Annotated in this window: 45 protein-coding genes; 15 read left to right on the forward strand and 30 right to left on the reverse strand. The window is 68.7% G+C overall.

The window, feature by feature from the left end; translation table 11 throughout:
• The 25 genes from AB1634_03640 to AB1634_03760 all read right to left on the reverse strand — a co-directional run.
• A partial coding sequence (locus AB1634_03640; protein MEW6218611.1) for a hypothetical protein occupies positions 1–1097 on the reverse strand: 1097 nt, incomplete at its 3' end.
• Entirely contained in the window at positions 1090–3228 is a 2139-nt protein-coding gene (locus AB1634_03645) for an AAA family ATPase (GenBank protein ID MEW6218612.1), read from the reverse strand. The genes AB1634_03640 and AB1634_03645, both read right to left, overlap by 8 nt.
• A 224-nt stretch (positions 3229–3452) precedes the next feature.
• Positions 3453–4691 carry a bifunctional 3,4-dihydroxy-2-butanone-4-phosphate synthase/GTP cyclohydrolase II gene (locus AB1634_03650; protein MEW6218613.1) on the reverse strand — a complete coding sequence of 413 codons (1239 nt, stop codon included), beginning with the start codon at positions 4689–4691 and terminating at the stop codon, positions 3453–3455.
• A 61-nt stretch (positions 4692–4752) separates the two neighbouring features.
• Positions 4753–5406, reverse strand: a complete 654-nt coding sequence (locus tag AB1634_03655; GenBank protein MEW6218614.1) for a riboflavin synthase — start codon at positions 5404–5406, stop codon at positions 4753–4755.
• 158 nt (positions 5407–5564) lie between these two features.
• Positions 5565–6683 (reverse strand): bifunctional diaminohydroxyphosphoribosylaminopyrimidine deaminase/5-amino-6-(5-phosphoribosylamino)uracil reductase RibD, encoded by a 1119-nt coding sequence (gene ribD, locus AB1634_03660; protein ID MEW6218615.1) that lies wholly within the window; start codon positions 6681–6683, stop codon positions 5565–5567.
• On the reverse strand, positions 6670–7152 hold the full coding sequence (gene nrdR, locus AB1634_03665; protein MEW6218616.1) for a transcriptional regulator NrdR: 483 nt from the start codon (positions 7150–7152) through the stop codon (positions 6670–6672). The genes ribD and nrdR overlap by 14 nt, the downstream gene beginning before the upstream one ends.
• Positions 7149–7631: a cytidine/deoxycytidylate deaminase family protein gene (locus AB1634_03670; protein ID MEW6218617.1), complete on the reverse strand. Its 483-nt coding sequence runs from the start codon at positions 7629–7631 to the stop codon at positions 7149–7151. Before AB1634_03670 ends, nrdR begins: the two co-directional genes overlap by 4 nt.
• Positions 7624–8880 carry a serine hydroxymethyltransferase gene (glyA, locus tag AB1634_03675; GenBank protein ID MEW6218618.1) on the reverse strand — a complete coding sequence of 419 codons (1257 nt, stop codon included), beginning with the start codon at positions 8878–8880 and terminating at the stop codon, positions 7624–7626. Before glyA ends, AB1634_03670 begins: the two co-directional genes overlap by 8 nt.
• A gap of 107 nt (positions 8881–8987) precedes the next feature.
• The gene (rpiB, locus tag AB1634_03680; GenBank protein ID MEW6218619.1) at positions 8988–9413 is read right to left on the reverse strand and encodes a ribose 5-phosphate isomerase B; all 426 of its coding nucleotides are present in this window, start codon (positions 9411–9413) and stop codon (positions 8988–8990) included.
• The gene (gene fabF / locus AB1634_03685; GenBank protein MEW6218620.1) at positions 9410–10657 is read right to left on the reverse strand and encodes a beta-ketoacyl-ACP synthase II; all 1248 of its coding nucleotides are present in this window, start codon (positions 10655–10657) and stop codon (positions 9410–9412) included. The genes rpiB and fabF overlap by 4 nt, the downstream gene beginning before the upstream one ends.
• A gap of 102 nt (positions 10658–10759) precedes the next feature.
• Positions 10760–10993, reverse strand: a complete 234-nt coding sequence (gene acpP / locus AB1634_03690) for an acyl carrier protein (GenBank protein ID MEW6218621.1) — start codon at positions 10991–10993, stop codon at positions 10760–10762.
• A gap of 96 nt (positions 10994–11089) precedes the next feature.
• Complete coding sequence (fabG, locus tag AB1634_03695) at positions 11090–11836, reverse strand: 3-oxoacyl-[acyl-carrier-protein] reductase (protein MEW6218622.1); 747 nt, start codon at positions 11834–11836, stop codon at positions 11090–11092.
• Complete coding sequence (locus AB1634_03700) at positions 11833–13029, reverse strand: electron transfer flavoprotein subunit alpha (protein MEW6218623.1); 1197 nt, start codon at positions 13027–13029, stop codon at positions 11833–11835. Before AB1634_03700 ends, fabG begins: the two co-directional genes overlap by 4 nt.
• 47 nt (positions 13030–13076) lie before the next feature.
• Complete coding sequence (locus AB1634_03705; GenBank protein MEW6218624.1) at positions 13077–13856, reverse strand: electron transfer flavoprotein subunit beta/FixA family protein; 780 nt, start codon at positions 13854–13856, stop codon at positions 13077–13079.
• 152 nt (positions 13857–14008) lie between these two features.
• Positions 14009–15160 (reverse strand): acyl-CoA dehydrogenase family protein, encoded by a 1152-nt coding sequence (locus AB1634_03710; protein ID MEW6218625.1) that lies wholly within the window; start codon positions 15158–15160, stop codon positions 14009–14011.
• 70 nt (positions 15161–15230) lie between these two features.
• Positions 15231–16208: a beta-ketoacyl-ACP synthase III gene (locus AB1634_03715; GenBank protein ID MEW6218626.1), complete on the reverse strand. Its 978-nt coding sequence runs from the start codon at positions 16206–16208 to the stop codon at positions 15231–15233.
• Positions 16205–17251: a phosphate acyltransferase PlsX gene (plsX, locus tag AB1634_03720; protein MEW6218627.1), complete on the reverse strand. Its 1047-nt coding sequence runs from the start codon at positions 17249–17251 to the stop codon at positions 16205–16207. The genes AB1634_03715 and plsX overlap by 4 nt, the downstream gene beginning before the upstream one ends.
• A gap of 12 nt (positions 17252–17263) precedes the next feature.
• A complete protein-coding gene (gene rpmF / locus AB1634_03725) occupies positions 17264–17452 on the reverse strand; it encodes a 50S ribosomal protein L32 (protein MEW6218628.1) in 189 nt (62 codons plus the stop codon).
• A gap of 127 nt (positions 17453–17579) precedes the next feature.
• On the reverse strand, positions 17580–18110 hold the full coding sequence (locus tag AB1634_03730) for a DUF177 domain-containing protein (GenBank protein MEW6218629.1): 531 nt from the start codon (positions 18108–18110) through the stop codon (positions 17580–17582).
• Positions 18111–18203: 93 nt separating this feature from the next.
• On the reverse strand, positions 18204–18947 hold the full coding sequence (locus tag AB1634_03735) for a hypothetical protein (GenBank protein ID MEW6218630.1): 744 nt from the start codon (positions 18945–18947) through the stop codon (positions 18204–18206).
• A gap of 46 nt (positions 18948–18993) precedes the next feature.
• On the reverse strand, positions 18994–19467 hold the full coding sequence (locus AB1634_03740; protein MEW6218631.1) for a cyclic nucleotide-binding domain-containing protein: 474 nt from the start codon (positions 19465–19467) through the stop codon (positions 18994–18996).
• A 3-nt stretch (positions 19468–19470) separates the two neighbouring features.
• Positions 19471–20085: an ABC transporter substrate-binding protein gene (locus AB1634_03745; GenBank protein MEW6218632.1), complete on the reverse strand. Its 615-nt coding sequence runs from the start codon at positions 20083–20085 to the stop codon at positions 19471–19473.
• A gap of 30 nt (positions 20086–20115) precedes the next feature.
• Entirely contained in the window at positions 20116–20562 is a 447-nt protein-coding gene (gene mlaD, locus AB1634_03750) for an outer membrane lipid asymmetry maintenance protein MlaD (GenBank protein ID MEW6218633.1), read from the reverse strand.
• Positions 20559–21329 carry an ATP-binding cassette domain-containing protein gene (locus tag AB1634_03755; protein MEW6218634.1) on the reverse strand — a complete coding sequence of 257 codons (771 nt, stop codon included), beginning with the start codon at positions 21327–21329 and terminating at the stop codon, positions 20559–20561. The genes mlaD and AB1634_03755 overlap by 4 nt, the downstream gene beginning before the upstream one ends.
• Complete coding sequence (locus AB1634_03760; protein MEW6218635.1) at positions 21326–22117, reverse strand: ABC transporter permease; 792 nt, start codon at positions 22115–22117, stop codon at positions 21326–21328. The genes AB1634_03755 and AB1634_03760 overlap by 4 nt, the downstream gene beginning before the upstream one ends.
• 217 nt (positions 22118–22334) lie before the next feature.
• Here AB1634_03760 and AB1634_03765 point away from each other — a divergent pair, with 217 nt between their 5' ends.
• Positions 22335–24188 (forward strand): SpoIIE family protein phosphatase, encoded by a 1854-nt coding sequence (locus tag AB1634_03765; protein ID MEW6218636.1) that lies wholly within the window; start codon positions 22335–22337, stop codon positions 24186–24188.
• On the opposite strand, the gene AB1634_03770 is transcribed toward AB1634_03765, so the two are convergent.
• The 4 genes from AB1634_03770 to AB1634_03785 form a co-directional block, all read right to left on the reverse strand.
• Positions 24185–26209, reverse strand: a complete 2025-nt coding sequence (locus AB1634_03770; protein MEW6218637.1) for an HDOD domain-containing protein — start codon at positions 26207–26209, stop codon at positions 24185–24187. The two genes, AB1634_03765 and AB1634_03770, sit on opposite strands and share 4 nt — an antisense overlap.
• Positions 26210–26453: 244 nt before the next feature.
• On the reverse strand, positions 26454–27833 hold the full coding sequence (locus AB1634_03775) for an NAD(P)(+) transhydrogenase (Re/Si-specific) subunit beta (GenBank protein MEW6218638.1): 1380 nt from the start codon (positions 27831–27833) through the stop codon (positions 26454–26456).
• Positions 27830–28117: an NAD(P) transhydrogenase subunit alpha gene (locus AB1634_03780; GenBank protein ID MEW6218639.1), complete on the reverse strand. Its 288-nt coding sequence runs from the start codon at positions 28115–28117 to the stop codon at positions 27830–27832. Before AB1634_03780 ends, AB1634_03775 begins: the two co-directional genes overlap by 4 nt.
• A gap of 9 nt (positions 28118–28126) precedes the next feature.
• Positions 28127–29263, reverse strand: coding sequence for a Re/Si-specific NAD(P)(+) transhydrogenase subunit alpha (locus tag AB1634_03785; GenBank protein MEW6218640.1), 1137 nt, complete (start codon positions 29261–29263; stop codon positions 28127–28129).
• 369 nt (positions 29264–29632) lie between these two features.
• On the opposite strand from AB1634_03785, the gene AB1634_03790 reads away from it, so the two are divergent.
• From AB1634_03790 to AB1634_03855, 14 genes are all read left to right on the forward strand, one after another.
• The gene (locus tag AB1634_03790; GenBank protein MEW6218641.1) at positions 29633–30220 is read left to right on the forward strand and encodes a 4Fe-4S dicluster domain-containing protein; all 588 of its coding nucleotides are present in this window, start codon (positions 29633–29635) and stop codon (positions 30218–30220) included.
• On the forward strand, positions 30217–31089 hold the full coding sequence (locus AB1634_03795; GenBank protein MEW6218642.1) for a CoB--CoM heterodisulfide reductase iron-sulfur subunit B family protein: 873 nt from the start codon (positions 30217–30219) through the stop codon (positions 31087–31089). Before AB1634_03790 ends, AB1634_03795 begins: the two co-directional genes overlap by 4 nt.
• Before the next feature lie 11 nt (positions 31090–31100).
• Positions 31101–33071, forward strand: a complete 1971-nt coding sequence (locus AB1634_03800; GenBank protein ID MEW6218643.1) for a CoB--CoM heterodisulfide reductase iron-sulfur subunit A family protein — start codon at positions 31101–31103, stop codon at positions 33069–33071.
• A 162-nt stretch (positions 33072–33233) separates the two neighbouring features.
• A complete protein-coding gene (locus tag AB1634_03805; protein ID MEW6218644.1) occupies positions 33234–37643 on the forward strand; it encodes an FAD-dependent oxidoreductase in 4410 nt (1469 codons plus the stop codon).
• Positions 37644–37717: 74 nt separating this feature from the next.
• On the forward strand, positions 37718–38176 hold the full coding sequence (locus tag AB1634_03810) for a hydrogenase iron-sulfur subunit (GenBank protein ID MEW6218645.1): 459 nt from the start codon (positions 37718–37720) through the stop codon (positions 38174–38176).
• A complete protein-coding gene (locus AB1634_03815; GenBank protein MEW6218646.1) occupies positions 38173–39279 on the forward strand; it encodes a formate dehydrogenase in 1107 nt (368 codons plus the stop codon). Before AB1634_03810 ends, AB1634_03815 begins: the two co-directional genes overlap by 4 nt.
• Before the next feature lie 3 nt (positions 39280–39282).
• Entirely contained in the window at positions 39283–39771 is a 489-nt protein-coding gene (locus tag AB1634_03820; protein MEW6218647.1) for a 4Fe-4S dicluster domain-containing protein, read from the forward strand.
• Between the two features lie 4 nt (positions 39772–39775).
• Entirely contained in the window at positions 39776–42829 is a 3054-nt protein-coding gene (locus tag AB1634_03825; protein MEW6218648.1) for an FAD-dependent oxidoreductase, read from the forward strand.
• Positions 42826–44157, forward strand: coding sequence for a hydrogenase iron-sulfur subunit (locus AB1634_03830; protein MEW6218649.1), 1332 nt, complete (start codon positions 42826–42828; stop codon positions 44155–44157). Before AB1634_03825 ends, AB1634_03830 begins: the two co-directional genes overlap by 4 nt.
• Positions 44154–45122 (forward strand): 4Fe-4S dicluster domain-containing protein, encoded by a 969-nt coding sequence (locus AB1634_03835; protein ID MEW6218650.1) that lies wholly within the window; start codon positions 44154–44156, stop codon positions 45120–45122. Before AB1634_03830 ends, AB1634_03835 begins: the two co-directional genes overlap by 4 nt.
• An 8-nt stretch (positions 45123–45130) precedes the next feature.
• Positions 45131–45946, forward strand: coding sequence for an FAD/NAD(P)-binding protein (locus tag AB1634_03840; protein MEW6218651.1), 816 nt, complete (start codon positions 45131–45133; stop codon positions 45944–45946).
• Between the two features lie 96 nt (positions 45947–46042).
• On the forward strand, positions 46043–47185 hold the full coding sequence (locus tag AB1634_03845; GenBank protein ID MEW6218652.1) for a glutamate synthase: 1143 nt from the start codon (positions 46043–46045) through the stop codon (positions 47183–47185).
• Positions 47143–48780, forward strand: coding sequence for a glutamate synthase-related protein (locus tag AB1634_03850; GenBank protein ID MEW6218653.1), 1638 nt, complete (start codon positions 47143–47145; stop codon positions 48778–48780). Before AB1634_03845 ends, AB1634_03850 begins: the two co-directional genes overlap by 43 nt.
• 42 nt (positions 48781–48822) lie before the next feature.
• The gene (locus AB1634_03855; GenBank protein ID MEW6218654.1) at positions 48823–51156 is read left to right on the forward strand and encodes an FAD-dependent oxidoreductase; all 2334 of its coding nucleotides are present in this window, start codon (positions 48823–48825) and stop codon (positions 51154–51156) included.
• Between the two features lie 27 nt (positions 51157–51183).
• On the opposite strand, the gene AB1634_03860 is transcribed toward AB1634_03855, so the two are convergent.
• Positions 51184–51498: a BrnA antitoxin family protein gene (locus tag AB1634_03860; protein MEW6218655.1), complete on the reverse strand. Its 315-nt coding sequence runs from the start codon at positions 51496–51498 to the stop codon at positions 51184–51186.

Here is a 51498-nt window from a genome sequence, read left to right on the forward strand (position 1 = left end):
TGCTGGAAGATAGCCGCCACATCGATTTCGGACCGCTGGCTGAAGATGGGCTTGTCCGCGAGTCGGTCGAGGGCCCGAGTCACGCTGTCATCTCCTCGTCCTTCTTCTTGATACTGCCGGCGCACGGCGTCCCGAGCTTCCTTAAGGCTCGGGCCCGCACGGTTCGCCTGACGGGCCATGCGGTATGCCTCGGTCAGGGCCCTGTCCACGATCCCCTGCTGGCACCCACCCATCTGGGGGATAAAGGTGGCGAGGGTGCTCGAGAAGATCTCGGCGGCCAGGTCCGTATTCGCGTCCCGGGGCAGATCGAATGGGTTTATGGGCAGCGGCTGCTCGGGTGGCCGAATGACGCGGAGCCCAGCCACGGAACGGAGAAATGGCTCCCCTGTCTGCCCTTTCGCCAGATCACCCTTGTAGTCGAGGAGGATGAACCCGGTGGCAGGGGCGGCCGAGGCGATGGCGTGCAGAAGCCCCAGCAGCCCCTGGCTTTTGCCCTTGCCTTGTGCGCCCGCGATGCGCAGGCTGGCCGAAGTATCCTGACCCTCTTCACGGTTGACAATCCACTTGACCGGTTCTCCTGTCGTCGCATCACGCCCAAGCTCCACAGAAACCGGACCGGATGGCGGGAGGTCCGTAGCCTGAATGCCCCCTTCCATGGCAGAGACCAGACACGCGCCAAGCTCGCGCACCAGGCGACGGGCGTCTCGGTGCATCCGGTCGTAGAGCGTGCCCAAGTGACGATAGCCCGCGTTGAGCGCCCGGCGCATCCGTGTTTGCGCCTCCTCTCCCGATCCGTCGACGGTGAGGACGGTGCTGAGATAGCGTATGCCCGGGAAATCAATGTGGCTAAGATCATGTTCGCCACCCCGGCTATCGTCGTCCGAGGCCTTTTCATACGACAGATGGAGATCCCAGCTCGCGGCGAGACGGCGAAGGGGGTGGTCGTCGTTGGCCCTGGCACCGCGGTCCGCAGCCAGGCCCAGAGCCAGAGCCAGTCGGTCACATTCATCGGGAGCGATGTCGAGACCAACGGCCAGTTGAGCTCGCAACGTCTGCGCCAGTCGACTGCCACGGATGCGGAACACCGGATCAGGCATGGACAGCCTCCGGACAGTCTATGATGTCCGTCTGCTCGCCACTGCCACCACGAATCATTTTCAGGCGTTGTGCCACCTGGTTGCGGATCGAGTAGCTGGGGTGGGCAGGGATTTCCTCTGGGGTGACGAGCAACACCATCTGGGCGGTGCACTTCGCCAGCATCTCGCGCAGGACGGCTTCTCGGTGCTCGGGATCAAGCACGCGTAACGGCGCCTCGATGACCATCGGCAAGCGTGCGCCCGCGGCCTCTCGGATCGCATGGACGAGGCAAAGGGCCAGAAGGTTGCGCTCGCCAGTGGAGCGACCGGCAGGCGCAGGATTGTCGTTCTTGTCGACCACGGCGTAACGATAGGTGCGCCGATCGACCTTCAGGCGGGCCAGAACATCGTGTTTGTGGGCGGTGCGAATGAGCATTTGCGAAGCCTCGATTTCGAGCCTGCTCACGCGCTCCTTAAGCATGTGATCGGCAATGGCGCCCAGCCCCTGGCCGGCGGCGTCGGCCAACCGGGATCGTTGTTCGATGTTGTCGATCTCATTCACCACGGTCGAGGCTCCCGGCCCTGCCGCTGTCAACGCCTCTCGCACCGACTCGAGCTCCCCGCCCGAGCGCTTGAGCTCTTCCCGCGCTGCTTGGAGCTTCTGCTCCAGGCCATTCTTGCGTTGTGAGGCCTCCGCATACCGTTCGATCCATGGCGTCTCCGCGACCGGGTACGCCAGGTCATCGATTTCCTGTTGGATCTCCCGCACACGCTCTGCCCAGCGGTTTCCACTATCCGCCTGCTGCAGGAGGCTGCGGAGCTTGCGGCCGGCGGCCTCTACCGGCTGTCGTAGGGACGCCAGACGCTCCTCCTGCCGCCGGGCCCGGTTTTGATCCTCGGTTGCGGGAATTCCTACGGTTTCGCGCAACGCTTCGAGGATCTCATCGTATGGCGGAGGCGGCCGGCGTACCCATGGGAAGCCAGCTCCCGAAACAGCCTTCGCGATCGCCGTAATGGTATCGTTTGTTCCTTGGCGCCAATCGGCCGACTTGCTGACTTGCGCGGTCGTGGGCGTAGGCCGAATCGAAAGCCCGATCAGAGCAAGCGGCAGCAACTCGGTCACAATCTCATGGCGCTCCTGCTCGGCCCGTTTTTGCCTTTCTCTTGCACGTTCCAGTTCGCGGAGAAGGTTGTCCCGGCGTCGACGCTGCTCCGGCTGCCCCTTGCCGCTGTAGGTGTCGACCTCCTTCTGCGCCTGGCTCAACTCGCGCTCAATATCAATGATGGATTGCCGTTCGTCCGCTTCCTTGCGGCGCAGACGTTCCGCTGTCTCTTCAAGATCCCGCCGACGCCTCCCTTCCCTCTCCACCTCGTCCCGTCGTTGGCGAGCCTTCTTGCTTGTCTTGCGCGAATAGTCATCGCACCACTTCGCAAGGTCGCGCAACGGCCGAATGGCGAGCGCGGTCTCCACGACGTCCTGGATAGGCGGAAGTTCTGTACCCTTTTGGCCGGACAACTTCTGTACCACGCTGCTCTCCGCATCGAAGACGAAGTAGTCCAAGAGCTGTTTCGGAAACAGGGCCTCGAGCCACTGGGCGGCATCATGGCCATGCATCGGACGATCAGCCACTCGAACGGCGAGGTCATCCGCCCCCGAGCGTGCCCAGCCATTCCCCACCCGGTGATATTTTTGTAATCGGCGGATCTCAATCTGACTATACGCTTGCGAGCGAAATCGAAGGACGACCTTGACTTCGGCCTGGCGGCCAGGCGTGTCGGCATGGACGAAGTAAGGGATGTCCTCGCTCTCCCTTTCCCCTGCAAGCGCGAAGCGAACAGCGCGGACGAGCGCTGACTTGCCGTAGCCGTTGGGCGCCTCAATGAGAATCACTGGCCGAATGCTGTCCGACCGCAGATCGACGACCACCTGCCTGAACTGGAGAAAGTTGGCCAGTTCGATGGCTTCGAGCTGCATTCCAGCTCGGTCTTCCACTGGCGCCGCTTTGGCCGCATCTCCACAGCTGTCCGTGGTGGTGCGCTGGGGCAGTCTTTGGTCCAGTGCCTCTTCAAGCAGGCGGGCGACGTCTGTCGCTGCACGGCGCGGGCTGTGAAGATCCAGTGCCAGCAGGGCATGGAGCAGATTGAGGGGCAAGTCTCTTGCAACCCACTCTTGTTCGGCTCGATCAGCCTCTTCCCTGGTCAGCCCAACGCTCGAACTCAACGAGGTTCACCCTCCCCAAAGAGGTGGCGGACGGCAGGACGATTTCTTGCAAGGGCAAGAGCGGCACAACGGCACGGCTCCTGATGGAGCGTCAGCGGCGAGCCTTGGAGAGCACCCCACGACCGGATTCCACCAGGGATCCATGTGCCTCAGGGTCACGGTCCGCCGTCCGGGTCCTGCATCCGGGTCGGGATGAGGCCCAGCATGTGGCCGAGCTTGTCCTTCTTGCACTGGAGGTAGCGCAGGTTCTCGGGCAGGGGCTCGATCTCGATGGGCAGGCGGTCCACCACCTCCAGGCCGTAGCCCTGCAGCCCGACGATCTTCTTGGGATTGTTGGTGATGAGCCGCATCTTCTTCACCCCCAGGTCCCGGAGGATCTGCGCCCCCACCCCGTAGTCCCGCAGGTCGGGCTTGAAGCCCAGCTGCACGTTGGCCTCCACGGTGTCCAGGCCCTGATCCTGGAGGGCATAGGCCTTGAGCTTGTTGACCAGACCGATCCCCCGGCCCTCCTGGTGCATGTAGAGGATCACCCCGCAGCCCTCGTCGGCCACCATCTCCATGGCGGCGTGCAGCTGGGCGCCACAATCACAGCGCAGGGAGCCGAAGACGTCACCGGTCAGGCACTCGGAGTGTACCCGGACCATGACCTCTGCCTCGGGGGCGATGGTGCCCTTCACCAGGGCCAGGTGCTCCAGGTTGTCCACGTCGTTGGTGTAGACCACGGCCGTGAACTCGCCGCCGTAGCGGCTGGGCAGCCTGGTCTCGGCGGCGCGGTGCACGAAGCTTTCGTTCCGGAGCCGGTAGGCCACCAGATCGGCGATGGTGGCGATCCTGAGGTCATGGGTGGCGGCAAAGGCCTCCAGGTCCGGCATGCGGGCCATGGTGCCGTCCTCCTTCATGATCTCGCAGATCACGCCGGCGGGCCGCAAGCCCGCCAGGCGGGCCAGATCCACCGAGCCTTCCGTCTGGCCGGTGCGCACCAGCACCCCGCCCCGGCGGGCCCGCAGGGGAAAGACATGGCCCGGGCTCACCAGATCGTCAGGCCGCACGTCCTCCCGCACCGCCACCTGGATGGTCCGGGCCCGGTCGGCGGCGGAGATGCCGGTGGTGACCCCGGTGCGGGCCTCGATGCTGACCGTGAACGCGGTGCCGTAAGGCGACTGGTTGTCCCGCACCATCATCGGCAGCCGCAGCCGCTCGATGTGCTCCGGGGTCATGGTCAGGCAGATGAGGCCACGGCCGTACCGGGCCATGAAGTTGATGGCCTCGGGGGTGACCATCTGGGCGGCCATGCACAGGTCGCCTTCGTTCTCCCGGTCCTCATCGTCCACCAGGATGATCATCTTGCCGGACCGGATGTCCTCGATGACATCCTCAATCCTGCTCACCGGCATGGCGGGCTCCTTCGCGAGTTGTCTGGCTTTGGTTGCGGGGGAAAGAACACCAGCGGTCGGCTCAGCGCCAGAAGCCGTGCTCGGCCAGGAAGGCCGGGTCGATGCCGCCCGCCTTCCTGGTCCCGGCCAGCGGTCCCAGGAGCCTTTCCACATACTTGCCGATGATGTCCACCTCGAGGTTGACGGTATCCCCGGGCTGTCTGTCCCCCAGGGTGGTGATCTTCAGGGTGTGGGGAATGATGGAGACGGCAAAGGACCGCTCGTCGCAGGCATTCACGGTGAGGCTGATGCCGTCCACCGCGATGGAGCCCTTTTCGATGACATAGCGGGCCTGGGCCTCCGGCAGACTGAAGGAGAAGAGGACGAAATCGCCCAGGGGCTTTCGCTCCAGAACCTGGGCCACCGCGTCCACGTGGCCGCTCACCAGATGCCCCCCCAGCCGGTCCGCCAGGCGCAGGGCGCGCTCCAGATTGACCGCGGCGCCGGCGGCTACTGCCCCCAGGTTGGTGCGGGAAAGGGTCTCCGGCGAGACATCCACCGCAAAGCGGCGGCCGCGGATATCCCGGGCGGTGAGACAGACGCCGTTCACGGCAATGCTCTCCCCTTCCTGGGGATCCGCCAGATCGAAATCCGCCTCCAGCACAAAGACCATGCCCTGGCCCTGGGGCCGCCGCTCCCGCAGCCGGCCCTGGCCCTGGATGATGCCGGTGAACATCAGCTGCCCCCTGGGGGAGCCAGTCAGCCCCCCTCCCAACCTCCCCCCGCTGGGGGGAGGAGAGTTTTGCCCCTGTGCCGCACGAACTTCGACTCCCTCCCCCAGCGGGGGAGGGCCGGGGTGGGGGCCGGGCGCCACACCCTGCCGCCCCTGGTTTTTCACGGTTGCCTGCTCCTGACCGGTGTTCCGGAGACCAGGAAGTCCGCCCCGCAGTGCCGGATGGTCACATCCCGCAGCGCCAAGCCGTCCTCCACCCGCCGGGCAGCGAAACCCGCCACCACCGGCAGGCCATCGCCGCCCAGCAAGCGGGGGGCCACGAAGAACAGGCAGCGGTCCGCGAGACCCGCCGCCAGAAAGGCGCCGTGCACCCGGCTGCCCCCTTCCACCAGGAGCGAGGTGATGCCGGCCCGGCCCAGCTCCCCGAGCACCGATGCCAGATCCAGCCCGCCGCCGGCGGTCCGGGGCACGGTCACCACCCGGCAGCCGGCCTGCGCCAGGGCGACCCGCCGCTCCTCCGGGGCCTCCGGGCCGCAGAACAGCCAGGTGGCGGCGGCGGATCCCTGGGTGAGCATGCGGCAGGTGGCCGGCAGCCGGGCCTGGCTGTCCAGCACCACCCGTAGCGGATCCCGGCCCCGGGGCAGCCGGCAGGTGAGCTGGGGGTCGTCGGCCAGGGCAGTGCCGATGCCCACCAGCACGGCGTCCAGGCGATCCCGCAGCCGGTGCACCTCGCGCCGGGCGCGCTCGCCGGTAATCCACTGGCTGTGGCCGCAGGCCGTGGCGATGCGGCCGTCCAGGGTCATGCCGGCCTTGAGCACCACCCAGGGCAGGCCGGTTGCCACGTGCTTGGCAAAGGGCGCGATGAGCTCCTGGCAGGGCCCGGCCAGGACCCCGGACACCACCTCGATGCCCTGTTTGGCGAGAAAGGCGGCCCCGCCGCCAATCACCGTGGGGTTGGGATCCTGGGCGCCCACCACCAGCCGCCGGATGCCGGCCGCCAGCACCGCGCCGGTGCAGGGCGGAGTGCGGCCGGTATGGTGGCACGGCTCCAGGGTGACATAAAGGGTCGCGCCCCGGGCCCGTGCACCGGCCGCCGCCAGGGCGTGCACCTCGGCATGGGGGGTGCCGGCCCGCCGGTGGAAGCCCCGGCCCACCACCTGGCCGCCCGCCACCACCACCGCCCCCACCGCCGGGTTGGGGGCGGTGCGACCCAGGCCCTTTCTGGCCTCGGCCAGGGCCAGGCGCATGAAGGCGGCGTCAGCGGCCTCAGGCCTCGCCATGACCCCGCTCGGCCTCCCGGCTGGCCAGAACGTTCTTGAGCTCTTCCATGAACTCGTTGATGTCCTTGAACTGCCGGTAGACGGAGGCAAAGCGCACATAGGCCACGTCGTCCATGCGCCTCAGGCCGTCCACCACCCGCTCGCCGATCCAGCCGGAGGGGATCTCCCGCTCCCCCGAATCCTGCAGCTCCCGCTCCAGATCGTCCGCGAACTCCTCGATGGCGGTGACCGACACCGGCCGCTTCTCGCAGGCCTTCTTCATGCCCTCCACCACCTTGTGGCGGTCATAGGCCTCCCGGCGGCCGTCCTTTTTGACCACCATGGGCAGGAGCATCTCCAGCCGCTCGTAGGTGGTGAAGCGGCGGTTGCAGCCCTCGCAGAGCCGGCGGCGGCGGGTGATGGTGTACTCCTTGTTGAGGCGGGAATCCACCACCCGGTTCTCGAAATGACCGCAGTAGGGACACTTCATATCGCCCCCTTGCCCGGCAGATGCACCAGGGGAATGCCGGCCTCGGCCAGGAGGCTGGAGCCCAGCTCGTCCGGATAGCCATCCCGGTAATAGATGCCGGTCAGGCGGGCATTGATCAGCATCTTGGTGCAGATGGCGCAGGGCAGATTGGTGCAGTAGAGGCTGGCGCCGTCGACCGGCGTGCCGTACAGGGCGGCCTGGATGAGGGCGTTCTGCTCGGCGTGCAGGCCCCGGCACAGCTCGTGGCGCTCGCCGGAGGGCACGCCGCGGTCCGCCCGCAGACAGCCCACGTCCAGGCAGTGGGCGATCCGGGTGGGGGCGCCGTTGTAGCCGGTGGTCAGGATCCGCTTCTCCCGGACCAGCACCGCCCCCACCTGCCGGCGCAGACAGGTGGAGCGCTGGGCCACCAGCTCGGCGATGGCCAGGAAGTATTCGTCCCAGGAGGGGCGTGGGGGCCGGCCCGGAGGAGAATCACTCATCGCTGCGGGAAAGAGACGGATAGATGGGGAAGCGCGCGCACAGCTCCCGGACCGCGAGGCGGATCCGGCCCAAGGCCTCCGGATCGTTGCGGCTGGCCAGGGCCTGGTCGATCCACTCCACGATCCGGCCCATCTCCGGCACACCGAGGCCGCGGCTGGTGACCGCTGCCGTACCGATGCGGATGCCGGAGGTCACCACCGGGCTGCGGGTGTCGAAGGGGATGGCGTTCTTGTTGACGGTAAGGCCGGCCTGCTCCAGGGCCCCCTCCGCCTCCCGGCCGGTGAGGCCCTTGCCGGTCAGGTCCACCAGGAGAAGGTGGTTGTCGGTGCCGCCCGAGACGATACGGAAGCCTTGGGCCGTAAGCCCCGCAGCCAGGGCCTGGGCATTGGCCACCACCCGGATCTGATCCTGCTGGAACCGCTCCCCCATGGCCTCCTTGAGGCTTACGGCCTTGGCGGCGATGACATGCACCAGCGGCCCGCCCTGGATGCCGGGGAAGATCTGACTGTTGATGAGACGGCCATACTTCTCCCGGGCCAGAATCAGCCCGCCCCGGGGGCCGCGCAGGGTCTTGTGGGTGGTGCTGGTGACGAAATCGGCGTGGGGCACCGGCGACGGATGGACGCCGGCGGCCACCAGACCGGCAATATGGGCCATGTCCACCATGAACAGGGCCTCCACCTCGTCGGCGATGCGGCGGAAGGCAGCGAAATCGATGATCCGGGGGTAGGCGCTGGCGCCGGCGACGATCATCTTTGGCCGGTGCGCCTTGGCCAGCCGCTCCACCTCGTCGAAGTCGATGCGCTCGGTGCTGCGATCCACCCCGTACGAGACCACCTTGTACAGCCGGCCGGAGAAGTTGGCATGGGCCCCGTGGGTCAGGTGACCGCCGTGGGCCAGGCTCATGCCCAGGATGGTGTCGCCGGGGTGGAGGGTGGCCATGTAGACCGCCATATTGGCCTGGCTGCCGGAGTGGGGCTGGACATTGGCGTACTCGGCACCGAACAGGGTGCGGGCGCGCTCCATGGCCAGGGACTCCACCTGGTCGGCGTAGTCGCAGCCGCCGTAGTAGCGCTTGGCCGGGTAGCCCTCTGCGTACTTGTTGGTGAAGATGCTGCCCTGGGCCTCCAGCACCGCCTCGCTGACGATGTTCTCCGAGGCGATGAGCTCCAGCTGAAAGGACTGGCGCTCCAGCTCGCACTGGATGGCCCGGTAGATCTCGGGATCGGTATCCTTGAGAAACGACACGTTGGTCCCTCCATGGGGACAGATCCGACACGCCGGACGCGTCCGACCAGTCCATCCTTGGCCGCGGCGCGCGGGTCCCGCCCGCGGCCGCAGCCAGGCAAAACAGCTCAGTCAAACATCCGGATCCGCCGCAGATGCCGGCCGCCGGCAAACTCGGTGGCCAGCCAGACCTTGAGCATCTCCTCGGCCAGGCCCGGCCCCACCACCCGGCCGCCCAGACACAAGACATTGGCGTCGTTGTGCTCCCGGCTCATCCGGGCGGTGAACAGCTCGTGGCACAGCGCCGCCCGGATGCCATCGAAGCGGTTGGCCGCCATGGACATGCCGATACCGGTGCCGCAGACCAGCACCCCCCGGTCGGCCTGGCCATCCCGCACCAGGGCGCAGACCGCCTGGGCGAAGTGGGGGTAGTCCACGGAGGCCGACGAATCGCAGCCCTGATCAAGGATCTCGTGGCCGAGCTCGGCCAGCACCGCCAAAAGGCGGCACTTGAGGTCCACACCGCCGTGGTCCGAGCCGATGGCAATCCTCACGACCCCGCCTCGAAGCGCCTCAGGATCACCACCGCATTGGTGCCGCCAAAGCCGAAGGAGTTGGACATCGCCGCCCGCATGGCCATCTCCCGCGCCTGGTTGGGCACATAGTCCAGATCGCATTCCGGATCCGGGTGCACCAGGTTGATGGTGGGCGGCGCCTTCTGGTGGTAGAGAGCCAGGGCGGTGAACACCGACTCGATGCCGCCGGCGCCCCCCAGCATATGACCGGTCATGGACTTGGTGGAGCTCACCGCCAGCCGGTACGCCTCGGCCCCGAACACGGTCTTGATCGCCCGGGTCTCGCAGATGTCGTTCAGGGGCGTCGAGGTGCCATGGGCGTTGATGTAGTCGATGTCCGCCGGGCCGAGGCCGGCATCGTCCAGGGCCATCTGCATGGAGCGGGCGGCCCCCTCGCCGTCCTCCGGCGGGGCCGCCATGTGGAAGGCGTCGCCCGTAAGGCCGTAGCCGGCCATTTCGGCGTAGATGGTCGCCCCCCGGGCCTGGGCGTGCTCCAGGGATTCCAGGATCAGCATGCCGGCGCCTTCTGCCACCACGAAGCCGTCCCGATCCCGGTCGAAGGGCCGGGAGGCCAGGGTCGGCTCGTCGTTGCGGCGGGACAGGGCCTTCATGGCGCCAAAGCCGGACAGGGTGAGCGGGCAGATCACCGACTCCGAGCCGCCGGTGATGGCGGCGTCGCAGATCCCCTCGCGGATCTGGCGAAACGCCTCGCCCACCGCATGGGTGCCGGCGGCGCAGGCCGTGCTCACCGCCAGGTTCGGGCCCTTGGCCCCTGAGGCGATGGAGATCTGGCCGGCGGACATGTTGGGGATGACCATGGGAATGAAAAAGGGCGTCATCCGCTTCGGCCCCTTGTCCAGGATCACCAGATGGTACTTCTCGATGGTGGACAGCCCGCCCAGGCCGCAGCCGGTGATCACCCCCACCCGGGTGGCGTTCTCCGGGGTGATGGCCAGCCGGGCGTCACTCACCGCCATGCTCGCCGCGGCCATGGCGTATTGGATGAAAGGATCGAGGTGGCGGGCCAGCTTCTTGTCGATAAAGGCCTCGGGATCGAAATCCTTGACCTCGGCGGCGATCCGCACCTCGAAGCCACTGGCATCAAAGCGGGTGATGGGACCGAGGCCGCTCTCCCCCCGGCACAAGGCCTGCCACGTCTTGTCCACCCCGGTTCCCAGAGGGGTGACCAGCCCAAGACCGGTAACCACTACGCGTCGTCGCAAGGCTTCCTCCTCAAAACGGCTGGGCGCCGGCAGCCGCGCCAGCAGCCACCGCCGCCCAGGTCACGCGGCCTCCCACCGATGCCCCCCTGCCCGGCGGGACTCTCAGGCGGTTTCCGCCTTGATATGCTCGATGGCATCCTTGACGGTGCGGATCTTCTCCGCCTTCTCATCGGGAATCTCCACGTCAAAGGCCTCTTCCATGGCCATGATCAGCTCCACGAGGTCCAGGGAATCGGCGCCGAGATCGTCCACAAAGGATGCCTCCGGCTGGACCTTGGACCGGTCCACACTGAGCTGCTCGACAATGATGTTGGTCACCTTCTCTTCCACGGACATAGGTTCTTCTTCCTCCTCTTGGCTCCTTCCTCTGAGACAGTCCCCGACCCGGCCTGGCGCCCGGCACCACGCCGCGCTGCCGCCGGTCCAGGGCTCTTAGCCCATGAACAGGCCGCCGTTGACGTGGATCACCTGGCCGGTGATGTAGCCGGCCTCGCCGGAGGCCAGGAAGGCCACGGCTGCGGCGACATCCGCCGGAGATCCCATCCTCGCCATGGGGATCTCGGCCAGAATCTTGTCTTTGGCCGTCTGGGGCAAAACGGCGGTCATCTCGGTATCGATATAGCCGGGGGCGACGGCATTGACGGTCACCCCCCGGCCGGCCAGCTCCCGGGCCAGGGAGCGGGTGAGCCCCAGGAGGCCGGCCTTGGCAGCGGCGTAGTTGGCTTGGCCGGCGTTGCCGGTGGCGCCGATCACCGAGCTGACGGCGATGATCCGGCCGCCGCGCTGCTTGATCATCGGCCGGCACACCGCCTTCATACAATGGAAGGCGCCCTTGAGGTTGGTGGCCAGCACCGCGTCCCAGTCCGCCTCCTTCATGGTTGCCAGCAGGCCATCCCGGGTGATGCCGGCGTTGGACACCAGGATGTCCAGCCGGCCAGCCTCGGCGAGCACCTCCTTGATGCCCGCCGCGCAGGCCTCGCCGGCCGCGACATCGAAGGGGGCCAGGAGTGCCCGGCCGCCGGCCGCGACGATCGCCGCCTCGGTCTCCTGGGCGGCCTCCGGCCGGCTGACGAAGTTGATCGCCACCAGGGCTCCCCGGCGGGCCAGTTCCATGGCAATGGCCCGGCCGATGCCGCGGCTGCCGCCCGTAACCAGGGCCACCTTGCCAGCAAGGCTCATGAGCGCTCCTCCTCCGCCTTCAGGGCATCCACCAGTCGGGGCAGAATGGCAAAAAGATCCCCCACCACCCCGTAATGGGCGACATCGAAAATCGGCGCGTGCGGATCCCGGTTGATGGCGATGATGGTCTCAGCCGACTGCATGCCCACCAAATGCTGGATGGCGCCGGAGATGCCGCAGGCGATGTAGAGCTTGGGGGCCACGGTCTTGCCGGTCTGGCCGACCTGGTGGCAGTGGGGGATCCAGCCGCTGTCCACCGCGGCCCGGGAGGCGCCCACCGCCCCGCCCAGAAGCTGGGCCAGCTCGGACAGCAGGGCGAAGCCCCGGGTGTCCTCCAGGCCGCGGCCGCCAGCCACCACCACGTCCGCCTCGGTCAGACGGGCGGTGTCGCCGGCGGTGGCCACCGAGCGTACAACCTGAATGCGCGAGGCCAGGCGCGCGGGCGCCGGCCGCACCGGGACGATGGCGCCGGTCCTGGCCGGATCCCGGGGCAGCGGCCGCATCACCTTGGGCCGGACCGTGGCCATCTGCGGCCGGGTGTGGGGACAGACAATGGTGGCCATGATGTTGCCGCCAAAGGCGGGACGGGTCTGGAGGAGCGCCCCGTCCTCCGGCCGGATCGCAAGCTCGGTGCAGTCGGCGGTAAGCCCGGTGCCCAGCATGGTGGCCACCCGAGGAATGACCGAGCGCCCCACCGCCGTGGCACCGGCGAGCACGATCTCCGGCCGCACGTCCCGGACCAGATCCGCCAGCACATTGCCGTAGGCATCGTCGGTGAACGCGGCCAGGGCCGGGTCGTCCACCACGTACACCGTATCGGCGCCCTGGGCGACCAGCTCCTCCGGCACGCCGTCCAGCCGGTGGCCCAGGAGCACCGCGGCCAGGGGCGCCCGCCGCTGGTCGGCCAGCCGGCGGCCGGCGCCCAGGAGCTCGAAGGCTACCGGCGCGGTGCGGCCCTGGCGGTGCTCGGCAAAGACCAGCACCCCGGACCAGGCAGCAAGATCAGCGACCGGGGCGGGCTGATCCCGGACAATGGCCAGGGCGCCGGCCTCGCAGGCCTCGACGCAGGCGCCGCACAGGGTGCAGGCGTCCGAGACCTGGGGCCGGCTGTCGTGCAGGGTGATGGCGCCAAAGGAGCAGGTCTCCTGGCAGAGCCCACAGCCGATGCAGCGTTCGTGATCGATGACCAGCATGGGGAGCGTTTCCCGAGAAGAAGGCTTGAACCACCGGCCCCGCGGGCTCAGCCGATGGAGGAGCGCAGGCAGGCTACCAGGGCTGCCACCTGCTCTTGCGGCGAGCCGTCCAGCATGCGGGCCTGGCGCTGGCGGCTGGGGGCGAAGACCCGCACCACCTGGGTGAAGCTGCCGGCCAGGCCGCAGCTCGCCGGATCAGCACCGAGATCCGCGGCCGCAAGCCGGGGGATGGCCAGCTTGGCGGCCCGCATCTTGCCCTTCAGGGATGGCAGGCGCGGCTCGTTGATCTCCCGGACCACGGTGACCAGGCAGGGCAGAGGCGCCAGCACCTCGTCGTAGCCGTCGTCCATGACCCGCTCCAGCCGCAGGCCGCCTTCTGCCAGCTCCAGCCGCCGGGCGTAGCTGACGAAAGGCATGTCCAACCGCTCGGCCAGGCCTGGCCCCACCTGGGCGGTATCGCCGTCGATGGCCTGCTTGCCGCACAGGACCACATCAGCCCCCCCCAGATGGCGAATAGTCGCCGCCAGGGTGTAGGTGGTGGCCCAGGTGTCGGCGCCGGCAAAGGCGCGGTCCGAGACCAGAACCGCCTCGTCGGCACCGCAGGCCACGGCCTCCCGCAGGGTAGCCTCGGCCTGCGGCGGTCCCATGCTGAGGGCCGTGACCGTGCCGCCGGCCGCCTCCCTGAGGCGCACCCCAGCCTCCAGGGCGTGCCGGTCGTAGGGGTTCATGATGCTGGCCACCCCTTCCCGGGCCATGGTGTTGGTCTGGGGATCCAGCCGGACGTCTTTGGTATCCGGAACCTGCTTGATACAGACGATGATGCGCATGGGGTGTCGCTCTGCTGCCCGACGAACCGTGGAATGTCCAACAAGGAATATCGAAGGTTGACGGGACCGGTCGTTGCCGTTTCAGGTCAGTGCGGCCGGTCCCTTCTGCGGTTGGACATTCCCTGCTCGATATTCAATCTTCGTCTTGGTCCTTACCGGCTGTACTCCTTGTTGAGCTCCTGGCCGATGACGTTGCGCTGGATCTGGTTGGTGCCCTCGTAGATCTGCAGGATCTTGGCATCCCGCATCATCTTTTCCACCGGATACTCCCGCATGTAGCCGTAGCCGCCCAGAACCTGCACCGCGTCGGTGGTCACCTTCATGGCCATGTCGGTGGCAAAGACCTTGCACATGGAGGAGGGCTTGGACATGCTTTCGGGATGCGCGCTGATGTGCTTGGCCGCGGCGTACACCAGGGCCCGGGCCGCCTCCAGCTCGGTCGCCATGTCCGCCAGCATGTGCTGCATGGCCTGGAAGGCGATGATGGGCTTGCCGAACTGGACCCGCTGCTTGGCGTAGCTCACCGCCTCGTCCAGGGCGGCCTGGGCCAGGCCCACCCCCAGAGCGGCGATGCCTGGCCGGGAAAGATCCAGGGTCTTCATGACGGTGATGAAGCCCGAGCCTTGCCGCCCCACCATCCGGTCCCTGGGGACCCGGCAGTCCTTCATGATGAGCTCCCGGGTGGAGGAGGCCCGGATGCCCATCTTCTTCTCTTTCTTGCCGCAGGAGAAGCCCGGATCAGACGCCTCCACCACGAACATGGAGGCGCCCCGCGGCCCTTTGTTGCGATCGGTGATGGCGACCACGGTGTAGATGTCCGCCTCGCCGCCGTTGGTGATCCATTGTTTGGTGCCGTTGAGGACCCAGGAGTCGCCGTCCTGAACGGCGGTGGTCTGGATGGCCGAGGCGTCGGAGCCGGCATTGGCCTCGGTGAGGGCGAAGGCGGAGCGCCGGGCGCCATTGGCCACGTCCGGCAGATACCTGGCCTTGAGGTCGTCGCTGCCGGCCAGGAGGATGGGATAGGCGCCCAGGGCGCTGGCGGCGTAGCTGGTGGCCACCGCCACGCAGCCCCGGCCCAGCTGCTCCAGGCAGAGCACCACCTCGAAGGGGCCGCCGCCCAGGCCGCCGTACTGCTCAGGGATATAGAGCCCGAAAAGGTCGGCCTGGGCCATGGCCGCCAGGATCTCGGCGGGGAACTCCTCCCGCTCGTCCAGCTCGGCTCGCTGGGGGATGATCTTGTCGTCGGCGATCTGGCGGGCCAGATCGACGATCATCCGCTGCTCATCAGAAAGAAAATAGTCCACGGCGCTCACCCTGTGCCCTAGGGATTGGTCTTAGCGGAGGTATCCTGTGGCTGCCCATGGAGACGGACCGCTACCAGCGAACAACGGCCGCCCCCCAAGTGAAACCGCCGCCAAACGCACAGAGGAGCACTGCATCGCCCCGTCGGATCCGACCTTCCCGCACCGCCTCGTCCAGGGCGATGGGGATGCTGGCGGCAGAAGTATTACCATACTTGTCGATGTTTAAGTAGAACTTTTCCAGGGGCAAACCGAGGCGCTCCGCCAGGCTGGCGACGATGCGGACATTGGCCTGGTGGGGGATCACCAGATCGATCTGGCCCAGATCAAGACCGGCGTCGGCCAGGACTGCCACCGCGGCCTGCTCCATGGCCCGGACCGCGTAGCGGAACACCTCCCGGCCCTGCATGCGGATATAGGAGCCGTCGTTGTCCGGGCTGGCCAGGGCCGGGTTGCGGCTGGGCGCGCCGTGCATGGACAGGAGGCTCCACAGCCGGCCGTCCGAGTAGAGGCGCGTCGCCAAAAGCCCGTGGCCGTTGTCGCTGCCGGTGACCACACAGGCGCCGGCGCCATCGCCGAAAAGCACACAGGTGCCCCGGTCCTGCCAGTTGACCCGGCCGGACAGGGTCTCGGCGCCCAGCACCAGCGCGCGCAGGTGGGGCTGCTGGCGGACAAAGCGCTCCGCCACCGCCAGGGCGTAAACGAACCCGGCACAGGCGGCGTTGAGGTCAAAGGCAAAGGCGCGTCCCGCGCCGAGAGCCTGCTGCACCAGACACGCCGCCGAGGGCATGGTCATGTCCGGGGTGATGGTGGCGGTCACGATCATGTCCAGATCGTCCGGCCCCCAGCCCGCCATGAGCAGCGCCCGCTGGCCGGCTTCCACCGCCAGCCGCGAGGTGGTGTCTCCCTGCCCCGCAATCCGTCTGGTCGAGATGCCGGTCCGGGTGGTGATCCACTCGTCCGAGGTGTCGACCATCCGCTCCAGATCGCGGTTGCTGAGAACCGTGGCGGGCAGACAGGAGCCGGTGCCGGCGATCACCATCCGGTTCACCGTCCGTCCCCCCCCGGCGGCATCGCCGCACCCTCCGCAGCGGTCAGATGGGCGGCGGCGGCCAAGAGCTCCAGCAGATGCTCATTCACGTGCCGCTCCACCCCTTCTCCCGCCATCCGGATCGCGTTCATGATCGCCTTGGCGTTGGATCGACCGTGGCAGACGATCCCGGTGCCTTTGAGCCCCAGAAGAGGCGCGCCCCCATATTCGGCGTAGTCCACCCGGCGGCGGAACGCCTTGAAGGCCCGCTTGGCCAGAAGGTAGCCCACCTTGGCCAGGAAGGTCCGCTCCAGCTCCAGCCGCAGCATGGCCACCAGGGCCTCGGCCAGCCCTTCGGACAGCTTGAGGCAGACATTGCCCACAAAGCCGTCACAGACGATGACGTCCACGTCGCCCAGAAAGGTGTCCCGGCCCTCCACGTTGCCCACATAGTTGAGGCTGCTCTTCTGGAAGAGGTCGTGGGCCTTCTTGACCAGGGCATTGCCCTTGCCGCCCTCCTCGCCGATGCTCAAGAGCCCCACCCGGGGTCGCTCTCTGCCCAGGGCGCAGGCCGAAAAGGCGGCGGCCATCAGGCCGAACTGGAACAGATGCTGGGGCCGGCAATCGACGTTGGCCCCCACGTCCATCATGACCAGCGGGTCCTTGAGGGTGGGGAAGATGCTGGCGATGCCCGGCCGGGCCACGCCCTTCAGGCGGCCGAAGGTGGTGACCGCGGCCGCCATGGTGGCGCCGGAGTTGCCGGCCGAGACCACGGCGTCGGCCTCGCCCCGCCGGACCAGCTCGCAGGCCCGGACGATGGACGAGTCCTTCTTGCGCTTCACCGCCTCGATGGGCGCCTCGTCCATGGCCACCACCTGGGAGGCGTGGACGATGGACAGACCGGGTCCCTCGCCGGACATGGCCTCCAGGGCTGCTCGCAGCACCGGTTCGTCACCCACCAGGACCACGTCCAGGTGGAAGAGCTGGGCCGCCTGAACCGCCCCGGCAACGAGCTCGACCGGTCCCCGATCGCCGCCCATAGCGTCCAAGGCTATCCGCGGCACGGGCTGGCTCCCCTAGGACTCAACCTCGTCCATGCGGATGACGCTCCGGTCCTTGTAGAAGCCGCAACCGCCGCAAAGCCGATGCGGCAGCTTGGGCGCCTGGCACTTGGGGCAGGTGGCGATGGTGGTGGGATTGAGGGCGTCATGAGCCCGGCGCTTATGGGTCCGGGCGTGGGAATGACGTCGTTTGGGAAGCGCCATGATGATCTCTCCTGATGCCGGCCAGGGGCTTCCCTGACCGTCAATCAATAAGCGGCCCGCCAGGGCCGCGCCTCGTGCCTCTTCGTTGCCTCCACGTGCTGCCACGCTGCCGGCGGCACGTTCGCCATCAATCCTTGCCAGGGCCACTCCCCTTGGCGAGAGTCGCCAGAGCCGCGAAGGGGGATCGGCCGATCTCCGGCCGGCAGTGGCAGGCCTGCAGCCGGCGGTTCGCCCCGCAGACCGGGCACAATCCGGGGCAGTCGTCGGCGCACAGCCTCTTCTGGGGCAGAGCCAGAAAAAGCTGCTGCCGCAGCAAGCTCTCCACCTCCACCACCGGCTCCTCCAGGAGCACGGTGTCGGTGTCTTCCTCTTCCTCCGGCCCGCCGCCAAGATCCGGCTCCGGGGCACCGGCGACCTCCAGGACCAGCTGCACCCGCTCGTCCACCGGCAGCACCAACGGCCCCAGGCAGCGATCGCAGGCCAGGATCAGGCTGAGCACCAGCTCCAGGTCGCACAGCACCCGCTCTCCCCGGCGCTCCAGATGCAGCCGGGCCCGGATCGGCCCCTGGACGGTGAGCTCATCCCCGGGGAGCCAGCTCGGATCGTCGAGGCTGACCGTCAACCCCTGGTCCGGGATGTCTTCAAAGCGGATGCGCACGAAGGCCCACGGCTCCCGCTCGGCCTGCGCCTGGTCCCGGAGAACGGCTCCGGCCGGGCTGGGCCGAAAAAATGAAACGTTGACTATAAAGGATCAGGACGGGTTGTCAAGGGCTTTCGCGCCGCCCACCACCCGGCGGGCCATGCGGCTGTATGTGCGATCCCACAGCCGCCAGACGGCGAACAGGTCGGCCAGCCACGCCATGAGACCCAGGAGCATGGCCAGATTGAGGAGGGGGGCGTCCAGTGGCTGGGACGATGACGAAGCTCCCGCCAGATCCAAGAGCCTTTCCACCGGCAAGGACGCCACCAGGGAATACAGCAGGATCGAACCGATGAGATAGACGAAGAAGAGGACAAAGGAGGAGACCAGGATGCCCATGCGGGCCAGAAGGCGCGCCCACAGCCAGAGTCCGCCCGCCGGCAGGATGGCCAGGCCAAGGCCGAAGGCCAGGCCGGTGGCGAGCCCTTTGGACAGCAGGCAGCCCCCCCCGGGGTCCGACAGTCCGATGCCGTGGCGGCCCCCCCACCAGACAAAGGAGACCAGCACCAGGAGCGCGGCCAGGAGACACTGCCGCAGAAGGCGCCACCAGCGGGGCGCTGCCCGGTCCGCGGCCGGCGGGGCAAGGGACGGCGAGCCAGGCCCGACAGGCGGCTCGATCACCGGCGTCGTCCGGGGTAGCTCCTCCCGGGTCTCGTCGACCTGTGCCCCGCAGGGGCTGGGATCGACCCACAGACCGCTGGAGCGCCGGCCGGCATGTCCACCCACCACGTTCATCTTCAAGACCCCGATCACGCCTGCTGCCGCCAGCAGGAGACCCATGGCGGGAAGGAGCAACGGCTGCTGTGCCCGGCAACTGGCCGTCCCCCCGTTGCCCGTGCGGTCACAGCAGCCAGGACAGGCGCTCGTCTGCCTCCTTGAGCCGCAGGCTCAGCACATAAAGCATCCGCTTCAGGATCTTGATGCCCAGGGCCGGGTGGAGCACCAGCAGCTCGTCCATGGCCTCGCGCCCCAGGACCAGACAGACCGCATCATCCCGGGCCACCACCGTTGCCGAGCGCTGCTGCTCGTGAATCACCGCCATCTCCCCCACCATGGTCCCAGGGTCGAACACGGCCACGGTCATGAACTTGCCGGGAAAGCTCGTCTCCTTGCGCGCCTCCAGGCGGCCCCGGACCAGGAAGGCCATGAAGTCGCCAGGGTCGTGCTCCCGGATGACGATGCTGCCCGCGGGATACTGCCGGTAGTCGAGAAAGGCGCACAGAGCCACCGCCTCTTCCGGGGAGAGGAAGCGGAAAACCTGGGCCAGTTCCTCGGCCGCCAGCCGCTGGCAGACGTCGCCGCTTGCCTCGGCCATGGCTCAGTCCGCCTCCCCCACCTGGCGCACCCTTTCCTCCAGACGGCGGACCAGCTCGGCAAAGCTCTCCCGCTCCAGGATCTGGGCGAACTGGCTGCGGTAGTTGCTCACCAGGCTGACCCCTTCGATGACCACGTCGTAGACCAGCCACTGGTCGCCAGCCAGCTTCAAACGGTAATGGAGAGGGATTTTGATCCCTTTGTTGAGGATGGCGCTCTCCACCACCGCCTTCTCCCCGGTCATCGTCTCCTGCTCATAGACGATCGTCTGGTCGGTGTAGGCCTCGATCTTGCCCACGTACGAGGATTTCAGCAGCCGGCCGAACAGATCCACGAAATGGTCCTGCTCGGCCGGCGACCGGTCCCGCCAATGCCGGGCCAGGGCCCGCTGGGCCATGTCCCGGAAATCGAAGCGGGACTGCACCACCGCCATGATCCGGTCCCGGCGGGTCTCCCGCTGCTCGGGTGCAGCCAGCTCCGGCGCGGTGAGCAGCCCCAGCACCTGATCCACCGAGGCACGCACCTGGGCGGTTGGGGTGCTCACCGTGGCCCAGCCCCGGCAGGCCAGGCCCAGGGCTACCAGCACCAGTATGGCGACCCCCAGGGTGTGCCGCCTCATCCTCGCCGTCCTGTTCATGAGAGCTCCCCCTCAGACCTTGCCGAACACGTATTTGCTGATGAGCTCCTCCAGGTCCACCGCCGACTCGGTCTCGGTGATCAGTCCCCCTGCTGCCACCAGCTCCGGTGCGCCGCCCTGGGCGATACGGATGTACTTGTCGCCGATGATGCCCTGGGTCTTGATGGAGGCGATGGCATCCGCGGTGATCTGCACCCCGTTGTCGATGAGCATGGTCACCCGGGCCTGATCCCGCTCGCCCAGTACGATGGCCGACACCCGGCCGATGGGCACCCCGGCCATCTCCACCTCCGCCCCCACCTTGAGTCCGGACACCGAGGCAAAATCCGCGGTCACCGGATAGGTGCGCTGCAGGCTCAAGGGAGAAAACTCGCCAAGAGAGATGGACAGATAGGCAAAGGCCGCAAAACCGGCCAGCAGGAACAGCCCCACCAGGAAGTCGACGCCGAAGCGCTTCATCCCTCCACCTCCCGACTGGAATAGACGTGGCCCATGGTGGTGGCCACAAACTGTTTGATCTCCGGCACCTGGCTCGTCTGGATGGCCTCCGGCGAATCGAAGGTCTGGATCACCCCGCGGTTGAGGACCACGATCCGGTCCGCCAGGGTGAAGACCTTGGGGATGTCGTGGCTGACGATCACCGAGGTGTAGCCGTATTGCAGCTGCGTGCGGTAGAAGAGCTGGTAGATCTCCCGGGAGGTGCGGGGATCGAGGCCGGTGGTGGGCTCGTCGAACAGCATGATCCGCGGCTGCAACTGCAAGGCCCGGCACAACCCCACCCTTTTTCGCATGCCGCCGGAGAGCTGCGCCGGAAACTTGTGCTCGTGGCCGGCGAGATCCAAAACCTTGAGGGTCTCCATGACCCGGCTCCGGATCTCCTCCTCTGGCAGCCGCGTCCTCTCCCGCAGGGGCAGGGCGACGTTGTCGTAGACGGTCATGGAGTCGAACAGGGCGCCGCCCTGGAACAGCACCCCGAAGAGCATGCGGACGGTGGCCAGCTGCCGCCGGCCCAGGCGGCCGATATCCTGGCCATCCACCAGGATCTGGCCGGCGTCCGGCTTCAGGAGGCCCAGGATCAGCTTCAGAGTGACGCTCTTGCCCTGGCCACTGCCGCCAGCGATCACCGTCGTCTTGCCGGCCGGGATGTCCAGGTCCACCCGGTCCAGGACCACCTGCTCGCCGAACCGCTTGGTGACCCCGACAAGGCGGATGATCGGCTCGCTCATAACAGGATGGCGGTCAGGAGATAATCCCAGACCAGAACGAAGATGGAGCTCATCACCACCGCCTGGGTGGTGACCATGCTGACGCTCTGCGCGCCGTAGCCAGCCCGCCGGATGGCGTGCACGAAGTAGCCGCGGCCGGTGCAGATCCAGACGATGAGCAGGGCGAAGACCACCGACTTCACCAGGCCCATGTTGATGTCCTCGTTGACCACCGAGTGCTCCATGCCAGCCAGGAAGGCGCCGCTGTTCACCCCGAAGAGGAGCACCCCGGCCACGTAGCCGCCCCCGATGCCCACCACGTCGAAGAACAGGGCCAGGATCGGCACCGAGACCAGGGTGGCGATGAGCTTGGGTGCCACCAGAAAGCGGAAGGGATCGATGGACATGCACTCCAGGGCATCGATCTGCTCGGAGATGCGCAGGATGCCCATCTCGGCGCACATGGCTGACCCGGCCCGGCCGGTGACCATGAGGGCGGTGAGCACCGGCCCCAGCTCCCGGATGAGGCTCAAGGCCACCGCCGAGCCCAGCATGCCTTCGGAGCCGAACTTGCGCAGGGTGTAATAGCCTTGCAGGCCCAGAACCAGGCCGGTGAAGGCGGCCGTAAAGACGATCACCGGTACGGACTTGACGCCGATGATCCTGATCTCGTTGAGGATCGGCCGCAGCTTGAAAGGCCGCCGGAAGACGCCCAGCACCGAGGAGAAGAGGAAGATCCCCATCCGCCCCAGATCGCGGACATGGTAGATGGAATTGTTGCCCAGTCGGGCGATGAGATCGACGAGCATGCCCCCTTCCCCCCGCCGACGGTCCCGGATGCCGACGCGCAAGGGGTAACTAATACCGGCTGGGGCTTGGCGCTGTCAAGGGTTTGTTCCGCTTCTGCCAGCTGGTGCTCCCCTCACGCTGTCCCGCCAGCAGCCACGGCGGTTGTCCGATCCGGCGCCGGCTGCTACAATCGGCGGTAGGCCTCGATCCGTCCCCCTTCTTGCCCAGGCCGGCCCCATGCCCCTTGTCCCTCACACCCTGCAACAGCGACTGGCCCTCTACGTCCTCCTGCCGGTGGCGGCCATCCTCGCCGCCGCCGGCTTTGGCACCTTCTTCTACGCCCGCGATGTCCTCCTGGACCAGTGGCGGGAGGCCACCGTCCTGCATCTGGAACGGTCCACCCATCAGGTGGATATGCGCCTGGCCCGGGTCAAGGACCTCATCACCCTTTTCGAAGGAGCCGCCAGCCGGCCCCAAAGCCGGCCGGTGCAGGAGGCCATTCTGGGCCAGCTGCGCAGCCTGCCGGGGGTGGCCGCGGTGCACCTGACCTGGTGCCCGGGCCCGACGCCGGATGCTGCCAGCGCCGATGCCGAGAGCCTGGCCGCCTGCCCGGTGCCCGCGGTGCGCCGCCAGGATCTCGCCGTGCAATTCACCCCCCACCGCCACGGACAGGTGGTCGGTTCCCCGGCCATCGACGACGTGTCGCAGCACGAAACCGTGGGGGTGGTCGCCGAGCTGGTGGATCAGAACGGGGAAGGCCGCGGCCGGCTGGAGGTGCTGGTCCGCTTCGACCACCTGATGGAGGCCGTGGTCAGCTCCGGCTGGTGGCAGCACAGCCGGGCCTTTCTGGTGGATACCGGCGGCAGGATCCTCACCTGCACGGAAGGCCCGGGCCGGAGCGCCCTGGCCGAGACGGGCGACCCTCTGGAAGAGACGGTCCTCAAGGCCCTGCAGGAGGAGGCCTCGGGCACCGTGGCCGGGGCCGGCCACCCGCCGGAGGAGGTGAGCGCCTTCCACCGGCTGCAGGAGGCCCCCTGGACCCTGGTGGTGTTTGCCCCTGGCCGGACGGTGCTGGCGCCCATCATCGGCTTCCGCCTGTACTTCGGCCTGGCCGGGCTGGCCACCATCCTGGTGATCGTCGCCGTCATCCGTCTGGCCACCGCACGGCCGGCCGCGGCCATCCGCGCCGTGGCCCAGGCGGCTGCGGGCATCGCCCAGGGTCAGTTCGGGCCACCCCTGGCCACGACTGGGCACGACGAGGTGGCGGAGCTGGTGGGCCGCTTCAATACCATGGCGGTGCAGCTGGCCGAGAGGTTGCGCCTGAAGGCGGGCATGGATCTGGCCATGGAGGTGCAACAGAGCCTCCTGCCGGAGCGCTGCCTGGCCTGCGATGGCCTCGATGTTGCCGGCCGCAGCCTCTACTGCGAGCAGACCGGTGGGGACTACTACGACTTCCTGGCCCTGGCCGGGCCCTTCGGCCCCCGGGCCACCATCGCCGTGGGGGATGTCACCGGCCACGGCATCGCCGCGGCCCTGCTCATGACCACGGCCCGGGCCCTGATCCGCGCCCGGGCGGTGAGCAGCGATCGACCCGGCGTGCTGGTCGATGCCGTCAACCGCCTGCTTTGCCTGGACACCGAGCCGAGCGGCACCTTCATGACCCTGTTTGTGGCCAGCTTCTGCCCGGAAACCGCCGAGATCCTCTGGGTGCGGGCCGGCCACGAGCCCGCTTCCATCTATGACCCGGTGACGGATCGCTTCGAGGAGCTGCGGGGGGAAGGGCTGGCCCTGGGGGTGCGGCCGGACTGGACCGCCAGCGAAGGCAGCTTCCGGCCGTGGCGGCCCGGGCAGCTCCTGGTGGTGGGCACCGACGGGGTGTGGGAGGCCACCAATCCGGCCGGCGAGGCCTTCGGCAAGGAACGTTTGCAGGACCTGATCCGGCAGCACCATGCCGAGCCGGCAGCCCGGATCGTCGGTGCGGTGATGGCGGCCCTGGTAGCCTTCCACGGCTCCCGCCCGTTCCAGGACGATGCCACCCTGGTGGTGGCGCGGCTCGGTCCCCGCCCTCCTGATCCGGCCCCCGCCCCCTAGCCGGCCATGAGGGCGGCGGCCGAGCCGCCGGCCTGGGCGCACACCACCCGGTTGCGACCGGCCGCCTTGGCCATGTACAGGGCGCGGTCGGCCCGCTCCACGAGGTTGGCGGGCTCCTCCTCCCCGGGGATGGTGGTGGCGACGCCGATGCTCACGGTCAGGGCGTGGCCGGTGAAGCGCCGGGCCAAAAGCCGGCCCAGCTCCTCGATCTCGGCGCGCAGTCGCTCGGCACAGCCCACCGCCTCCGCCGTGTCCGCTCCGGCCAGCAGCACCAGAAACTCCTCGCCCCCGTAGCGGCCCACCAGATCGCTGGGCCGGGAGCCGGATTTCAAGGCGCTTGCCACCAGCTCCAGGACCCGGTCACCGGCCTGGTGGCCGAAGCGGTCGTTGAACCTCTTGAAATGATCCACATCCAGCATGGCAATGCTGAACGGCCGCAGATCCCGTCCTCCCCGGCAGGCGACGGCCAGGGCCTCGCCCAGGGCAGCCCGGTTGGCCACCCCGGTGAGGCCGTCCAGGTTGGCCCGGGTCTTCAGCTCCTCGAAGCGGCGGGCGTTTTCCAAGGCTACTCCCAGCTCGTGGGCGACGATGGCCAGGGAGCGGAGGGCCTCCATGTCCAGGGGCCGGCGACTGACCGCATGATCGACCCCAATCACAGCGGCGGATGGGGTGCCGATGCCGAAGGGCACCAGGCCCAGGGCCGCCACCCGCATCTGGGCCAGGACCGTGGCCTCGTGGCCGGTGCGGCCGGAGATGATCGCCGGCTCCTTGCGGCGCAGACATTCCAGGAAGCCGCCGGCGTCCGCCGGCAGGCCGATGCCGATGCCCACCAGACCGCCGGCCTGGCCGCGGCTGTCCCGGGCGTCCACCACCACCAGGCTGCGGCTGTCCGGGTCGACCCGCAGCAGGCAAACCCGGTCGAAGCCGAAGTCCTGGCGTACCGCCTCCAGGGTGCTGGCCACGATCTCCCCGGCCTCCAGGCTGTGGTGCGGCCGGGTCAGGCTCTGCCGCAGGCGCAGACAGGCGGACAGCTGCTCCCGGGCGTCCTCCTTCAGGAAATAGTAGCGGCTGCTCACCCGCCCCAGGCGGATGTTGGCCCACAAAAGGTGCTCCCGGAACTGCTCGGGGGCCGGAAACTGCAGGCCGTAGAAGGCCGCCACCCCCTGGACGTCCCGGTCCATGCGCGCCAGAAGCGCCCGCAGGTCCAGGCGCTCCAGGTCGATGATCTCCTCCACCTCCGGCTGCAGGATCGGATGCCGCCGCAGGCGCACCGAGCCCACCCCCTGGATCCAGGCCAGGTAGTTGGCGAGGGAAACAGCGGCCACCAGGAGGGCATCGTGGGCCGCCAAGCGCAGCCCGGCGAAACGCCGGTGGTGCCATTTCACCGCCAGCCCCACCCGCTCCGGCAGGCCCCACTGGGCGCAGAAATGGCCGCCCAGGTCGTCATGGCCCAGGCCCACCAGCTGCCGCTCCTCCTCCACCATGGGGATCTCGGACTGGCCGCGGCCATCCACCACCTCCCGGTAGCGGATGCGACCGCGGGCGTCCAGAATCAGCTTGCCGAGATCGTGGAGCAGGCCGGCCACATAGACCTCTTCCGGATGGGGATGGCCGCAGGCCTCGGCCAACCCGCCCGCCAGGGAGGCCACCGCCAGACAGTGCTGCCAGAAAAAGACGCGGTCGAAGCGGGACCGGCGGCCGCCTTTGACCAGGCCCTCGAAGATCACCACCTCCAGGGCCAAGGCCTGCATGGCGGAAAAGCCCAGGAGCATCACCGCCTGATGGAGGGAGCCGATGCGCTGCGGCAGGGCATAGGCGGCGGAGTTGACGATGCGCAGCACCTTGGCCGAGATGACCGGGTCGGTCTCCACCACCTTCACCAGATCCCCCACCGCGGTTCGCTCGCTGCGGGTGAGGTTGAGGAGCTTGGCCGCCACCACCGGCAGGGTCGGCAGCTCCCCCACCCCAGCCCGCTCCAGGACCGTCTCCAGGGTCGCCGGATCCAGCATCAAGGCCTCCATACCGTCTCCCCCTGTGAATCGCCTCGCGCCTGCCTCAAGGACGAATCTTATTTTCGAGCTTGCGTGCAACAAGTTTTCAGATCGCCACGCCATTCCGGCCCGGATCGCGGGCAGGCCTCTCCGTACCGTTGGGTAGCAAGGCGTATGCCCGGGGGGAAAGAAGGCGCCCGGCCAGCGGCATGGCCACCGGTCGGGCGCGCGGGTGGGACGAGACGGAGTGCCGGCTCAGCGGGCCGGGAGCAGCTCAGGCGGCCGCGTCTTTGAATTCGGCCACCAGGGCCTGGACAGAGGCCTTGGCGTCGCCGAAGTACATGCGGGTGTTGGGATACGAGAAGAGGGCGTTCTCGATGCCGGCAAAGCCCGGCCTCATGGAGCGCTTGAGGACGATCACCGTCTTGGCCCGGTGGGTCTCGATGATGGGCATGCCGTAGATGGGGCTGGACTCGTCGTTCAGGGCCGCCGGGTTGACCACGTCGTTGGCGCCGATCACCACACAGACATCCACGGAATCCATGCGCGGGTTGATGTCGTCCATCTCCACCAACTGGTCGTAGGAGACATTGGCCTCGGCGAGAAGAACGTTCATGTGCCCGGGCATGCGGCCGGCCACCGGGTGGATGGCGTAGACCACCTCGGTGCCGTTCTTCTCCAGGAGATCGCCCAGCTCCCGCACCACATGCTGGGCCTGGGCTACGGCCAGGCCGTAGCCAGGCACGAAGGCCACCGAGCTTGCCGCCTCCAGGATGGCGTAGACGTCTTCGGCGGAGGCCGGCTTCACCTCCCCTTGCACCCCCTTGCCCTCCTTCCGGACAGCGGCGCCGAAGCCGCTGAAGAGCACATTGGCCAGGGAGCGGTTCATGGCCCTGCACATGATCCTGGTGAGGATGATGCCCGAGGCGCCCACCAGGGCGCCGGCCACGATGAGGATGTTGTTGTGGACCACGAAGCCGGCCGCGCAGGCCGCCAGGCCCGAGTAGCTGTTGAGGAGCGAGATCACCACCGGCATGTCGGCGCCGCCGATGGGGATCACCGACAGGACGCCGAAGGCCAGGGCCACCAGCATAGTCAGCGCCAGAAGCCCATAGTGGCCAGCCGGATTCAGGGTGAAGAGGAGGCCGGCGAGGACGGTGACGGCGAGGAGCGCGGCATTGACCTGATGCTGGCGAGGAAAGAGCACCGGCCGGCCGGAAATCTTCTCGGCCAGCTTGCCGTAGGCGATCATGCTGCCGGAAAAGGTGACGCCGCCGATGAAGGCGGTCAGCACCGTCACCAGACCGATGAAGGCGGACAGCTCCGGGTCCTGGTGGTATTCGGCCCAGGCCAGGAGCAGGCTGGCCAGACCGCCGAAGCCGTTGAACAGGGCCACCATCTCCGGCATGGCGGTCATGGCCACCCGGTGGGCGGCGGTCAGACCGAAGGCAGCGCCGATGGCCACCCCGAAAAAGATCCAGCCGTAGCTGAGGCCCGAATAGCCCAGGGTGAAGATCACCGCCACCAGCATGCCCACCCCGGACAGGATGTTGCCCCGCCGGGCAGTGGCCGGCGAGCTCAGCATCTTCAGGCCGAGGACGAAGAGCGCTGCGGACACCACATAGACGAAGTTGATGAGGAGCTCCGCGCTCATCGGTGGTCCTCCTTCTTGCGGAACATCTGCAGCATGCGGTCGGTGACCGCGTAGCCGCCGACGACGTTCACCGTCGCCAGGGCCACCGCGCACGTGCCGAGGATGATGGCCACGGCAGAATGCTCGCCCTTGAGGGTGGCCAGGGCGCCGATCAGGGTGATGCCGGAGATGGCGTTGGAGCCGGACATGAGCGGCGTGTGCAGGGTGGATGGCACCTTGGAGATGAGCTCAAAGCCCAAGAAGATGGCCATCACGAAGACAAAGGTCAGGTAGACCGGTTCCATGGGGGTCCCTCACTTGTTCATGATGCTCTTGTAGGTCTCGCTGAAGATGGCACCCTGGTGGGTGACCAGGGCGCCGCGCAGGATCTCGTCCTCCAGCCGCAGTTGGAAGGTCTTGGCGTCCTTGTCCCAGAAATGCTCGACGAAGCTGCCCAGATTGGAGGAGAACATCTGGCTGGCGGTCGAGGCCACGAAGCCCGGCAGGTTGGCGAGCCCGATCACCGACACGCCGTGGATCTCCACCGTCTGGTCCAAGACCGAGCCCTCGACGTTGCCACCGGTCTCAACGGCCATGTCCACCACCACCGAGCCGGGCTGCATCTTGGCCAGCATGGCGCTGTCGATGATGCGGGGCGCCCGGCGGCCGAAAACCTGGGCGGTGGTGATGACGATGTCCGCCTGGGCGCAGGCCCTGGCCATCCCCTCCTTCTGGAGGGCCAGTTGGGCCGGGGTCAGGGCCTTGGCGTAGCCGTCTTTGGTCTGGCCGGTCTCGCCCAGGTCGATGGCCAGGAACTTGGCCCCCAGGGACTGGACCTGCTCGGCCACCACCGGCCGGGTGTCGAAGGCCTCCACCCGGGCACCGAGGCGGCGGGCGGTGGCAATGGCCTGCAGGCCGGCCACCCCGGCACCGATGATGAAGACCCGCGCCGGCTTGATGGTGCCGGCCGGGGTGGTGAGCATGGGAAAGATCTTGTCCAGACGGGCGGCGGCCAGGACGACCGCCACATACCCCCCCAGATTGGCCTGGGAGGAGAGGACATCCATCTTCTGGGCCAGGGTGGTGCGGGGGAGCATCTCCAGGCTGACGGCGCTGATGCCCGCCTCCCGGAGGGCGGCCAGGAGCTCCGGCTCGTTGAAGGGGTCCAGGTAGGAGACCTGGATGGCGCCCCGCCGCATGCGGCCGATCTCCTCCAGGGGGGGCTTCCGGAGGCGCAGGATGAGATCGGCGCTCGCCAGGAGGGCATCCCGATCCGCCTGGACCCGGGCGCCAGCCCGGACGTACGCCTCGTCGGCCAGCCGGCAGGTGCTCCCCAGACCGGCCTCCACCTCCACCTCGGCCCCCAGCTTCACCAGCTTCTCCACCGTCGGGGGGATGATCGGCACCCGCTTCTCCCCGGGGTGGGTCTCTCGTACGACGGCAATCTGCATCGACTTCCCTCCTTCGTTGCTGGCGCCGGCAGGACCTCTCGCGGTCCATACGGCCCCGGGAATCTGTCCAGCCGCGGGTCCCACACGGGAAGGCCATCTATACTAGCTATCTCGGGAAAAAGCTACCCTCAGGGAGACGCTTCTGCCGGGGCCTGGCGTACCGCGCTCCCCGCCAGCCCGGGAAACCGGTCAACCGAGCCGGCTCCAGGGCAGTGGCCTCACCCCTGGAACAAGGCTTTTTTTTTCCGACGAAGCTGCTATATTGAGCGGTCAGGCATTTCGGTATGCGCCCCTGATCCTTCACTGCTGCCTGACTGCAGAGACAGGCGGGGGGGGCTCCACATCCTTCCTGACCCTGGTAATGCGGACATGATGCGGGTAGGAGCAACAGCGACCCAGGGGCTCTTCCTGGAGGAAGTCAGCCGGCTTGCCGGCGTCGAGATCGCCGGCTGCTACCAGTGCGGCAAGTGCTCCGCCGGCTGCCCCATGGCCGACGAGATGGACATTCTGCCCAACCAGGTGCTTCGTCTCATCCAGCTCAATGCCCAGGACGAGCTGCTGGCGGCCAACGGCTTCTGGCGCTGTGTCTCCTGCCAGACCTGCAGCAGCCGCTGCCCCAAGGGTATCGACGCCGCCCGGGTGATGGACACCCTGAAGATCCTGGCCGTAAGCCGGGGCTGGCGTCCCAAGGACCGGCTGGTGGCTATCCTGCAACGGCTTTTTCTGGCCAACATCCGGCGCCATGGCCGCCTTCAGGAGCTGGAGCTGGCAGCCCTGTTCAACCTCCGCTCCTTCCGCCCCTTCCAGGATATTCGGCTGGTCCCGAAGCTCCACGCCCGGGGCAAGCTGTCCCTGGCCCGACACGAGACCCGAGACATCCACTCCGTGCAGCGGATCTTTGAGCTGGCCCGGCCCTTCGACCGCCCGGCCAGCACCTCGGAAGGTCACCGTCCATGAGCGCCCTGGCCTACTATCCCGGCTGCTCCTCCCATGCCTCCTCCCGGGAGTACGAGCTTTCCTGCCGGGCCCTCTTCCCCTACCTGGGCCTGGCACCGGTGGAGGTCACCGACTGGAGCTGCTGCGGCGCCAGTGCGGCCCATGGGGTGAGCGACGAGCTGGCGGTCGCTTTGCCTCTCCGGAACCTGGCCATCGCCGAGGCCATGGCGGCCACGGCGATCATGACCCCCTGCGCGGCCTGCTACGACCGTCTCCGGCACGCCGCGGCAGCGGTGGCCGGCAACGCCCCCCTCAAGGCCCGCATGACTGAGCTGGTGGGGGTGGCCTTTCGCGGCACCGTGGCGGTGCACCATCTCGTGGACCTGCTCCATGACCAGGTGGGCGCCGACCGGATCCGAGCCCGCACCACCCGCTCCCTGGCTGGCCTCAAGGTCGCGTGCTACTACGGCTGCCTTCTGGTGCGGCCCCCCGGCGGGGCGGTGGTGGACCAGCGTCCGGAGGATCCGTGTGCCATGGACGAGCTGGCAGCCGCGGTGGGCGCCGAGCCCGTGTCCTGGCCGCACAAGACCGAATGCTGCGGCGCCGCGGCGGTGATCCCCCATCCTGAGTCGGTGGTCCGCCTGGTGGGCCGCCTTGCCGGCGCCGCCCGCCTGGCCGGCGCCCATTGCCTGGTGGCGGCCTGCCCCTTGTGCCACGGCAACCTCGACATGCGCCAGGAGGAGGCAGTGCGCCAGGGCCAGCTGGCCGCCCCTTTGCCGGTGCTCTATCTCAGCCAGCTCCTGGGGCTGGCCGTGGGCCTGGCCCCCGAGGTCCTGGGGCTGGGGCTGCATTTCGTGGACACCGCTCCGGTTCTGGCCGCCATCTCCTGACAGGCACCTTCATGAAGCCCAAGAAGCAGAAACGCGTCGGCGCCTTTGTCTGCCGTTGCGGCATCAACATCGGCTCGGTGGTGGATACCCGGGAGGTGGCCGCGGCCCTGGGCCAGCGGCCCGACGTGGCGGTGGCCCAGGAATACGTCTACATGTGCTCCGATCCGGGCCAGGAGCTCATCCGCCAGGCGGTGGAGAAGGAGGGCCTGGATGCGGTGGTGGTGGGCTGCTGCACCCCCAACCTCCATCTGAAGACCTTCCGCAAGGCCGCCGGCACCAGGGGCGTCAATCCCTTCCAGGTCGAGGTGGCCAACATCCGGGAGCAGTGTGCCTGGGTGCACCAGGAGGACAAGGCCGCTGCCACCCGGAAGGCCATCCGGATCATCGGCTCCCTGGTGGACAAGGCCCATGGCAACCGGGCCCTCACCCCGGCCAAGGTGGGCATCAGGAAGAGGGCCCTGGTGATCGGCGCCGGCATCGCCGGCATCCAGGCGGCGCTGGACATCGCCGATGCCGGCTACCCGGTGCTCCTGGCCGACCGGCTGCCCAACATCGGCGGCCGCATGGCTCAGCTCTCCGAGACCTTCCCCACCCTGGACTGCTCCCAGTGCATCCTCACCCCCCGCACCGTGGAGTGCGGCCAGCACCCCAACATCGAGCTTTTGACCTACGCCGAGGTGGAGGCGGTCTCGGGCTTCATCGGCAACTTCACGGTGCGGATCCGGAAGAAGGCCACCTACGTGGACTGGGACAAATGCGTCGGCTGCGGCATCTGCACCCAGAAATGCCCCAGCAAGGTCAGCTCCCAGTTCGACCGCGGCCTGGTGGACCGGCGGGCAATCTCCATCCCCTTCCCCCAGGCGATCCCCAACCGGGCCACCCTGGACGCGGCCCACTGCCGGCAGCTGGGCCGGGGCAAGGCCTGCGGCGTCTGCGCCAAGGTCTGCCCGGCTGGTGCCATCGACTACGCCATGCAGGACCGGGTCATTGAAGAGGAGGTGGGGGCGATCGTGGTCGCCACCGGCTACGACCTCTTCGCCAAGGCCCAGGTGGGGGAATACGGCTACGGCCAGATCAGGGACGTCGTCGACGGCCTGGAGTTCGAGCGCATCCTTTCTGCCTCCGGGCCGTTTGCCGGCCAGGTGCGGCGACCCTCGGACGGCAAAGAGCCGCAGACCGTAGTCTTCATCAAGTGCGTCGGCTCCCGGGACCCCGAGCACGGCTACCCGTACTGCTCGAAGATCTGCTGCATGTACACCGCCAAGCAGGCCATGCTCTACAAGCATCGGGTGCACCACGGCCGGGCGTACATCTTCTACATCGATGTCCGCACCCCGGGCAAGGACTACGAGGAGTTCTACCAGCGCACCCAGGCGGAGGGGGTCACCTATGTCCGGGGCCGGGTCTCCCGCCTGTACCAGGAGGGGGAGCGGATCGTCGTCCAGGGGGTGGATACCCTGGTGGGCAGGAAGGTGGAGGTGACCGCCGACCTGGTGGTCCTGGCCACCGCGGTCACGCCCAGCCAGGGCGCCAAGGATCTGGCCAGGAAGCTCAACCTGGCCACCAACGAGCACGGCTTCTTCAGCGAGGCCCATCCCAAGATGCGGCCGGTGGAGAGCATCACCTCCGGCTTTTTCCTGGCCGGCACCTGTGTCGGGCCCCGGGACATCCCGGAGACCGTGGCCCATGCCAGCGGCGCGGCCAGCAAGGTCCTGGCCCTGTTCTCCAGGGAGGCCCTGGAGACCGACCCGGTCATCGCCACGGTGGACCAGGAGATCTGCTCCGGCTGCGGCCTGTGCGTGGCTGCCTGCGCCTACGGCGCCCGGCAGCTGGACCCCAAGCGGCACAAGGCCACGGTCATCGTCTCCCTGTGTCAGGGCTGCGGCGCCTGCGCCATGGTCTGCCCCAACAGCGCCACCCAGCATGAGAACTTCCGCACCGACCAGATTATGGCCATGGTGGATGATCTGGTGTTGGCGTGATGCGGCGCTGGCCGGGCAGTGGGCGGACGGGATGGACGCTATGGACAAGATGGACCCCATGGACCAGGGGCCCAGGTCCATACCGTCCATGATGTCCATACGGTCCATACCGTCCATCCTGAACAAGCAGACCCAACCAAGGAAGAACGAGCCTCGGATGCCATGAGCCACGAAGAAGGAAAGCCGGTCGGCGCCGTGGTGGTGGTCGGGGCCGGCATCGCCGGCATGCAGGCCAGCCTCGATCTCGCCGAGATGGGCTTCAAGGTCTATCTGGTGGAGGAGAAGCCCGCCATCGGCGGTGTGGTGCCCCAGCTGGACAAGACCTTCCCCACCAACGACTGCGCCATGTGCATCCTGGCGCCCAAGCTGGTGGAGACCGGCCGCCATCCCAACATCGAGATCCTCATCAATGCCCAGGTCGAGGCGGTCACCGGCACGCCCGGCAACTTCGCGGTCACGATCCGCCGCCGGGCCACCTGCGTGGACCCCAGCCGCTGCAACGGCTGCGGCGAGTGCGAGACCAGCTGCCCGGTGGTCCTGAAGAGCGAGCACGACGAGGGCCTCGCCCCCCGGCGGGCCATCTATCGCCGCTATCCCCAGGCCATCCCCAACGCCTTTGCCATCGACAAGCGGGGGGTCTCCCCCTGCCGGACGGCCTGTCCTGCGGGCATCAACATCCACGGCTACGTGGCCCTGATTCGGGCCGGCAAGTATGCCGAGGCCTATCGGCTGATCACCGCGGCCTTGCCGTTCCCTGGCATCTGCGGCCGCGCCTGCCATCACCCCTGCGAGCTGGCCTGCAACCGCAAGGACCTGGACCAGGCCATCTCCATCCGCAACCTCAAGCGCTTCGTGGCGGACCAGCTGGCGGCTGGCGGGCCGCTGCCGGCCCTGGTGCCGGCCCCCCCGGAGAAGCGGCCGGAGCGGATCGCCATCATCGGTGCCGGCCCGGCCGGGCTGACCGTCGCCAAGGAACTCCTGGGCCGGGGCTTCCCGGTGAAGATCTTCGACGCCGCACCGGTGCCGGGCGGCATGATGGCCCTGGGCATTCCCAGCTACCGGCTGCCCCGCAGCCTGGTCCAGGGTGAGGTGGGCCGGGTCCTGGAGCTGGGAGCCGAGCTGGAGCTGGGGGTCCGGGTGGACGCCGCCAGACTTGCCGAGCTTCTGGCCGGCGAGTTTGTTGCAGCGGTCATCGCCATTGGCGCCCACCGGGGCCACAAGATCCCCCTGCCCGGGGCCGAGCACCCGGACTGCCTGGAGGCGATCAGCTTCCTGCGCCGGATCAACCTGGGCGAGGCGGTGACGGTGGGCCGGCGGGTGGTGGTGGTGGGCGGCGGCAACGTGGCCATGGATGTGGCCCGCTCCGCCCGGCGCCTGGGCGCCAGGGAGGTGCATCTGGTCTGTCTGGAGGCCCGGCGGCAGATGCCAGCCCACAAATGGGAGCAGGAAGAGGCCCTGGAGGAGGGGGTGATCTTCCACACCTCCCGGGGGCCGAAAAGGGTCGTGGTGGAGGAGGGCCGCGTGGCCGGCCTGGAGACCCTGGCCTGCAACGCGGTCTTCGACGCCACCGGCGCCTTCAAGCCGTCCCTGGCTCCGGGCACCGAGGAGATCCTGGCCGCGGAGACGGTGATTCTGGCCGTGGGCCAAGGCCTGGACACCCAGGCCTTCGAAGGCCTGGTGGCCCGGGATGGCCGCGGCCGCATCCAGGTCGACCCCATCACCTTCCAGAGCAGCCAGCCGAACATCTTTGCCGCTGGCGACGTGGTCACCGGCCCGGCCTCGGTGGTGGGCGCGGTGGGCCAGGGCCGGGCCGTGGCCGAGTCCATCAGCCGCCTTTTCTCCGGCCAGGATCTGGCCGCCGGCCGGGCACCGGTGGATATCGAGACCGCCCGGATCCGGGCCGATTACCGGCTGCGGCGGCCGCGGATCGAGCCGGCCGTGGCGGCGGCGAGCGACCGGGTGCAGGACTGGCGGGAGATCGAGCGGGCCTTCACCGAGGAGGAGGCCCGGGCCGAGGCGGACCGCTGTCTCAACTGCGGTGGCTGCTCGGAGTGCCTGCAGTGCGTGGCCACCTGCAAGCGCCAGGCGGTCAATCATGGGGACACCGACCGGCTCATCGCGGTGCAGGCTGGCGCCGTCCTTCTGTCCCCAGGCTTCGAGAAGTGGCATCCCGAAGAGAAGCGGGCCTATGCCTACGGCCGGAGCCCCAACATCCTCACCAGCCCGGAATTCGAGCGGATCCTCTCCGCCTCCGGCCCCTACGGCGGCCACCTGATCCGGCCCTCGGACCACCGGGAGCCGAAGCGGATCGCCTTTCTCCAGTGCATGGGCTCCCGGGACCCGTCCATCGGCTGCACCTACTGCTCGTCGGTGTGCTGCATGTACGCGGTCAAGGAGGCGGTGATCGCCAAGGAGCACTCCCGGGAGCCCCTGGAGTGCCACGTCTTTTTCATGGACATGCGGGCCTTCGGCAAGGGCTTCGAGAAGTACTACCAGCGGGCGGCGGGCGAGTATGGGGTCCGGTTCCGGCGCCAGCGGGTGCCGTCGCTTACCCCTCTTGAGAACGGCGACGTCGAGGTGCGGGTCCTGGGCGAGGACGGCCGGGTCCATACCGAGGCCTTTGACATGGTGGTGCTGGCGGTGGGCATGCGGCCGGCCAAGACCATGCCGGAGGTCAGCCGCATCACCGGCGCCGCCCTGGGGAAGGAAGGCTTCCTGGCCACCCGGCCCTTCGCCAAGGAGCAGACGGAGCAGCCGGGCATCTTCGCTGCTGGCGCCGCCACCGAGCCCATGGACATCCCGGAGACGGTAGCCCGGGCCTCGGCGGCTGCCGGGGCGGTGGCCGAGCTTTTGGCCGGCGCCCGCGGCTCTCTGGTCAGCCGCAAGGAGTTCCCGCCGGACCTGGACGTGGCTGACCAGGACGCCCGGATCGGCGTCTTTGTCTGCGCCTGCGGCATCAACATCGGCGGCGTCGTCAATGTCCAGGAGGTGGCGGCCTATGCCCGCCGCTTCCCCGGGGTGGTGCACGCGGAGCACAATCTCTACACCTGCTCCCAGGACACCCAGGAGATCATCAAGGCCAAGATCGAGGAGCACCGCCTCAACCGGGTGCTGGTGGCCTCGTGCACGCCCCGCACCCACGAATCCCTGTTCCAGAATACCATCCACGAGAAGGGCCTGAACCCCTTCCTCTTCGAATTCGTCTCCCTCAGGGAGCAGGTCTCTTGGGTCCACCCCGGCAACCGGGAGATCGCCACCAACAAGGCGAAAAGCCTCCTGGCCATGGGGCTGGCCCGGGTGCGCACCTTGCGGCCGGTGGTCAAACAGTCCTTCCCGGTGCAGCCGGTGGGCCTGGTGGTGGGCGGCGGGGTGACCGGCCTCACCGCCGCCCTGTCCCTGGCCGACCAGGGCTACGGGGTGCATCTGGTGGAGCGGACCACCACCCTGGGCGGCCAGGCCCGGCATATCCGGACCACCATCGACGGCCAGGACGTGCAGGCCCACCTCGCCTCTCTGGTGGAGCGGGTCGGGCAGCACCCCCGGATCACCCTCCACCTGGGAAAAACCCTGGCCAGGCTTTCCGGCTACATCGGCAACTACCAGGCCCTGCTCGCCGGTGCCGAGGAGCCCATCGCCGTGGGGGCGGTGATTGTGGCCAGCGGCGGCCGGGAGATAACCACCGACGCTTATGGCTATGGCCGCCTGCCGGGTGTGATCAGCCAACGCCAGCTGGAGGAGGCTCTGGCGGCGGGCGAGGCCAGGAAGATGAAGGGCCTGGTCATGATCCAGTGCGCCGGCTCCCGCAGCGCCAGCCACCCGTACTGCTCCCGGATCTGCTGCACCCAGGCGGTGAAGAATGCCCTGGCCGTCAAGGCTGCCAATCCCAAGGCCCAGGTGACGGTCCTCTACCGGGACATCCGGACCTACGGCTTCCGGGAGCAGTACTACCAGGAGGCCCGGCGGGCCGGGGTGCTCTTTGTTCGCTTCGCGGATGACCGGCCGCCCCAGGTGCGCCAGGAGGGCAAGGGCCTGGTGGTCGAGGTGGAGGATGCGCTCCTGGCCGAGCCCCTGACCATCCCTGCCGACCGGGTGGTGTTGAGCCTGGGCATCGCGGCCGGAGACAACGCCGCCCTCTCCCAGGTGCTGAAGGCGCCCCTGGATGCCGATGGCTTCTTCCTGGAGGCCCACGCCAAGCTGCGGCCCCTGGAGTTCGCCACCGACGGCATCTTCCTGGCCGGGCTTGCCCACTCGCCCAAGGACCTCACCGAGTCCATCTCCCAGGCCCGGGGCGCGGCGGCCAAGGCCGCCACCCTCCTGGGCAAGGAGGCCATCCAGGCCAAGGGCCGACCCGTGGCGGTCACGCCCAAGGCCTGCTCCGGCTGCGGCCTGTGCGTGCGGGCCTGCCCCTACGAGGCCCGGTTCGTGGACGAGGAGACCGGCCGCGCCCAGGTGATCGAGGTCCTCTGCCAGGGCTGTGGCGCCTGCGCCGCCGTCTGTCCCAACTCGGCCACCCAGCACATCGGCTTTGAAAGCGGCCAGATCCTGGCCCAGATCGATGCGGCGCTGGGGTAGAAGAGAAGGATCAGGAGGAGCCCCCATTCGGGAAAGTTTGACCACCAGATGAGGTCACAGATACAGGATTCCCCATGAGCGAACCCTTCGAGCCCCGCATCATCGCCTTTGTCTGCAACTGGTGCACCTATGCCGGCGCTGACCTGGCCGGCACCGCCCGGCTGCAGTATCCGCCCAACATCCGCATCATCCGCCTCATGTGCAGCGGGGCCATCGATCCGGTGTACATCCTGCGCGCGTTGAGCGAGGGGGCGGACGGCGTCTTCATCGGCGGCTGCCATCCCGGCGACTGCCACTACCTGTCGGGCAACTACAAGGCCCGCCGCCGGATCGCCACCTTGAAGACCATTCTGGCGGGGGTGGGGCTGGAGAACGAGCGGCTGATGCTGCGCTGGATCAGCGCCAGCGAGGGCCAGCTCTTTGCCCGGACCATGCAGGAATTCACCACCCGGATCCGGGCCATGGGCCCCAACCCGCTGGCCGGGCCGAGCCTGCCCCGGTCACCCCAGCCGGTCCAGGAGGCCGCCGCATGAGCGCCGCCGAGCCCCAGCCGTCTTCCTCCCTGCCCCAGGTCCTCGCCTTTGCCGGCGATGCCGCCTCGTACCCGGCCAAAGCCGCCCGCTTCCTGGCCCAGCTGCTGGAAAAAGGGGTCGTCACCGGCGTGGCGGTGCCGGTCTGGACCTCGGACCGCTGCGCCAGCTACCAGCTGCTCACCGCCCCGGCCCTCCTGGCCCAGGCGGACCCCTTCGCGCCGGTGATGCTCCGAAACGCCGCCGAGCAGCTGGCGGAGCTGAGCCGCCAGGGCCTGTCCCAGCCGGTGGCCCTGGTGCTCCGCTCCTGCGAGATGCGGGCTTTGGTGGAGCTGGCCAAGCTCAAGCAGGCCAACCTTGCCAACTGCCTCCTGGTGGGTGCCGACTGTCTGGGCACCATGCCGGTGACCACGCTGACCGAAGGCGGCCAGGGCCTGTCCCAGCGCCTCATGACCGAGCCCCTGGCCGAAGGGGCGATGCGCTCCGCCTGCCGGCTGTGTGCGGAGCGGACCCCGCCGGTGGCGGATCTGGTGCTTCTGGCCATTGGGGTTGCCGCCGGCGGCCCGCTTCTGGTGGAGGCCAGGACCGGGGCCGGGGCGCAGGCTGTCTCCGGCCTGGGCCTGGCCGAGACGCCGGCGCCGGCCGGTCGCCCCCCGGCCCTGGCGGCCCTGGCCCAGGCCGCCACCGACCGGCTGGCGCAGGCCAGCGCCACGGATCTTCTGGAGCACCTCGGCCGCTGCAGCCGCTGCTACAACTGCCGGAACCTCTGCCCGATCTGCTACTGTCCGGAATGCGTGTTCGTGCCGGCCAAGCTGGGCTACGACTCGGAGCGCTATCTGGCCTGGGCGACCCGCAAGGGCAGCCTCAGCCTGCCCACCGACGTCGTCTTGTTCCATCTCACCCGGATGAGCCACATGCTCACCTCCTGCGTCGGCTGCGGCATCTGCGAGGCCGTCTGCCCCAACCAGATCCCGCTGGGCCGCATCTACAGCGTGCTCCGCAAGAAGGTCCAGGATCAGTTCGGCTACCAGGCTGGCCGGGCCCTGGACGAGCCCCTGCCGGTGACGGTCTTTGCCGAGCGGGAGCTGGCAAGCGTGGAGGAGTAAGCCATGGGCCATCCCGACCAGAACGTTGTCCAGCATGGAGCTGCCGGCCGGAAGCTGGCGCAGGAGATCATGGCCCGGCCGGGGGGCGAGCATCTGTCGCTGTGCTTCGCCTGCGGCACCTGCACCCTGGCCTGTCCGGTGGCCGAGGTCACGGAGACCTTCAATCCCCGGCGCATCATCCGGCAGATCCTCCTGGGCCGGGGCACGGAGGTCCTGGACGACCCGGCGATCTGGCTGTGCCACCAGTGCTTCCGTTGCGCCGTGCACTGCCCCCAGGGCGTCTCCTTCACCACCATCATGCGCATCCTCCAGGGCCTGGCCCAGGAGCAGGGCCGGGTGACGCCACGGTTCGTGGCCGCCTTGCACCAGGCTGAGCAGGAGATCGAGGCCTTGCGCACCCGGGTGTTCGCCGAGCTTGCCGCCCACCGGCAGGAGGAGGCGCCGCCGGAGCCGGCCGAGCTGGTCAGGAAGGCAACGGCGGCAGGAGAGTGAGCCGATGACCGCGCCTGTCTCCCCTTCCCCGAGCCCAGCCGCCATTCTGGTGGTGGGCGGCGGCATTGCCGGCATGCAGGCGGCCCTGGACGTGGCCGCCGCCGGCCGCCGGGTCTACCTCCTGGAGGCCGGCCCCAGCATCGGCGGCCGCATGGCCCAGCTGGACAAGACCTTCCCCACCAACGACTGCGCCTTGTGCATCCTCTCCCCCAAGCTGGTGGAGGTGGCCCGCCACCCCAATATCTCCCTTCTCACCAGCAGCGACCTCCTGGTTCTGGAGGGCGAGGCCGGGGCCTTCACCGCCCGCATCCGCCGCCGGCCCCGCTACGTGGACGAGGAGCGGTGCATCGGCTGCGGTCTGTGCTCCGAGGCCTGCCCGGTCAGGATCCCGGACCGGTACAACGAGGGCCTGGCCGAGACCGCCAACATCCGCATCCCCTTTGCCCAGGCAGTGCCCAAGAAGGCGGTCATCGATGCCGCCACCTGCCTGCGCCTCCAGCACGGGGAGAAGGTGTGCGGCAAGTGCGTCGAGGCCTGCGAGGCCGGGGCCATCGACTTCTCCCAGACCGAACAGACCGAAGAGCTCCAGGTGGCCGGGGTGATCCTGGCCATGGGCGCCAATCCCTTCGATGCCCGGCTGCTGCCCCAGTTCGGCTACCGCCTCTACCCGGATGTGGTCACCAGCATCGAGTACGAGCGGATCCTGTCCGCCTCCGGACCCTGGGGGGGCGAGATCCGGCGGCCATCCACCGGCGGCCATCCGCAGAAGATCGCCTTCCTCCAGTGCATCGGCTCCCGCCAGCAGCAGACCGGCGGCCGCTACTGCTCCTCCATCTGCTGCATGCAGGCCACCAAGGACGCCATCATCTCCCGGGAGCATGCCCCGGAGGCCGAGGTCACCATCTTCTTCATGGAGCTGCGCACCCCGGGCAAGGGCTTCGACCGCTACGTGGCCCGGGCCCAGGAGGAGTACGGGGTGCGCTACGTGCGCTCCCGGGTGAGCCATGTGGAGCGGCGGGCCGCGGACGGCCGGCTCCTGGTCTCTTACGAGACGACTGCTGGCGGCCGCCGCCAGGAGGCCTTCGACCTGGTGGTCCTCTCCCTGGGCCTGGCCATCAGCCCCCGGGTCCAGGAGCTGTGCCGGCGCATCGGCGTCGCCCTCGATCCCTTCGGCTTCGTGCAGACCGACGAGACCACGCCGCTCGCCACCTCCCGGCCCGGAGTCTTCGTCTGCGGCACCCTGTCCGGGCCCAAGGACATCCCGGCCACGGTCATGGAGGCCAGCGGCGCGGCCGCCCAGTTCGTCTACCCGGAGCGGGGCGAGCGGCCTGCGCCGGCGCCCATCACCCCGCCGCGGTCCCTGTTCGCCGACGAGCCCCGGGTGGGGGTCTTCGTCTGCCATTGCGGCAAGAACATTGCCGCCACCGTCGATGTGGCCGACGTGGCGAGCTACGCCGCCACCCTGCCCAACGTCCTTTTTGCCGCCCACCTCACCTACACCTGCTCCGACGATGCCCAGGCCAGGATCCGCACGGCGATCCGGGAGCACGATCTCAACCGCATCGTGGTGGCGGCCTGCAGCCCCCGCACCCACGAGGGTCTCTTCCAGGCAACCCTGAAGGAGGCGGGACTCAACCCCTATCTCTTCGAGATGGCCAACATCCGGGACCAGTGCTCCTGGGTGCACAGCCGGGTGGCCAGGGATGCCACCACCAAGTCCCGGGAGCTGGTGCGGATGGCGGTCTCCCGGGTGCGGGTCCGGGAGCCCCTGGGCGAGATCCCCCTGGCCATCACCGACCGGGCCCTGGTCCTGGGCGGCGGCCTGGCGGGCATGGAGGCGGCGCGCAGCCTGGCCCGGCTGGGCTTCGCCGTGGACCTGGTGGAGCGCCAGGAACGTTTGGGGGGCCTCCTGCGGGAGGTGCCCTTTCTGCCCTCCGGCGGCCGCACCCGGGACTTCCTCGACCGGCTGGAGCGGGAGCTGGCGATGAGCCCCCGGGTGCACCTGCACCTGGCCAGCCGCCTTGCGGAGGTGAGCGGCTATCTGGGCAACTTCCGCTCCCGGATCGCCACGCCGGAGGGCGACCAGGAGATCAGCCACGGCATCACCGTGGTGGCCACCGGCGGCGAGCGGCCGCGGCCGGCCGAATACGGCCTGGACCGGGACCCCTATGTCCTCACCCAGGACGATCTCGAAAGGCGCCTGGCCGGCAGCCACCCGGATCTGCGCCTCCTGGATAGGCTGGTGATGATCCTCTGCGTCGGCTCCCGCACCCCGGAGCGGCCGTACTGCTCGGTGGTCTGCTGCCCCCAGGCCCTCAGAAACGCTATCCGCCTCAAGGAGCGTTTCCCGAGCCTGGACGTCACCATCCTTTTCCGGGAGCTCCGGAGCGCCGGCAAGGACGAGCTGCTCTTCGAGGAGGCCCGGCGGCGGGGCGTCCTCTTCATCCGCTTCCCGGACGGATCGCCGCCGCAGGTGGAGCGGCAGGGAGAAGAGCTGCAGGTGACGGTCGCCGACGCCACCTTCGGCGAGACCTTGACCCTGGCCGCCGACACGGTGGTCCTCAGCCAGCCCCTGGCCCCCAACCCGGACAACGCCTGGCTGGGCCCGCTCCTCAAGGTGCCCCTGGATCAGGACCGCTTCTTCCTGGAGGCCCACGTCAAGCTGCGGCCGGTGGATTTCGCCACCGACGGCATCTTCCTCTGTGGCCTGGCCCAGGGCCCGAAGGGCATCGCCGACACCATCCGCCAGGCGGATGCGGCGGCGACCCGGGCCGCCACCCTCCTCGGCAAGAGCGTGGTCCTGGTGGAGGGCAAGACCTCGGTCATCAACCCCCGGCTGTGCAACGGCTGCCGGCAGTGCGTGGAGGCTTGTCCCTACCGCGCCATCGCCATGGACGACAAGAAGGGGGTGGCGGTGGTGAACCAGGCCCTGTGCAAGGGCTGCGGCATCTGCGCCGCGGCCTGCCGCTCCGGAGCCCCTGACCTGGGCGGCTTCTCCAACGAGGAGCTGGCCTCGGCCATCGGCGCCTTTCTGGCAGAGGAGCTCCAATCCCCATGAGCCTTCAACCTGGCCCCATCAAGCTGATCGGCTTCTTGTGCAACTGGTGCTCGTACGCCGGCGCCGACCTGGCCGGGGTGTCCCGCTTCCAGTACGACGCGTCGATCCGCATCGTCCGGCTGCCCTGCTCCGGCCGCATGGATCCGCTCTTGGCCCTCAAGGCCCTCCAGGACGGTGCCGACGGCGTCCTCATCTCCGGCTGCCACCCCGGCGACTGCCACTATTCGGATGGCAACTACTTCGCCCGCCGCCGCTTCGCGGTGGTGCGCTCGCTCATGGAGTTCGTCGGCCTCGATCCGCGGCGCCTGCAGATGAGCTGGGTCTCCGCCTCGGAGGGGAAGAAATGGGCCGAGGTGGTGAACGAGGTCGCCGGCGCAGTGACCGCGGCCCGGGACGAGGCCAGAGCGGCCGGACAAACCGCGGCCGCCCCCCTGCCGGCAGCATCCGGAGACCGGGTCCCGCCCCGGGAGGACCCGGAGCTGACCGCCGCCCTGCGGCAGACCGCCCGGGATCTCCTGGCCACGGGCCGGGTGCAGGCGCTCCTCGGCCACCGCCGGCGGCCCGGCGGCCGCCCCGGGACCGCCTTGCTGGTGGCGACCGGCCCGGAAGCGCTGGAGGAGCTGGTGGCCTTCCAGGGGGATGCCCCCAACCTGGCCTGCCATCTGAAATCGACCGTGGAGCGCCACGGCACCACTGCCCTGGTGGGCAAGGGCAGCGATCTTTTGACCGCCATCAACCTGGTGCGGGAAAACCAGCTCCAGCGCCAGTCGATCGTCCTGGTGGGCCTGGGCTTTCCGGAGCCGGCGGCCGGCGGGTCGGAATCGCTGCGCCCCGGCCGGGTCCAGGAGGCGGTCGGTCTCACCCAGGCCGCTGATCTGGTGGTGGGCGCCCGGCCGGCCGCGGTGCCGGACGAGACCTTCGCCGACGTCGCCGCGATCGACGCCCTGCCGCGACCAGCCCGGTACGCCTTCTGGCGGGAGCAGTTCGGCAGCTGCCTGCGCTGCTATGCCTGCCGGAGCGCCTGCCCGTCCTGCTACTGCAAGACCTGCTTCGCGGACTCGCGGCGGCCGGCCTGGACCTCGCCGGCGCCCTCGGCGGAGTCGAGCCTCTATTTCCACCTCATCCGCGCCTACCATCTGGCTGGCCGCTGCGCTGGCTGCCGGGAGTGCCAGCGGGTCTGCCCGATGCAGATCCCGCTCCTCACCCTGGCCCGGAAGGCCTCCCAGGTGGTGCAGGAGCTGTTCGGCCACCGGGTCTCCGCTGACCCGCAGGTGAAGAACCCTCTCGCCGCCTTTGCCATGGACGACCAGGTGGATTTCATCCGATGAGCCCGCAAGAACGATTCTTCTCGCCGGCGTCCCTGAGGAGCTGGCTGGACCGGCTGATCGCCGGCCAGCCGGTGGTGGGGCCCTGCCAGCGGGGCGCCAACACCGTCTTTGCGCCCTTGACCGGCGCTGGCGACTGGCAGGCCGACCTCCTGCTGCCCAAGACCCCGGCCAAGGGTCTGGTCTTCCCGCCCCGGCGGGCGGTAGGCGACACGACAGTGGTGCCGGCCATCCTCTGGGGCGCCCGGCCCTGCGAGCTGCAGGCCCTCGATCTCATCGACCGGGTCTTTCTGCAGGAGCCGGCGGATCCGGTGTACCACCAGCGGCGGCTGGCCTTGACCACCGTCGCCTTCGCCTGTCCCCAGGCAGCGGACACCTGCTTTTGCACCCGGGTGGGCAGCCATCCGGCCGACCGCTCCGGCGCCGATCTTCTGCTGGTGCCGGTGGCTGGCGGTCATCTGGCCACGGCGGGCACCGGCCGGGGGGCAGAGCTTCTGGCCGGAGCCGGCGAGCCGCCGACGGCCGAGCAGCTGGACGCGGGCGCCGCCTTTGTCCGCGCCTGCGAGGAGGAGGGGCAAGCTGCGGCGCCGCTGCCGGCCACCCTGGCGGCGCTCTTCGACAGCCCGCTCTGGGAGGATCTGAGCCGCGGCTGCCTGTCCTGCGGCGTCTGCTCCTTCCTCTGCCCCACCTGCCACTGCTTCGACATCGCCGACGAGCGGACCGGCAAGGTGGTCTTCTGGGACTGCTGCGCCTTTCCGGACTTCACCCTCATGACCTCCGGGGAGAACCCCCGCAAGAGTCCCGCCATCCGCCTGCGCAACCGGATCCTCCACAAGTTCGATTATCTGGTGCGCACCGTGGGGAGGAGAGGCTGCGTCGGCTGCGGCCGTTGCGTGGCCAACTGCCCGGCAGGCCTGGACCTCGTCGCGGCGCTGGCGGCTCTGGAAGCGGCCGCCGCCAAGGAATGACACCGGCCATGGATCTCTACCAGCCCAGACAGGCGACCATCGAGGCGATCGTCCGGGAGACCCCGGATGTCAAGACCTTCCATTTCCGGGTGGATGGCGAGTTTTGCTACGCCCCCGGCCAGTTCTTCGAGCTGTCCATCCCGGGCGCCGGCGAGGCGCCCTTCTCCATCTCCTCCGCTCCCACCGGCGAGCCGGTCTTCCAGTCCACCATCCGCCGGGCCGGGCTGGTGACCCGGGAGCTGCACCGCCTCCTGCCCGGCGCCACGGTGGGGGTGCGCGGCCCCTTCGGCCGGCCGTTCCCCATCGAGCAGCTGCGGGGCAAGGGCCTCATCTTCATCGGCGGCGGCATCGGCTTTGCCCCCTTGCGGGCGCCGTTGCAGTATGCCCTGGCCCATCGCCAGGATTTCGGCCCGCTGCTGGTGGTGAACGGCGCCCGCAGCGTCGCCGACGTGCTGTTCGTGGAGCAGGCGAGAGCCTGGCAGCAGGAGAAGGAGGTGCAGGTGGTGCTCACCGTGGACCCCGGCGGCGAGGCGCCGGGCTGGTCCGGCCGGGTGGGCCTCATCCCCAAGGTGGTGGAGGAGATGCATCCGTCGCCGGCCAATGCCGCGGTCCTGGTCTGCGGCCCGCCGATCATGATCAAGTTCACCCTCCAGACCCTGGACCGGCTCGGCTTCACCGACGAGCAGGTGCTCACCACCCTGGAGATGCGGATGAAGTGCGGCCTGGGCAAGTGCGGCCGCTGCAACATCGGGCCGATCTATGTCTGCAAGGACGGTCCGGTCTTCTCCATGCAGGAGGTCAAGGCCTTCGTCGGCGACTTCTGAGTCGTTGCCCTCGGCTTTTCCCTTGACTTTACAACCGTGGCACGCTATGTGGTTTGACTTTTTGGCCCCGCCGCATCCCCCGTCAGGAGAATCACCATGTGTCGTCTCGCCATGAAGACTGCCTCCGAGCCCTTCGGCCCCCATGGGGTGCTCACCGCCATGGAGGCCATGCAGGAGGGCTATGACGGCAGCGGCCTCGGGCTGCTGCTCCGGGGCGTCCGCTTCGCCGACTACAACTACCAGGCCGACGCGCCGATCCTCTCCGGTATCGCCCATTCCGAGGCCGCCCTGCACCGGCTGGACGAGCGCATGCAGGCCAAGGGCTTTGCCCTCAAGTACGACCACGAGTTCGATCTGCGGCCCGGCCTGATCGAGGCCCGGGACCGCCACAAGTACTTCGTCCGGGTGTACAGCCCGCCGGCTTCCTGGAAGGGCCTGCCGAAAGAGGCGGTGGCGGATGAGCTCATGCTCACCCGGGTGGGCTTGCGCCAGGACGGCGAGGCCCACGGCAATGACCTCACCGCCTTCTCCTTCTGGCCGGACGTGGTGATGATCAAAGAGGTGGGCTGGCCTTTGCAAGTAGGCGCCGCGCTGGGGCTGGCCGACGACCGCATCAAGGCGCGGGTGGTCATGGCCCAGGGCCGGCAGAACACCAACTACGGCATCAACCTCTACGCCTGCCACCCCTTCTTCATCCAGGGCATCGCCACCATGACCAATGGCGAGAACACCGCCTTTGTGCCCATCAAGGAGTATCTGTCCGGCTCGCAGTATCCCGGCTATATCGGCTACCAGAGCGACTCCGAGGTCTTCACCCACATCCTCCACTACACCCTGCGGCGCCTGGGCTTGCCTCTGGAGGCGTACAAGCACGTCATCACCCCCTTGAAGACCGAGGAGCTGGACAGCCACCCCCAGGGCGCCTTCCTGAAGGGTCTGCGCACCGCCTGCCGCCGCCTCATCATCGACGGCCCCAACTGCGTCATGGGCTCCCTGCCGGACGAGACGGTGCTCCTGGTCATGGACCACAAGAAGCTGCGGCCAGCCACCATTGGCGGCAAGCCCGGTGAGTGGGCCCTGGCCTCGGAAATGTGCGGTGTCGATGCCATGATCCCGGACCGGGATCGTTCCCTTGACTTCCAGCCCATGCGGGAGAATACGGTGGTGGTTCCGCCCCACCGCCAGGAGTATGCGATATGGTCGCAGTTGCAGCCGTTGCCACTACCCCAAGCAGCCTGACCTACCACGACCTGCCCTGGATCATCGATCACCGGGAGGACCGCTGCACCCTGTGCGGCCGCTGCACCTCGGTCTGCCCGGTGGAGGCGATCCATCTCACCTACCGGCGCCAGCGGCTGCCCAACCTGGATCTCCTCAAAAAGGAGCGGGGCTCCACCTTCCGCACCTTCGTCGGGATCCGCCAGCGCACTGAGCTGAGCCGCCGCTGCATCGGCTGCGGCATGTGCTCCATGGTCTGCCCCAACGAGGCCATCGGCCCCCGGCCCAATGCCAACGACGAGCGGGCCCGGTTCCACATCCACCAGAAGATGGATGCCTGGAAGCGGGGCGGCCGCCGGAACGTCCGGGAGAGCCTTCTCGACCGCATCGTCTTCACCCGCATCTCCATGCTCACCGACCCGGCCCTGGATGCCGGCCGGCACGAGTTCTTCCTGAACACCATCCTGGGCCGCATCCTCTCCCCGGAGGAGTTTCTGCGCCGCCACGCCAAGGGCGAGTGGATTCCCCCCACCCGGGAGATCTTCCCCTTCATCATCGGCTCCATGTCCTTCGGCGCCCTGTCCCCCAACATGTGGCTGGGGCTGCTGCAGGGGGTGGCGTATCTCAACGAGGTGCTGAAGATCCCGGTGGTGATGGCCACCGGTGAGGGCGGCTGCCCGCCCTGGGTGCTCAGGAGCCCCTTTTTGAAGTACATCATCCTGCAGATCGCCTCCGGCTATTTCGGCTGGGACGAGATCATCCGGGCCATCCCGCAGATGCAGTGCGACCCGGCGGCCATCGAGATCAAGTACGGCCAGGGCGCCAAGCCCGGCGACGGCGGGCTGCTCATGTGGTTCAAGGTCTCGAAGCTCATCGCCCGCCTGCGGGGCGTGCCGGAGAGGGTGGACCTGCCCAGCCCGCCGGTGCACCAGACGCTTTACTCCATCGAGGAGAGCGTCATGAAGATGATCCAGACCATGTCGATGGCCTGGGGCTTCCGGGTGCCGGTCTATCCCAAGATCTCCGGCTCCACCTCGGCGAAATCGGTGCTCAACAACCTGGTGCGCAACCCGTACGCCGCCGGCCTTCTCATCGACGGCATCGACGGCGGCACCGGCGCTGCCTACAACGTCAGCATGGACGCCACCGGCCACCCCATCGCCTCGAACCTGCGGGAGTGCTATCTCGACCTGGTGGCCCAGGGCCGCCAGAACGAGATCCCGCTCTTTGCCGCCGGCGGGGTGGGCAAGAACGGCAACGTGGCCCAGAACGGCATGGCCCTCATCATGCTGGGCGCCTCCGGGGTCCATCTCGGCAAGTACATCATGCAGGCAGCGGCCGGCTGTCTGGGCAGCGAGCGGAACCGCTGCAACGTCTGCAACATCGGCCTGTGCCCCAAGGGCATCACCAGCCAGAACCCCAAGCTTTACCGCCGGCTGGATCCGGACGACGTCGCCCAGCGGGTGGTGGATGTCTTTGGCGGCATCCGCACCGAGATCAAGAAGATCATGGCGCCCCTCGGCCGCTCCCAGAGCCTGCCCATCGGCATGTCCGACGCCCTGGGCATCGACGACGAGGCGGTAGCCAAGCGGCTGGCCATCCGCTACGTCTGCTGACCTTTACCCTGCTGCCAGCGCGCCGCAAGGAGCCTGAATACCGTGAGCGAGATCACCCATCAGCCGGTCATTGTGGCCGGCCGCGACAGCCAGGGCCGCCGCCTGGGCTCGAAGGAATTCGACGAGCTGGTCCAGGCGGCCGCCCTTCGCACCAGCAGCCTGATCCTGGAGACCTACGGCCAGCATAACGTCGGTGGCCGGATGCCGGTTGATCGCGGCCAGGTGTCCATCCGGGTGCGGGGCCCGGTGGGCCAGCGCCTGGGCTCCATGGGCCAGCCCGGCACCACCATCGTCTGCGAAGGCCCGGCCTCGGACGACGTCGGCTACCTCAACATCGGTGCCGATGTGGTCGTCCTGGGGGATGCCACCAACGGGGTCGGCAATGCCATGGCCCAGGGCCGGCTGATGATCCGGGGCTCCATCGGCGCCCGCGGCCTGACCATGACCAAGTGGAATCCGGACTACACCAGGCCGGAGCTGTGGGTGCTGGGCTCGGTGGGGGACACCTTCGCCGAGTTCAACTGCGGCGGCGTGGCGGTGGTCTGCGGTGTCGAGGCCAAGAACCCAGCCAATGTCCTGGGCTACCGGCCCTGCGTCGGCATGGTGGGCGGCTGGATCTTCTTCCGGGGCCAGACCGACGGCTCCTTCTCCCGGACCAACGTCCGCCTAGCCACCCCGGACGATAGCCAGTGGCAGTGGCTCATGAACGAGCTGCCCGGCTATCTGGCGGCCATCGGCCGGCCGGAGCTTCTAGCCTCTCTGAGCGTCCGCTCCGAGTGGCAGATGCTCATCGCCATTTTGCCCCACGAGCGGGCGCTCTATTTCAGCGGCCCCATGCCCATGGCCGCCTTCCGGACCAGGATCTGGGAGCCGGCCTTTGGCGGCGATCCGTTGCGGGATCTGGCGCCGGGCCTGGACCGCAGCCCGATCGGCACCATCGAGACCGGGGAGCTGAGGCGCCGGCGGCCGTTCTGGGCCAACTCCGCCCTGGCGGCGCCCTGCACCTTCTACTGCCCGGTGCATATCCCCACCATCGACCGGCTGCGGCTGATGCGGGAAGGCAAGACCGAGGAGGCCTACCAGCTGGTCCTGCAGCACACCCCGCTGCCGGCCTCGGTGTGCGGTGCCATCTGCCCCAACCTCTGCGTCCAGAACTGCTCCCGCACCGCGGTCGACCGGGGCATCGATGTGGCCATGCTGGGCCGGGCGGTGAAGGACAGCCGGCCCCCGGCCTGCCTGCCGGCCACCGGCCAGCGGGTGGCGATCATCGGCGGCGGCCCGGCGGGGATGAGCGCTGCCTGGCACCTGGCCCAGGCGGGCATCACCGCCCACATCTTCGAGCGGGACCAGCAGCTGGGGGGCAAGCTCGCCCAGGTCATCCCCTGGGAGCGCCTGTCCAAGGCGGTCTGGGAGGCGGAGATCGCCCGCTTCCTCACCATGCCCAACATCGAGGTCTCCTTCGGGGTCAGCATGACCCGGGAAGGCCTGGAAGAGCTCAAACGCGACTACGCCTTCGTGATCATCGCGGTGGGCGCCCACGAGCCGCGCCGGATCCCCTTCCCGGGCTCGGAGCGGGTGATCACCGCCCTCGATTTCCTGAAGAGCGCCAAGAGCGAGCAACCCATGGCGGTGGGGAAAAGGGTCGCCATCATCGGCGCCGGCAACGTCGGCTGCGACGTGGCCTGCGAGGCCTATCGCCTGGGCGCCGAGTCCGTGGTGCTGCTCGATATCCAGAAGCCACTGGCCTTCGGCAAGGAGAAAGCGGCGGCCGAGGCCCTGGGCGCCACCTTCCGCTGGCCGGTGACCACCCGGGAGGTGAACGAGCAAGGCGTGGTCCTGGCCTCCGGCGAGGTCATCCCGGCGGATACCGTCTTCATCTCCATCGGTGACGTGCCGGCCCTGCCCTTCCTGCCGGAGACCGTGGAGTGCATCCGCGGCTGGATCAAGGCCGACGAGGCCGGTCGGACCACGGACGAGAGGATCTTTGCGGTGGGGGACGTGGAGCGGCCGGGCCTGGCCACCAACGCCCTGGGCGCCGGCAAGCGCACCGCCGACTACATCATCACCGCCCTCCAGGGCCGGGAGTGGCAGCCCTTCAAGACCAGGGTTGTGACCCCGGACCTCCTGACCCTGGCCCACTACTGCCCGACGCCAGTGGCCGGCTCCCCGGAGGACGAGGCGGAGCGCTGCCTGTCCTGCGGCACCTGCCGGGACTGCCACCTGTGCGAGACCATCTGCCCCACCCAGGCCATCAGCCGCCAGCCGGGCGCCGGCAGCGAGTACCGCTACGTCTCCGACGACGCCCGCTGCATCGCCTGCGGCTTCTGCGCCGACACCTGCCCCTGCGGGGTCTGGACCATGCAGCCGTACGAGTAGGGAGGCTCTGCCCAGTGGCGGGGCAACTCACACCGGGGAGTGGGTCTTGAGCCAGTCGCGGAGCGCCGCGTTGATCCGGGTCTGCCAACCCGGTCCGCCGGCCCGGAAGGCGTCCAGGATATCCCGATCGAAACGGATCGTCGTGGACTCCTTGTCACTGCCGGCCGGCCGGCCGCGCCGCCGCCGGTGGGCCTTGATGCCAGCCGCCATCTCCTCGGCTGTCAGGGGTCGTTCGTCCTCGTCCTTGCCGTCCCAGACATAAGGTGCCCCGGCCCGCACCTTGGCAGCATCCGTCTTGCTCTCGCCGCGGCAGGCAGCGGCACGCATCTCATCAATCGTCAT

The sequence above is a fragment of the Thermodesulfobacteriota bacterium genome (assembly GCA_040755095.1).
Lineage (GTDB): Bacteria > Desulfobacterota > Desulfobulbia > Desulfobulbales > JBFMBH01 > JBFMBH01.

Coding starts and splice junctions, on each gene's coding strand:
- AB1634_03860 (MEW6218655.1), bottom strand. CDS start 51,498: ATGACGATTGATGAGATGCGTGCCGCTGCCTGCCGCGGCGAGAGCAAG.
- ribD (MEW6218615.1), bottom strand. CDS start 6,683: ATGGCGAGGCCTGAGGCCGCTGACGCCGCCTTCATGCGCCTGGCCCTG.
- AB1634_03655 (MEW6218614.1), bottom strand. CDS start 5,406: ATGTTCACCGGCATCATCCAGGGCCAGGGCCGGCTGCGGGAGCGGCGG.
- AB1634_03850 (MEW6218653.1), top strand. CDS start 47,143: ATGGTCGCAGTTGCAGCCGTTGCCACTACCCCAAGCAGCCTGACCTAC.
- AB1634_03745 (MEW6218632.1), bottom strand. CDS start 20,085: ATGAGGCGGCACACCCTGGGGGTCGCCATACTGGTGCTGGTAGCCCTG.
- fabG (MEW6218622.1), bottom strand. CDS start 11,836: ATGAGCCTTGCTGGCAAGGTGGCCCTGGTTACGGGCGGCAGCCGCGGC.
- AB1634_03785 (MEW6218640.1), bottom strand. CDS start 29,263: ATGCAGATTGCCGTCGTACGAGAGACCCACCCCGGGGAGAAGCGGGTG.
- AB1634_03820 (MEW6218647.1), top strand. CDS start 39,283: ATGGGCCATCCCGACCAGAACGTTGTCCAGCATGGAGCTGCCGGCCGG.
- acpP (MEW6218621.1), bottom strand. CDS start 10,993: ATGTCCGTGGAAGAGAAGGTGACCAACATCATTGTCGAGCAGCTCAGT.
- AB1634_03830 (MEW6218649.1), top strand. CDS start 42,826: ATGAGCCTTCAACCTGGCCCCATCAAGCTGATCGGCTTCTTGTGCAAC.
- mlaD (MEW6218633.1), bottom strand. CDS start 20,562: ATGAAGCGCTTCGGCGTCGACTTCCTGGTGGGGCTGTTCCTGCTGGCC.
- AB1634_03765 (MEW6218636.1), top strand. CDS start 22,335: ATGCCCCTTGTCCCTCACACCCTGCAACAGCGACTGGCCCTCTACGTC.
- AB1634_03825 (MEW6218648.1), top strand. CDS start 39,776: ATGACCGCGCCTGTCTCCCCTTCCCCGAGCCCAGCCGCCATTCTGGTG.
- AB1634_03755 (MEW6218634.1), bottom strand. CDS start 21,329: ATGAGCGAGCCGATCATCCGCCTTGTCGGGGTCACCAAGCGGTTCGGC.
- AB1634_03840 (MEW6218651.1), top strand. CDS start 45,131: ATGGATCTCTACCAGCCCAGACAGGCGACCATCGAGGCGATCGTCCGG.
- AB1634_03795 (MEW6218642.1), top strand. CDS start 30,217: ATGAGCGCCCTGGCCTACTATCCCGGCTGCTCCTCCCATGCCTCCTCC.
- nrdR (MEW6218616.1), bottom strand. CDS start 7,152: ATGAAGTGTCCCTACTGCGGTCATTTCGAGAACCGGGTGGTGGATTCC.
- AB1634_03775 (MEW6218638.1), bottom strand. CDS start 27,833: ATGAGCGCGGAGCTCCTCATCAACTTCGTCTATGTGGTGTCCGCAGCG.
- AB1634_03670 (MEW6218617.1), bottom strand. CDS start 7,631: ATGAGTGATTCTCCTCCGGGCCGGCCCCCACGCCCCTCCTGGGACGAA.
- AB1634_03650 (MEW6218613.1), bottom strand. CDS start 4,691: ATGCCGGTGAGCAGGATTGAGGATGTCATCGAGGACATCCGGTCCGGC.
- AB1634_03780 (MEW6218639.1), bottom strand. CDS start 28,117: ATGGAACCGGTCTACCTGACCTTTGTCTTCGTGATGGCCATCTTCTTG.
- AB1634_03705 (MEW6218624.1), bottom strand. CDS start 13,856: ATGCGCATCATCGTCTGTATCAAGCAGGTTCCGGATACCAAAGACGTC.
- AB1634_03770 (MEW6218637.1), bottom strand. CDS start 26,209: ATGGAGGCCTTGATGCTGGATCCGGCGACCCTGGAGACGGTCCTGGAG.
- AB1634_03760 (MEW6218635.1), bottom strand. CDS start 22,117: ATGCTCGTCGATCTCATCGCCCGACTGGGCAACAATTCCATCTACCAT.
- AB1634_03740 (MEW6218631.1), bottom strand. CDS start 19,467: ATGGCCGAGGCAAGCGGCGACGTCTGCCAGCGGCTGGCGGCCGAGGAA.
- AB1634_03700 (MEW6218623.1), bottom strand. CDS start 13,029: ATGCTGGTCATCGATCACGAACGCTGCATCGGCTGTGGGCTCTGCCAG.
- AB1634_03810 (MEW6218645.1), top strand. CDS start 37,718: ATGAGCGAACCCTTCGAGCCCCGCATCATCGCCTTTGTCTGCAACTGG.
- AB1634_03835 (MEW6218650.1), top strand. CDS start 44,154: ATGAGCCCGCAAGAACGATTCTTCTCGCCGGCGTCCCTGAGGAGCTGG.
- AB1634_03815 (MEW6218646.1), top strand. CDS start 38,173: ATGAGCGCCGCCGAGCCCCAGCCGTCTTCCTCCCTGCCCCAGGTCCTC.
- AB1634_03800 (MEW6218643.1), top strand. CDS start 31,101: ATGAAGCCCAAGAAGCAGAAACGCGTCGGCGCCTTTGTCTGCCGTTGC.
- rpmF (MEW6218628.1), bottom strand. CDS start 17,452: ATGGCGCTTCCCAAACGACGTCATTCCCACGCCCGGACCCATAAGCGC.
- AB1634_03845 (MEW6218652.1), top strand. CDS start 46,043: ATGTGTCGTCTCGCCATGAAGACTGCCTCCGAGCCCTTCGGCCCCCAT.
- AB1634_03805 (MEW6218644.1), top strand. CDS start 33,234: ATGAGCCACGAAGAAGGAAAGCCGGTCGGCGCCGTGGTGGTGGTCGGG.
- AB1634_03790 (MEW6218641.1), top strand. CDS start 29,633: ATGATGCGGGTAGGAGCAACAGCGACCCAGGGGCTCTTCCTGGAGGAA.